The sequence below is a fragment of the Pseudomonas sp. LBUM1649 genome (genome assembly GCF_059716155.1).
Genome location: NZ_CP166807.1, coordinates 3,821,525 through 3,878,123, shown reverse-complemented (window position 1 = coordinate 3,878,123; position 56,599 = coordinate 3,821,525). Strand labels below are relative to the sequence as shown.

At 51.4% G+C, this 56,599-nt stretch carries 59 protein-coding genes, 1 tRNA gene and 1 pseudogene (2 of these 61 cut by a window edge); 45 read left to right on the top strand and 16 right to left on the bottom strand.

The window, feature by feature from the left end; translation table 11 throughout:
* The 6 genes from ACA058_RS17995 to ACA058_RS17970 all read left to right on the top strand — a co-directional run.
* Positions 1–991, top strand: partial view of a terminase large subunit domain-containing protein gene (locus ACA058_RS17995; protein ID WP_497635222.1) — the 3' portion only. It extends 437 nt beyond the left edge of the window; 991 of the gene's 1,428 nt are visible here — the last part of the coding sequence; its start codon lies off the left edge, out of view; it ends in the stop codon at positions 989–991.
* 70 nt (positions 992–1,061) lie between these two features.
* The gene (locus ACA058_RS17990) at positions 1,062–2,378 is read left to right on the top strand and encodes a DUF4055 domain-containing protein (RefSeq protein WP_497635221.1); all 1,317 of its coding nucleotides are present in this window, start codon (positions 1,062–1,064) and stop codon (positions 2,376–2,378) included.
* 122 nt (positions 2,379–2,500) lie between these two features.
* Positions 2,501–2,866 (top strand): histone-like nucleoid-structuring protein, MvaT/MvaU family, encoded by a 366-nt coding sequence (locus tag ACA058_RS17985; protein ID WP_497635220.1) that lies wholly within the window; start codon positions 2,501–2,503, stop codon positions 2,864–2,866.
* 57 nt (positions 2,867–2,923) lie between these two features.
* Entirely contained in the window at positions 2,924–3,358 is a 435-nt protein-coding gene (locus tag ACA058_RS17980) for a hypothetical protein (protein WP_497635219.1), read from the top strand.
* Between the two features lie 80 nt (positions 3,359–3,438).
* Positions 3,439–4,506 carry a hypothetical protein gene (locus ACA058_RS17975; protein WP_497635218.1) on the top strand — a complete coding sequence of 356 codons (1,068 nt, stop codon included), beginning with the start codon at positions 3,439–3,441 and terminating at the stop codon, positions 4,504–4,506.
* 314 nt (positions 4,507–4,820) lie between these two features.
* Positions 4,821–5,084: a hypothetical protein gene (locus ACA058_RS17970; protein ID WP_497635217.1), complete on the top strand. Its 264-nt coding sequence runs from the start codon at positions 4,821–4,823 to the stop codon at positions 5,082–5,084.
* A gap of 250 nt (positions 5,085–5,334) precedes the next feature.
* Here ACA058_RS17970 and ACA058_RS17965 read toward each other — a convergent pair whose 3' ends face one another.
* The gene (locus ACA058_RS17965) at positions 5,335–5,562 is read right to left on the bottom strand and encodes a hypothetical protein (RefSeq protein WP_497635216.1); all 228 of its coding nucleotides are present in this window, start codon (positions 5,560–5,562) and stop codon (positions 5,335–5,337) included.
* A 205-nt stretch (positions 5,563–5,767) separates the two neighbouring features.
* Between ACA058_RS17965 and ACA058_RS17960 the strand changes: the two genes are divergently transcribed.
* Positions 5,768–6,604 carry a hypothetical protein gene (locus ACA058_RS17960; protein ID WP_497635215.1) on the top strand — a complete coding sequence of 279 codons (837 nt, stop codon included), beginning with the start codon at positions 5,768–5,770 and terminating at the stop codon, positions 6,602–6,604.
* Here the strand turns inward: ACA058_RS17960 and ACA058_RS17955 are convergent.
* Both ACA058_RS17955 and ACA058_RS17950 read right to left on the bottom strand, forming a co-directional pair.
* Positions 6,601–6,906: a hypothetical protein gene (locus ACA058_RS17955; RefSeq protein ID WP_497635214.1), complete on the bottom strand. Its 306-nt coding sequence runs from the start codon at positions 6,904–6,906 to the stop codon at positions 6,601–6,603. The genes ACA058_RS17960 and ACA058_RS17955 overlap by 4 nt on opposite strands.
* Entirely contained in the window at positions 6,887–7,198 is a 312-nt protein-coding gene (locus ACA058_RS17950; RefSeq protein WP_497635213.1) for a hypothetical protein, read from the bottom strand. The genes ACA058_RS17955 and ACA058_RS17950 overlap by 20 nt, the downstream gene beginning before the upstream one ends.
* Before the next feature lie 898 nt (positions 7,199–8,096).
* Here ACA058_RS17950 and ACA058_RS17945 point away from each other — a divergent pair.
* From ACA058_RS17945 to ACA058_RS17905, 9 genes are all read left to right on the top strand, one after another.
* Complete coding sequence (locus ACA058_RS17945; RefSeq protein ID WP_497635212.1) at positions 8,097–8,339, top strand: hypothetical protein; 243 nt, start codon at positions 8,097–8,099, stop codon at positions 8,337–8,339.
* A 119-nt stretch (positions 8,340–8,458) separates the two neighbouring features.
* A complete protein-coding gene (locus ACA058_RS17940) occupies positions 8,459–8,791 on the top strand; it encodes a hypothetical protein (RefSeq protein ID WP_497635211.1) in 333 nt (110 codons plus the stop codon).
* 102 nt (positions 8,792–8,893) lie between these two features.
* On the top strand, positions 8,894–9,691 hold the full coding sequence (locus ACA058_RS17935; protein ID WP_497635210.1) for a hypothetical protein: 798 nt from the start codon (positions 8,894–8,896) through the stop codon (positions 9,689–9,691).
* A 97-nt stretch (positions 9,692–9,788) separates the two neighbouring features.
* The gene (locus tag ACA058_RS17930) at positions 9,789–10,946 is read left to right on the top strand and encodes a major capsid protein (protein WP_497635209.1); all 1,158 of its coding nucleotides are present in this window, start codon (positions 9,789–9,791) and stop codon (positions 10,944–10,946) included.
* Between the two features lie 99 nt (positions 10,947–11,045).
* The gene (locus tag ACA058_RS17925) at positions 11,046–11,354 is read left to right on the top strand and encodes a hypothetical protein (RefSeq protein ID WP_497635208.1); all 309 of its coding nucleotides are present in this window, start codon (positions 11,046–11,048) and stop codon (positions 11,352–11,354) included.
* Between the two features lie 2 nt (positions 11,355–11,356).
* Positions 11,357–14,119 (top strand): hypothetical protein, encoded by a 2,763-nt coding sequence (locus ACA058_RS17920; RefSeq protein ID WP_497635207.1) that lies wholly within the window; start codon positions 11,357–11,359, stop codon positions 14,117–14,119.
* 49 nt (positions 14,120–14,168) lie between these two features.
* Positions 14,169–15,476, top strand: coding sequence for a hypothetical protein (locus ACA058_RS17915; protein ID WP_497635206.1), 1,308 nt, complete (start codon positions 14,169–14,171; stop codon positions 15,474–15,476).
* Entirely contained in the window at positions 15,463–15,855 is a 393-nt protein-coding gene (locus ACA058_RS17910; RefSeq protein ID WP_497635205.1) for a phage tail assembly chaperone, read from the top strand. Before ACA058_RS17915 ends, ACA058_RS17910 begins: the two co-directional genes overlap by 14 nt.
* Entirely contained in the window at positions 15,848–16,048 is a 201-nt protein-coding gene (locus ACA058_RS17905; RefSeq protein ID WP_497635204.1) for a hypothetical protein, read from the top strand. Before ACA058_RS17910 ends, ACA058_RS17905 begins: the two co-directional genes overlap by 8 nt.
* On the opposite strand, the gene ACA058_RS17900 is transcribed toward ACA058_RS17905, so the two are convergent.
* The gene (locus ACA058_RS17900; protein WP_497635203.1) at positions 16,049–16,312 is read right to left on the bottom strand and encodes a hypothetical protein; all 264 of its coding nucleotides are present in this window, start codon (positions 16,310–16,312) and stop codon (positions 16,049–16,051) included.
* 69 nt (positions 16,313–16,381) lie between these two features.
* On the opposite strand from ACA058_RS17900, the gene ACA058_RS17895 reads away from it, so the two are divergent.
* The 8 genes from ACA058_RS17895 (at position 16,382) to ACA058_RS17860 (ending at position 20,648) form a co-directional block, all read left to right on the top strand.
* Positions 16,382–16,597, top strand: a complete 216-nt coding sequence (locus ACA058_RS17895; RefSeq protein WP_497635202.1) for a hypothetical protein — start codon at positions 16,382–16,384, stop codon at positions 16,595–16,597.
* Positions 16,587–17,051, top strand: a complete 465-nt coding sequence (locus tag ACA058_RS17890; protein ID WP_497635201.1) for a lysozyme — start codon at positions 16,587–16,589, stop codon at positions 17,049–17,051. The genes ACA058_RS17895 and ACA058_RS17890 overlap by 11 nt, the downstream gene beginning before the upstream one ends.
* Positions 17,048–17,506, top strand: a complete 459-nt coding sequence (locus ACA058_RS17885) for a lysis protein (RefSeq protein ID WP_497635200.1) — start codon at positions 17,048–17,050, stop codon at positions 17,504–17,506. Before ACA058_RS17890 ends, ACA058_RS17885 begins: the two co-directional genes overlap by 4 nt.
* Positions 17,506–18,450: a minor capsid protein gene (locus ACA058_RS17880; protein WP_497635199.1), complete on the top strand. Its 945-nt coding sequence runs from the start codon at positions 17,506–17,508 to the stop codon at positions 18,448–18,450. The genes ACA058_RS17885 and ACA058_RS17880 overlap by 1 nt, the downstream gene beginning before the upstream one ends.
* Before the next feature lie 145 nt (positions 18,451–18,595).
* Positions 18,596–18,961: a phage protein Gp36 family protein gene (locus ACA058_RS17875; RefSeq protein WP_497635198.1), complete on the top strand. Its 366-nt coding sequence runs from the start codon at positions 18,596–18,598 to the stop codon at positions 18,959–18,961.
* 2 nt (positions 18,962–18,963) lie between these two features.
* Positions 18,964–19,389, top strand: a complete 426-nt coding sequence (locus tag ACA058_RS17870) for a phage virion morphogenesis family protein (protein ID WP_497635197.1) — start codon at positions 18,964–18,966, stop codon at positions 19,387–19,389.
* The gene (locus ACA058_RS17865; RefSeq protein WP_497635196.1) at positions 19,386–19,832 is read left to right on the top strand and encodes a hypothetical protein; all 447 of its coding nucleotides are present in this window, start codon (positions 19,386–19,388) and stop codon (positions 19,830–19,832) included. The genes ACA058_RS17870 and ACA058_RS17865 overlap by 4 nt, the downstream gene beginning before the upstream one ends.
* A gap of 39 nt (positions 19,833–19,871) precedes the next feature.
* Entirely contained in the window at positions 19,872–20,648 is a 777-nt protein-coding gene (locus tag ACA058_RS17860; RefSeq protein WP_497635195.1) for a phage tail tube protein, read from the top strand.
* A 45-nt stretch (positions 20,649–20,693) separates the two neighbouring features.
* Here ACA058_RS17860 and ACA058_RS17855 read toward each other — a convergent pair whose 3' ends face one another.
* A complete protein-coding gene (locus ACA058_RS17855; protein ID WP_497635194.1) occupies positions 20,694–21,047 on the bottom strand; it encodes a hypothetical protein in 354 nt (117 codons plus the stop codon).
* Positions 21,048–21,170: 123 nt separating this feature from the next.
* Here ACA058_RS17855 and ACA058_RS17850 point away from each other — a divergent pair, with 123 nt between their 5' ends.
* The 7 genes from ACA058_RS17850 (at position 21,171) to ACA058_RS17820 (ending at position 31,309) form a co-directional block, all read left to right on the top strand.
* Complete coding sequence (locus tag ACA058_RS17850; RefSeq protein WP_497635193.1) at positions 21,171–21,617, top strand: phage pre-tape measure protein; 447 nt, start codon at positions 21,171–21,173, stop codon at positions 21,615–21,617.
* Positions 21,618–21,887: 270 nt separating this feature from the next.
* Positions 21,888–24,656 (top strand): phage tail tape measure protein, encoded by a 2,769-nt coding sequence (locus ACA058_RS17845; protein ID WP_497635192.1) that lies wholly within the window; start codon positions 21,888–21,890, stop codon positions 24,654–24,656.
* A gap of 39 nt (positions 24,657–24,695) precedes the next feature.
* On the top strand, positions 24,696–25,565 hold the full coding sequence (locus ACA058_RS17840) for a hypothetical protein (RefSeq protein WP_497635191.1): 870 nt from the start codon (positions 24,696–24,698) through the stop codon (positions 25,563–25,565).
* Complete coding sequence (locus ACA058_RS17835) at positions 25,562–26,554, top strand: hypothetical protein (RefSeq protein ID WP_497635190.1); 993 nt, start codon at positions 25,562–25,564, stop codon at positions 26,552–26,554. The genes ACA058_RS17840 and ACA058_RS17835 overlap by 4 nt, the downstream gene beginning before the upstream one ends.
* A complete protein-coding gene (locus ACA058_RS17830) occupies positions 26,547–28,067 on the top strand; it encodes a hypothetical protein (RefSeq protein ID WP_497635189.1) in 1,521 nt (506 codons plus the stop codon). The genes ACA058_RS17835 and ACA058_RS17830 overlap by 8 nt, the downstream gene beginning before the upstream one ends.
* Positions 28,027–28,863: a phage BR0599 family protein gene (locus ACA058_RS17825; protein WP_497635188.1), complete on the top strand. Its 837-nt coding sequence runs from the start codon at positions 28,027–28,029 to the stop codon at positions 28,861–28,863. The genes ACA058_RS17830 and ACA058_RS17825 overlap by 41 nt, the downstream gene beginning before the upstream one ends.
* A gap of 22 nt (positions 28,864–28,885) precedes the next feature.
* Positions 28,886–31,309, top strand: a complete 2,424-nt coding sequence (locus tag ACA058_RS17820) for a phage tail protein (RefSeq protein WP_497635187.1) — start codon at positions 28,886–28,888, stop codon at positions 31,307–31,309.
* A gap of 24 nt (positions 31,310–31,333) precedes the next feature.
* On the opposite strand, the gene ACA058_RS17815 is transcribed toward ACA058_RS17820, so the two are convergent.
* Genes ACA058_RS17815 through ACA058_RS17805 form a run of 3 tightly spaced genes read right to left on the bottom strand, consistent with a single transcriptional unit; the run spans position 31,334 to position 33,348 of the window.
* Positions 31,334–31,999, bottom strand: a complete 666-nt coding sequence (locus tag ACA058_RS17815; protein WP_497635186.1) for a hypothetical protein — start codon at positions 31,997–31,999, stop codon at positions 31,334–31,336.
* 10 nt (positions 32,000–32,009) lie between these two features.
* A complete protein-coding gene (locus ACA058_RS17810) occupies positions 32,010–32,333 on the bottom strand; it encodes a hypothetical protein (RefSeq protein WP_497635185.1) in 324 nt (107 codons plus the stop codon).
* Between the two features lie 43 nt (positions 32,334–32,376).
* Entirely contained in the window at positions 32,377–33,348 is a 972-nt protein-coding gene (locus ACA058_RS17805) for a hypothetical protein (RefSeq protein ID WP_497635184.1), read from the bottom strand.
* 179 nt (positions 33,349–33,527) lie between these two features.
* On the opposite strand from ACA058_RS17805, the gene ACA058_RS17800 reads away from it, so the two are divergent.
* Positions 33,528–33,965, top strand: a complete 438-nt coding sequence (locus tag ACA058_RS17800; RefSeq protein WP_497635183.1) for a hypothetical protein — start codon at positions 33,528–33,530, stop codon at positions 33,963–33,965.
* An 83-nt stretch (positions 33,966–34,048) separates the two neighbouring features.
* Here ACA058_RS17800 and ACA058_RS17795 read toward each other — a convergent pair whose 3' ends face one another.
* From ACA058_RS17795 to ACA058_RS17770, 6 genes are all read right to left on the bottom strand, one after another.
* The gene (locus tag ACA058_RS17795; protein WP_497635182.1) at positions 34,049–34,483 is read right to left on the bottom strand and encodes a hypothetical protein; all 435 of its coding nucleotides are present in this window, start codon (positions 34,481–34,483) and stop codon (positions 34,049–34,051) included.
* On the bottom strand, positions 34,473–34,748 hold the full coding sequence (locus ACA058_RS17790; RefSeq protein ID WP_497635181.1) for a hypothetical protein: 276 nt from the start codon (positions 34,746–34,748) through the stop codon (positions 34,473–34,475). Before ACA058_RS17790 ends, ACA058_RS17795 begins: the two co-directional genes overlap by 11 nt.
* Positions 34,741–35,031 carry a hypothetical protein gene (locus ACA058_RS17785; protein WP_497635180.1) on the bottom strand — a complete coding sequence of 97 codons (291 nt, stop codon included), beginning with the start codon at positions 35,029–35,031 and terminating at the stop codon, positions 34,741–34,743. The genes ACA058_RS17790 and ACA058_RS17785 overlap by 8 nt, the downstream gene beginning before the upstream one ends.
* Before the next feature lie 136 nt (positions 35,032–35,167).
* Positions 35,168–36,310 (bottom strand): relaxase/mobilization nuclease domain-containing protein, encoded by a 1,143-nt coding sequence (locus tag ACA058_RS17780; RefSeq protein ID WP_497635179.1) that lies wholly within the window; start codon positions 36,308–36,310, stop codon positions 35,168–35,170.
* Positions 36,307–36,600, bottom strand: coding sequence for a plasmid mobilization protein (locus tag ACA058_RS17775; protein WP_497635178.1), 294 nt, complete (start codon positions 36,598–36,600; stop codon positions 36,307–36,309). The genes ACA058_RS17780 and ACA058_RS17775 overlap by 4 nt, the downstream gene beginning before the upstream one ends.
* Before the next feature lie 437 nt (positions 36,601–37,037).
* Complete coding sequence (locus tag ACA058_RS17770; protein ID WP_497635177.1) at positions 37,038–38,447, bottom strand: recombinase; 1,410 nt, start codon at positions 38,445–38,447, stop codon at positions 37,038–37,040.
* Between the two features lie 74 nt (positions 38,448–38,521).
* Here ACA058_RS17770 and ACA058_RS17765 point away from each other — a divergent pair.
* The 3 genes from ACA058_RS17765 (at position 38,522) to ACA058_RS17755 (ending at position 42,479) form a co-directional block, all read left to right on the top strand.
* A tRNA-Leu gene (locus ACA058_RS17765) sits at positions 38,522–38,607 on the top strand.
* Positions 38,608–39,343: 736 nt separating this feature from the next.
* Positions 39,344–40,896 (top strand): IS3 family transposase gene (locus tag ACA058_RS17760; RefSeq protein WP_497635176.1). Its coding sequence is split into 2 segments (ribosomal slippage): positions 39,344–39,806 and positions 39,806–40,896, totalling 1,554 coding nucleotides; the frame shifts between segments, so codons are not numbered across the junction.
* A 155-nt stretch (positions 40,897–41,051) separates the two neighbouring features.
* Positions 41,052–42,479, top strand: coding sequence for a DUF1254 domain-containing protein (locus tag ACA058_RS17755; protein WP_497635175.1), 1,428 nt, complete (start codon positions 41,052–41,054; stop codon positions 42,477–42,479).
* 65 nt (positions 42,480–42,544) lie between these two features.
* On the opposite strand, the gene ACA058_RS17750 is transcribed toward ACA058_RS17755, so the two are convergent.
* On the bottom strand, positions 42,545–44,167 hold the full coding sequence (locus ACA058_RS17750) for a DUF1254 domain-containing protein (RefSeq protein WP_497635174.1): 1,623 nt from the start codon (positions 44,165–44,167) through the stop codon (positions 42,545–42,547).
* Positions 44,168–44,640: 473 nt separating this feature from the next.
* Between ACA058_RS17750 and ACA058_RS17745 the strand changes: the two genes are divergently transcribed.
* The 4 genes from ACA058_RS17745 (at position 44,641) to ACA058_RS17730 (ending at position 47,418) form a co-directional block, all read left to right on the top strand.
* Positions 44,641–45,918: an OmpP1/FadL family transporter gene (locus tag ACA058_RS17745; RefSeq protein ID WP_497635173.1), complete on the top strand. Its 1,278-nt coding sequence runs from the start codon at positions 44,641–44,643 to the stop codon at positions 45,916–45,918.
* 47 nt (positions 45,919–45,965) lie between these two features.
* Positions 45,966–46,145, top strand: coding sequence for a hypothetical protein (locus ACA058_RS17740; protein WP_497635172.1), 180 nt, complete (start codon positions 45,966–45,968; stop codon positions 46,143–46,145).
* Between the two features lie 56 nt (positions 46,146–46,201).
* A complete protein-coding gene (locus ACA058_RS17735; protein WP_497635171.1) occupies positions 46,202–47,014 on the top strand; it encodes a transporter in 813 nt (270 codons plus the stop codon).
* A 92-nt stretch (positions 47,015–47,106) separates the two neighbouring features.
* The gene (locus tag ACA058_RS17730; RefSeq protein WP_497635170.1) at positions 47,107–47,418 is read left to right on the top strand and encodes a hypothetical protein; all 312 of its coding nucleotides are present in this window, start codon (positions 47,107–47,109) and stop codon (positions 47,416–47,418) included.
* Positions 47,419–47,553: 135 nt separating this feature from the next.
* On the opposite strand, the gene ACA058_RS17725 is transcribed toward ACA058_RS17730, so the two are convergent.
* Entirely contained in the window at positions 47,554–48,981 is a 1,428-nt protein-coding gene (locus tag ACA058_RS17725; RefSeq protein WP_497635169.1) for an IS1182 family transposase, read from the bottom strand.
* Positions 48,982–49,111: 130 nt separating this feature from the next.
* Here ACA058_RS17725 and ACA058_RS17720 point away from each other — a divergent pair, with 130 nt between their 5' ends.
* The 6 genes and pseudogenes from ACA058_RS17720 to ACA058_RS17695 all read left to right on the top strand — a co-directional run.
* Complete coding sequence (locus tag ACA058_RS17720; protein ID WP_497635168.1) at positions 49,112–50,509, top strand: winged helix-turn-helix domain-containing protein; 1,398 nt, start codon at positions 49,112–49,114, stop codon at positions 50,507–50,509.
* Entirely contained in the window at positions 50,509–51,429 is a 921-nt protein-coding gene (locus ACA058_RS17715) for a LuxR C-terminal-related transcriptional regulator (protein ID WP_497635167.1), read from the top strand. The genes ACA058_RS17720 and ACA058_RS17715 overlap by 1 nt, the downstream gene beginning before the upstream one ends.
* A gap of 158 nt (positions 51,430–51,587) precedes the next feature.
* The gene (locus ACA058_RS17710; RefSeq protein WP_497635166.1) at positions 51,588–52,751 is read left to right on the top strand and encodes a thiolase C-terminal domain-containing protein; all 1,164 of its coding nucleotides are present in this window, start codon (positions 51,588–51,590) and stop codon (positions 52,749–52,751) included.
* Positions 52,752–52,819: 68 nt separating this feature from the next.
* A pseudogene (locus tag ACA058_RS17705) lies at positions 52,820–54,641 on the top strand (DUF1302 domain-containing protein).
* A 33-nt stretch (positions 54,642–54,674) separates the two neighbouring features.
* Positions 54,675–56,036: a DUF1329 domain-containing protein gene (locus ACA058_RS17700; RefSeq protein ID WP_497635165.1), complete on the top strand. Its 1,362-nt coding sequence runs from the start codon at positions 54,675–54,677 to the stop codon at positions 56,034–56,036.
* 74 nt (positions 56,037–56,110) lie between these two features.
* A protein-coding gene (locus tag ACA058_RS17695; RefSeq protein WP_497635164.1) for a WD40/YVTN/BNR-like repeat-containing protein crosses the window boundary here: on the top strand, positions 56,111–56,599 show its start. It continues 570 nt past the right edge of the window; only the first 489 of its 1,059 coding nucleotides appear in the window; its start codon is at positions 56,111–56,113; its stop codon lies beyond the right edge, outside the window.

Here is a 56,599-nt window from a genome sequence, read left to right as displayed (position 1 = left end):
ACCACTCATGCCGCCGTTACAGGTGCGCTCGACTACGAACCCATGGGGTGTCGGTAAACGATGGGTAAAAGCCAGGTTTATTGACGGCAAAATCAGTGGCCAGATTGAGTACAAAAATGGGCAGAGGGATAAGTGCGCGATCTTCGGCACGGTGTTCGAAAACCCTCACCTCAATGAAGAATACAAACAGTGGCTCAAGACGATCAGTGACCCTGCCAAGCGTGCCAGCTGGCTCCTGGGCGACTGGGAGGCGGTCGACGATACCGCTATGTTTGCGCCGCTTTGGAAGAAAGACCTGCTGCTGATGGCGCCATTTGAGATCCCGGCGCGATGGAAAGTGGAGAGGTCTTTCGACTATGGCCAATCAACGCCGTTTTGCTGTTTGTGGACTGCCGAAGCTAACGGCGAAACCGTGATGGTCAATGGAAGGCCATTCTGTCCGCCCAAAGGCTCGATCATCGTAGTGGGTGAGGATTACGGCACGCCATTGAATGCCGATGGTAGTCAGCAGAAGCGAGACCTGGGCCTGTTCCTTAGCGCCGGCAACATCGGCAAGCGCCTCAAGCAGCGCGAGGTAAGGCTGCAGGAATCGATCCTGAAGAACCACGCCAAGGTCACACCAGGGCCGGCTGACAACCAGATCTACAACGGTAGCCGGGTTGATCAAGGTAACGCCCCAACTGTCGCTAAAGACCTTGCTGCCGAGGGCATGACCTTCGTGCAGTCAGACAAGTCGCCTGGGTCACGTGTAACCAGCGCGCAGCTGATGTTTGGCCGTTTGCAAGCAACAATAGAGCAAGATCCTGGGAAGCCACATATCTACTTTTTCACTAACTGTCGCTTCCTGAACTCGTCACTGCCAGAACTCCAGCGCGACGAGGATCAGTTGGATAGTGTTAGTAAGTGTGGTGATGACCATGCCTGGGACGCACTTGCATATCGCTTAACCTGGAAGCGTCCAGTAACTTCAGTACAGCAAGGTATTCGTTAGTTTCGAAAGTTTGCCGTCAAAAGCTGTACAATAACAATAGCCAAATAATAATAAGAATAGGCACTAATATATGTCAGTTAGTCAACGCACTTTGCGCTGCCAAAAGTATTACGATGACCGTGAAATGATACGCGCAATCCGAGGCGGCACCGAAGTCCTCAGAGCTGCTGGTATTAAGTACTTGCCGAAGGAGCCTGGCGAATCTGCGGACTCATATAAGCGCCGTCTAGCTCGCTCATTTCTCACTAATTACACTGATAAGACAGCGAAGAATTTGGCTGCAAAGCCTTTTACACGGCCAATTGTTGTCAAAAGTGAGCGCTTTCAGGATCTAGCCGATGAGTACGTCAAGGCTGTCGATGGTAAGGGTACGAGCTTGACCGGGCTGTGTTCTACAGTCTTCGAAGATGCACTTTGGAACGGTTCGTCTTTTATTGCGGTGGACTGTGGAATCGATGGTGGCCGGCCATACGCTTACCTTCTCAGTGGGGACAATATCCTGGGCTATAGAAAAGACGAGGATGACAAGCTTACCGAGCTCCGCATTTTGGAGAAGGCAGTAGTTGCCGAGGGGGCGTGGGGCGAAAAAGAAGTGTCTCGTGTCCGGGTATTTAAGCGTGATGGTGAAGTGGTTTCATGGTCTCTCTACGACGGGGAATCCATTGATGGCGTCGCGATTACGCTGGATCAGCCATTTGCGCTAAAAGAAATTCCTGTAGCCCCGGTGCATTCATCTGCTGTCGTTTCCAGTGGCGAGCTTTTCGCGCACCCGCCGCTTAAAGACCTAGCCTACATGAACATCCAGCATTTCCAGGAATCATCGGATCAGTCCAATATTCTCAGGATTGCCAGGGTTCCGGTGCTTGTCGGGACAGGGTTCGCGAGCGATACGTCGATAGCGATTGGAAGTGAGTACGCGATTATTGGAGATGCCGGATCTGATTTGAAGTATGTCGAGCACTCTGGTGCTGCCATCGGTGCCGGTCGCGATTCGCTCAAGGATTTGGAAGCAAAAATGCAGTCGTATGGCACTGACATGCTAGAGAATTCTGGCGCTGTCGAGACTGCAACAGGTCGTGCACTCCAAGCCGGGGAGAGTAATAACAAGGTGGCGATGGTGGCGCTAAACCTGGCATCGGCGGTGGAGAAGGTTTTGGGGTGGATTGCCTACTTCAATAAGATTTCTGAGCCGGACTTTAACGTCGACATCAATACTGAATATGGCATCAATTCGGCGCCGGAAGAGCTGACGGCGTTGGCCAGTGCCAGGACGATTGGTGATCTTTCCCGCGAGGATTACTTGCAGGAGATGAAACGTCGAGGGATTTTGAGGACTGATTTTTCGATGGCCGATAACGAAGATAGGTTGGCTACTGAGCTAGTGTGAAAAAAGTATTTCTAAACCAAATGTTTTAGGGCCTCCGGGCCCTTTTTCTTTGTCCCAACTACTTTCATTCCTGGCTAACCTTGCTTACAATTAAATATAACTTAATATTTAAGGATCTCAGAATGTCCCGCCTAGCCGAATACCGTCAACTCGAACAGCAACTCGCTAACCAGCTGGCCGAGCTCGAAGCCATGAAGAACGATGGCGGCCTCCAAAAAGAGATGGAGTTCGAGAACAAGCTTCGCGCTCTCCTGGCCGAGTACGGCTATAGCCTGCGCAACGTCATCGCGCTGCTTGACCCACAAGCCGGTCGCCGTGCACCAGCTGCCGTCGCAACCAAAGGCACTCGCAAAGCTCGCGACGTTAAGATCTACAAAAACCCGAACAGCGGTGAAGTGATCGAAACCAAGGGTGGCAACCATCGCCAGCTCAAGGAATGGAAAAACGAGTTCGGCGCCGACGTTGTTGAGTCATGGCGCACTCAGTAAAACTGGTTTGAGTACAAATGAGGGCCCTGCGGGGCCCTTCTTTTTTGGAGGATCAGTATGCTTCGCTCGTCCGTGCTCGATTTGGCACATCGCTTTAGATCGGGAGTCGAGGAAGTCATCAAGACTGACGGCGCCCCTATGCACATCGGAGACTACCCGCATGGGTGCTGCGGCATCATTTCCGAGTTGATGGGGGACTACCTCAACACGCTAGCCATGGGCGATTTCCACTATGTCTGCTCGATGAAAGACGGCGCCTCGCACGCTTGGCTTGAGGTTGATGGGCTGATCGTTGATATCACCGGTGATCAGTTCCCTGGTCGACCTGGCATCTACGTCGACGAGCCTGACGTCTGGTACAAGGAATGGGAACAGGACACCAAGCACCTAGCGACCCATGATACCTCCGCGTTCTTTTACCGGGAGGAGCGTCAATTCCTCCTGAAGGTGCTGGAGCGCGTGAACAAGCCCGAGGCAGCAGCCGCTGGCTGACCTCACAATGCCGGCAGTAAGATGGTGGTTTGCGTGCATACAGGGCCCTGCGGGGCCCTTTTTAATGGAGAGGGATTTTTATGCCGAGCAACGACGTTTTTTGGTTCCGACTGAATGAAGAGTTACACGCCAGTTTCGACGAGGGCGATCTCGTTGACTTCAACTGGGATGACTTCGTAAATTACGACGCAGGCGTGGAGATGAAACTCAGAGCCAAGAACGTCTCATATGAACTGAACGGAAGAAAGGACTTCAAAGAATACTCAGAAATACCTGTCCGATTTATTCACTCAAAAGGTGATGCGATTGCCCTGTCGCCGGGCGGGTGGCGACCGCTGGCCTTCATCCCCAACGGCGCCGTTGTACTTTTTGACAAGAATGCTTTCGGGACAATCAAAAAACACATCGACAAAACCGGCAACCCTCAAGAAAACGCCATTAAGGTGGTTGTAGATCTGTTCCAAAACAGAGAGATAACCATCGATCCAAAGCCAATCCTTCTCGAAGGGAACAACAGGTTTGATAAGCGACTGCCATCGCTGGAAGAAATGCGTGAGGAACTTGGTTTTTTCACTGACAAGATGCAGGAGCGAGTTCCGAATCTGACCATCAAGGTCACTGCCGATTCGCTTACCCAGCTGCACAGGGCAAGCGCTGCGTTTTTCCAAGGTTTGGATGCGATTCTCAAGTTCATCGATGAGGTTTACAAGAAGTACGAATCCGGACATAAATTCATTCAGACACTAGACGGATTCAGAGAAATTATCGGAATGGCCCGAGTCGAAAACGTGAAAGAGGCCCATCTTGTGTTCGCGGCTATTGTGTTTAAGGCAGTTACTGGCGATAAGAACAACCCTACATTGAAGCTGTTGAAATTTAACAAACCGTATTTCATCGAGCAAGGAAACTCATTCAACGGTGCATTAGACATATACTCCATAATGCTCTTCCTCAGCGAGATTAGAAATCATGGAGACAATGTTTTCTTCGTCACCGCCGATAAAGATTTGATCCATCTGTGGAACGATATGAACCGACACATGATGGTCAATGACGAGCCAGGGGTACTGCATTTCGATATGATGTACTTCCTCCCTGGTCTAGAGGGCAGCGAGATCGATGAGCTACAAGAGTTGATGAAAGATTAAGCAAGGGAGCCGGGCGCGTTGTTGGCAAACCAATCAATGGCCAGCCCGGCCCTACTATCGGCTCTTAGTGCATGGCATCGTCACGTACCTGGATTTTCGCTATGGCTTTTGCGATAACTACGCGACGAGGCGCCACGGCAGGCACCACCAACTTCCCACGAAAATATTCTGCGTCCTCTTCTTTGTCTATTTTATAAATATATATTTACAATGAGCTTCGGAATGGCATTGACATTCTAATTGCCTGTGTAGCAAACTGTACATATTGGTGAGGCACCTAAATCATTTCCTGGCAAGAACAAGTGGAGAAAAAAATGAACGCGCGCACAGATTATTCATACGGTAGTGGAAAATACTTTATCGATCAGCGTGATGATGAGTTTTGTTTGGTTGAGTGTAACTACGCAGCGCATCAAGAACTATCTCCGCCGTACGAAGAGCTTGAGGTGTTTGACACAGAGGAAGAAGCAATTGCCGAGTGCGACAAGCTTCAGTCTAAGTATGATGAGTTTCTCAAGACCCAAAAGTCTGTAAGTTATCCCTCTCGCGAGTATATGGAAAACAAACTGTACGCCTGAGGATAAGATGGCCGAGCCAATAAGCCAGTTTGTTGTCAAATCAGTTATGGTTAGTCCTTACGCACCAAGTACTTCAATCGCTGCCTTTCCTGGATAACCTTTTCCCTGATCTCCTCAGGATCGATGCTCATGCCACCGCTGGCTGTGACCTGGAGCGTCCTTAGAGAGTTAATGGCTAAGATGAACCGCTCTTCCTTGAGCTGGCGGACTGTCTTGGGTTTAATTGTCCGGAAAAAATTGAAGATGTTAATTACTCATCATAATCAATAAGGGCTTCAAATTTCTTTACTGCATTTTCTTTTACCGCTTGCCGAGTTGACCCAGCTCGCAAAATTAGTTTGCAAACGAATCGCTCGCTATTTTGATAATCGTCAACTTCGTAGAGATTGTAGGTGTCTACAGTCTTGTGGTTGAAAAGAATTTCTGCGACCGGTTTGGCCACTAGGTTTGAGTTTACAATAACATTCTTTGAAAGCATGTTGATCACCTTTATTCGTTGATGCTGCATGAACAAAGTATTGCAAAAGAGAAAATGTGGTTGCAACAAATATTTTCGTGTATGCCTGAAGATGGCTTGGCGTCCAACTCAAAACAGCGCTGCAGGCCTTGAAAATACAAATAGGTATGCAACTAGCATACTCTTAAAATAGTTTGACCCGCTTGCCAGGGAAGGGGAGTTTTGAATGCAAAAAATCAAGTGGAAAGGCAGAGCCGTGCTCGGAGCCCTGGCTAGCGTCGTCTTGGCCACCTCTGCGTCGGCAGCCAATCTCTATAAGCCAGGGACAACGCCTGACCTCATGTTCAAGGTGGTAGAGCCCGTAGTTGGTGACGCGGTGACCCCGATCTTCATCATGGGTGATGAGCCGCTTAAATTCATAGCCGACGTGGATTCTGAGGCCGTGAAGGCAGCCGGCGTCAAAGAGGAGACGATGCGGTACTACCTGACCAACCTCAAGCCCACGTCAAACGCCTATGGAATTACCGGTTATGCACTGGGAGGATCTGGCGTACCGGGCAACGAAGTCAGAAGCCGGACATGCGCCATTGTCGTGGCGAGTGCTCAGCAGATGCAAACGACGACAACCATGTTTCATGAGTCAATTCACTGCAAGAATTTCGCAGCGCTGCGTGATGACCCTGAAGCGTGGCTATTGGCAACATCGCTGAATACCCCGGAGCTGGGGATGGCCACCAATCAGTTCATGTCCCTGTTCCAGGAGGTGCTAGCGGCGTACATGCAGGTCGCCTACAACAGCAACCTAGGTCTGAAGCATGGGATCGGCATGGTGATGCGAGCCGCCGAACCTGATCACAATACCGCCACCTCGATTGGCTATCGAACCGCCAGGCGAGCGTTGGCTTTGTGCGCAAAAAAGGATGCTTGTCCGACCGACGCGGTTGCCCTGGTGCACAGGCTTGCTCGAGATCCTGTATTGAGGGCAGAGTTGACCCAGGACATCCATGAGCTGTACATGGCGGCCAAGGCTAGCGGTTATGTTGTCGAAAACAATAAGCGTTAATGGCACTCGCCGTCAGGCTTATCAGTGATGCGCGGTTCCTCATCTGCGCGCTCAATGACAAAGCGATCTTCTTCAGCGACGAGACGAACGAGCGTATGGGGGACAGGCTGCATTAGGGCCATGTCCTCGAGTATTTCGTGGAGGACGTAGAGTTGCATCTGCCGATCATAGCCATCCATTCCGCGTGTGAGCTGGTCGCCGATAGCCTGGAGGTCAAAGTCCTTAATCGCCCTCATCGGTCGTTCACGCTCATCATGGGAGCCAACCATGAAGGTGACGATTTCACCGGCCCTTATCAGCATCTTTGCCTCCGTCGATGGGATTCCTAGGTCTGGACTGGACTTGCTGACGCCCGTCAGCACAAACAAAGTAGACCCTTGCAGGCGACCAAACCTGCCGTTTATAGACCCATGCATCATTCTCGAATCTGAAGAGCGATACGGAACTGGCGTTGACCATCTCAACGAGTTCATCGGCAGTTAAGTCATGATCGCAGTCATCAAAATTCACGCCAGGCTCGCGCTTTGCGATTGCTGATGCAAAGTAGTCCCGGATCGACATGTCAACGCCGTCGTAAAGCCAGTCTGAGTCCATTGTGCCTGCTCCATTGCTGAGTGGTTGTTATAGCTCTGCTGGGGTTTGTCGTCAAAGGCTGGTGGGTTGAGCACAAAAAAGGCCCCGTGGGGCCTTGAATCAGTAAATTTTCAGACGTCGCGTTCTAACAAGTATGGCCTGATTACACTGATAAGCATGAGCGTATAGATTGTAGCGAAGTAGAGTCCTGGAAGATGCAGGAGCTTTGACGCCATGATCGGTGCGACCGCGAACGCCAGAACAGACGCTGTGATAAGGGATAGCTTGTAAGACGAGACGGTCACGAGCAATTTCGGGCTCATGAAGCTCCTCATGAATTTTTTAACTTCTAGGTGAAGAATATACGTAAATAACGCAATTAATGACCAAGTAATGAATGCAGGGATGGGGAAAACAACGTTGTGATAAATTACTTCGAGATTCATGGTGTATCCTTATTGTTATTTTTATATTTTACAGCTTCTATTATATATTGGCATTGAGCCTTATGGGGTTCAAGAACTATTTGTGCGTATACCTGAAGATAGTTTTTAGTCAAATGAGCTGGCCAGAGCTAGCCAGAGCTAGTCAGGGCTGAAGTCCGTGATTGTTGGTTGACCAATAAAAGCGTTTCTCTTAATCAAAGATACTTTGCGCCCATCACACCCACTACCATGTCTCTCTTCTTTAGTAATATAGTTGGGGTTGGTATAGGGGTAGATGTAAAGCGAGCGGCAGTCGTTAAACCACTTGGCTAAGAAAGACTTTTCTTTTTAAGTGCTGCCGGGTATTCAACTGATATCACATTGATGTCCAGATAAATATTTCACTGTTTGCATGTATACCTATTGCACGCACTCATGCTCATTCAATACAATAAAAGCATAAGAAGAAGGGCAAAAGCCCCGTGGGTGAAAAGATGCAGTCAATCAAAATCAATGCGCTAGATAAAACAACTGCGGAAATGTGCGCCATCAGGCTTGTCGGCGGCTTTGACTCAAATAGAACCCACACTCCAGCACTCGACGTGTTGCGCTTTGACAGTAAAAAGAGATTCGCACAAGTGCTGATGTTGCTGAGCTCGCGGAAGCAGGCTGCAAGTATTCCTGGCGCATCATTGAACAAGTGGTCATCGGTAATCTTTTGCACGCAAAAGATCTGATTTTTGACGACAAACGCTTCGAGTTTTACCTGCAGACATTCAAAGATCAGGAGGCCATGGATTACGTGGTGTGGGAAGTAATCGCTCAGATTAACGAAGAATAATGAAGGGGAATGAAAATGACCAAATTTATAGATCAGTTCGACATGTACATTAACGCTCACGAGGCGTTTAAGCAGGGCAATCACGCAGAGGGTCTGAAGGCCACGCTGTTCCTCATGGCCAACGGCGTGGTGAAGCCAGGGGCCAGGCATCTTTACGACCTGTGGGAGTCGTCAGTGTACGGCGGCCATGCATCGGAAGAACTGTTTCTGACAATGTTAGACCAAGGGATGATTCCCGAAGTTCTGAGGGACGCGAAAGCCGGGAAGTTTGAGATCTTAAAGGAATTTATAGATGAGGTAGGGCGGCTTGACCAGGGCACTCAATATGCAGTCCTCAAGGCTGTTTAAGATAGTCAAGAGTTATTTCGCACCAAATCCCCCAAAGCCATTTTTATGATATTATGGCTGTACAACATAAAATAATAATAAGAAACCTTGGGGGTTTTAAGCATGTTGAAGCAAAACGGTCTTGTCGTTTTCAAAGCATATGGCGAAGAAGATGGCGGGACTCAAGAGCCAGGGGCTCAAACTGAAGTAGATCTTTCCAGTCCTGCAATCCAAGCACTCTTGAAAGCAGAGCGTGATCGTCATGCGCAAGAGATGACCGGTCTTAAAAACAAGAACGCTGAAATTCTTGGTGAGCTCAAGTCTGATAGAGACAAGCGTAAGGCCTTTGAATCGCAAATCCAAGACAAAGAAGATCTTGAGGCCTACAAAGCTGGAAGGCTCGACGTCACCGCGTTTTTAGATAAACGAGTAAGTGCCTCTACGGAATCGTACAAGCAAGTTATTGGTGAAAAAGACTCCAGCATCCAGGAGCTTCAAAAAAAACTTGAAGAGTCTGATATGCGTATCAAACGCATGCACGTCAGCCAAACTATTGGCCATCTGGTGCTCGCAAACGAGTTTGTACACAAAGAGGCCGCTGAAGACATCTCTGAGTTCGCACTGCGCGAGGGTGAAGTTGATGCAAGTGGTAATCTGGTGTTCAGAGACGAATACGGCAACGTAAAGCTGGGCCGTGACGGCAAACCACTCCAAGGTAAAGAATGGCTGGACGGTTTGCTCACCCGCAAGAAGTACTTGGCTAAAGATCTACCTGGGTCTGGTGGCAAGCAAGGTACGGGCGGTTCAGGTAAAACTGTTACGCAGAAGGAATGGCTTCAGATGATCATGAGCTCTGATAAGGCTCAAGAAAAAGAACTGATCGCAAAGCGTGCAAAAGGCGAGATCACAATTCAGCGATAATCACTTCGCATGTAAATTTGAGCTGCGACTTGCAGCTCGTACTACGCAATATGTGGCCTGCAAATAAAACCAAAATAATAATAAGAAAGGTTTAATCATGAATCAAAGTAATAATTTAGTGGTTCTACGCGCCTATGGCAACGAGTTTGAAGCACTTCAATCTGAGGTGATCCTCACTACTGCGCTGAAAGAGCTCGTCAGTCAGATGACCATGCCTGGTTTGATCACGGTCGATACCGAAGATGAATCCAAGAAGAAGGGTGACACCGTTCAAGTTCAATGCCCTGTCGTATTCAAGGAAGCCCTTGAGCATGGTGAGAGCTCGATTGCCACGGACATCGTAGAGCAGGTTGTTGATGTAAAACTCAACCGCCAACCTTACGTCGAATTTAAGATGTCGGATCGTGAATACAACTCGATGATCCAGGGAACTATCCCTAAAGCACTTCAGGGTGCCATCAACGTGCTTGCTTACACCATCAACTCGGCAATCGTTGATCTGTATAAGGAAGTCCCGCACTACGCTGGCAACCTGGAATCTAGCAACGACCGTTCGCGCGTCGACATCATCAAGACCAAGACTGGCATGGATCTGCTGAATGCTTTCGGTAGCCGTAACTTGGTTCTGACCAGCGAAACCTCGGCAGACTTGTTGAAAGACTTTACCAGTGGCTTTGACCAGGCTGCAGAACGCGACGGCATTATCGGTCGCCGTATCGGTTTCGATATCTACGAAGAGAACCAAGCGGTAACTCACAAGGCTGGTAGCGCATCGGCGGACGCTGGCATCAAAACCACTGGCATCACTGGCGCTGGTTCTAGCGTGATCTCGCTGACAGGCGCAACTGCCGGTGCCACGTTCAAACACGGTGACGTGCTCAAGATCGCAGGTGTTCCAGGCTCATTCGCTGTAGCCAGTGACGTTGTTGCAGTCGGCGGGTCGGCGGTGGTTACTCTCACTAAAGAACTGGAAGCTGAAGTTCCGGCTAACGCTTCGGTAACCGTAGTTGGCGATCACCGTGTTGACCTGGCGTTCCTGCCGGAAGCTTTCATGATCGTTTTCCGCCAGCTTGAAACCCCAACCAACTCCGGCAGCACCACCATCAGCTCACTGACTGATCCGAACACTGGTATCACTCTGCGACTGCTGAGCTGGTACGAGCCGAAGACGGAATCGACTCACTGGAAGCTCGAAACGCTGTTCGGCGTCAAGGCTATTGCTCCTGATCGCGCAATGCGTATGGGCGGCCACTAAGTAATTCTGGGCCTGCATGTCGGGCCCACGTTTACTCACCTGACCCCGCCTCTGGCTGCATGCAGCGAATGCGGGGTTATCTTTTTCCAGGAGTTGGTCATGAGTGCTCAAGCTTCAACATCACGAGAAGGCGAAGTCCTTCCAATCGTTTCACCCGGCGCGTCCAGGGGTAAGTCTGCCCTGACGAATGCCACAACTTTCACTAGCCAAAAAATTGATGGCGAAGCCGTCTACATCTTCTGCACGTCTCTGATTCACGTCGCTGAGGGCAGCACAGTCACCGACACCGACGCACCAATTGATGCTCGGGGCGGTGTGTATCTGAATGCAAACCGTGGCAAAACCATCAGCGTAAGGCTGCTTGGAAGCGAGGATCCGGCAATTGTTTGGATTCATGAAGTGAGATAACGATGAACATTACTGGCCGCAATCTTCTTTCTCTTACTGTTTATCACCTGAAAAACCTGGTTAAAAAGGTACTCGGGCAACCCGGTAATACCTGGGTAATTATCAATGACGATGGGACGGCGACTGTAGGCGGTAATGGAGCAAAACCCGGCGACACCATCACCGTAACCTTCCCTGACGGCACTGAAGCATCGAGCGTCGTAAAACCAGATGGCTCATGGGAAGTGAAGTCTGAAACCCAACAGCCCGGCCTTACTGTCGCCGACGTCGTGGTCAGCACTGAGCCGCCGAACTATACGCCAGTTATTGACTCGATAACTGTAACCACGGATGGAAACTATCTCGTTTCGGGCCACGGCGGTCGAGCTGGTGACACAATCAGCTTCACGATTGACGAAATAACTTACACATTAAACCTTGATGGTTCCGACGTCTGGTTTTTCACAGTCACGCCTGAAATCCCGCCCGAGGAAGTCGATCCAGGCGACGTCGAGGTCGACACGGACTACGTAGCCCCCTACGTAATCAGCATTTTTGACAACAATAACGGCACCTACCTCGTGACTGGCGGCGGCGGAAGGATTGGAGATACGCTCAATGTACAAGCTGGCGGGGTTACCTATGCCGTGGTTGTTGATAGTAATAATGGTTGGTCTGCGACTATCGGGCAACTTGTAGAGGACGAGATTGTTATCGATGATCCATACGTCCCTCCGTATGTGGTTTCGATCACTGACAACGGTAATAGTTCGTACACAATTGTTGGTGCAGGTGGTAATGCAGGGGACACCCTTACGGTCACTATTGATGGGGAATCGGTAACTATTGTCACGAATGCGGACGATAACTGGACTATCACACTCGATTTTTCGATCCCAGAAGTCCCTGATGTTGATGTAGGTAGTGACTATGTTCCCCCTTACGTTACTTCAATCGTCGACAATGGCGATGGAACATATACCGTCCATGGTGCAGGCGGAAAGATTGGAGACAATTTAACAGTAACGATCAACGAACAAACTTATCTGGTCAGTGTAACTGCCGCCGATTCATGGTCTGCGATAGTTGATACCAATACCACGGAAGAAGAAGTTGAAGTCGGCACGGACTATGTGAGTCCCTATGTTATCTCTGTTACTGATAATGGCGATTCTACTTATACTGTTTTAGGTGCGGGTGGTGATGCAGGCGATACTTTAACAGTCATAATCAACGGTCAAACATACACTATTGTGACAACTGCGGATGATAGTTGGTCTGTAGTTGTTCAGTTAATAGTTCCGGAAGTGCCTGATGTTGATGTTGGTAGTGATTATGTTCCTCCGTATGTGATCTCCGTGACCGACAACGGCGCCACTTTCACTGTTCTTGGCGGGGGCGGGCGCGTAGGTGATACTCTACAAGTTACATATCAGTCGAATAACTATGTGGTTACAGTTGATATTGCAAATTCTTGGACTGCAGAAGTAACTAAGATCGTGCCGGACGTTGAAGACGTTGATGTCGATGATACGTATGTGCCTCCTCGTGTAATATCTGTTACAAATAACGGTGATGGTACTTATACTATTGTCGGTGTTGGCGGGCTTGCCGGCGATGAGATACACATAAAGATTGGCAACAAAACGTTTACTGCGATCATAGAGACCAGTAATTCCTGGCAAGTGACGATTGAATTTCAAATCAGCATTGATCTCGGCGATATAGTTGTAGTTGTGGTTAAGCCTAATCTTGAAGGTTACGTTAATGCCGCTGATGCTGTTTATGTAGATATCGATGGCCTCGAATTTGTCGAAGTAGACGATGCTGGGAACTATATCGCTTGGGAGCAATTAGTGGCCGCTGTCAAAAAGTATATCGGTATCGCTGCAACACCTGAGGATTCGGGGTATTTGAAGTATTACAGCGGTTATCCAAAGGACATCGTTCGCCGCAATGGAAAATATATTAGTCAATACGACAATGTTTATAAGATCTATAGTGGCAGTGTTGATTCTGGCGTCGAAGTGACGGTGGCGAAGAACTATATGACGCCAAAGGCATTTGGTTTGTTCAGTACTGCTAATAGCGCTTACTATCTAAAAGCCGTAGGATCAACAAACGTTTTGACAAGGTATGATGGTGTTGAGACGTCGATTGTTTTTAATTATGTCGATAACCAGCTGGCTGTTATGACAGATGTTGGCGGTAAGGATTGGTTTTGTAGCAATACGGCGTCGTATTTTATTGATCCTTCTACTCTCGCCGTCACTATTGCACCACTTCCGCAAAATTTAGTGTTGCTGGCATCCTGCGCAGCTGATAGTGCGGGCGAGTACATACTGGTCGAGAGTGGTTCGAAAACGGATAGTTCAACCATTATTTTAGTGCTCAACAAAAACTTGACTGAAGTGGCGAGAATTCCAAATGGCCGTTTCATTTGTGGTGACACATACATTTTTGTTAAGTCAGGCCAGGGTGGATTGCGCAGATATGACGCAAAGACTTTAGAAGTCACTGAGTTGGAAAGTAGTGTATCTGTGCCGACAGAAGCGTCGAGCAGGTATGGCTTTACAGTCGGTGACTTTGCAATGTTTTACGGAGCTCAAAACGATAAAACAATGGTTACTTACGACGCGGGCCTTACCTGGTCAGCAGTAACGCTTGGAAATCCCTATATCGCGGGCATGGACTTCGATGATGGAGAGTTGATAGTTGGTGCACAGTACGCTCAAATTAACGGAAGACCTTACAACTTCGCACGCTTTAAGATGATCGAAGCGTGATACAATATTTTGCATAATAAGATTTGCATTCAAAGCAAACAGGATTCTCATGACAACTAATAAAAAGCGTCCCAGCGATTTTACTTCATGGGACGGAAATTTGGATTCGGTGATTCACACTCATCGCCCCGGAAACTCTCAGAAGGCGTCCATACGACAGATTGTTGATGCTGCCGTGGCCGCAGTGCCGATGTCTGAAGCCGGAGGGATGTCCCCCGGTGACGTCGTGCTGAAGCCAGTTGGTGCTTATGAGGACTTCTTTGTCGCTAATGGTGATATTAAGTTGGACTCGGAAGCGCCTGCGCTTGCTGCGGCCATCGGAAATCCTGATTCGTATTATAGTTACTCAGCAGACTCTGTGCGAAAGTACAATTTCCCCGAGAGTGCGTTGGGTACTGGTTATTATGGTCAGAGTTTTTGCACGTCGGGCGACTACGGGATTCTAACAGCGGCTACCAACCTTGCTCAGATCTTTAATGTTAAAACGAATACTTTGGTTGGTACGATAAGTTTTTCATCTCAAGATTTGACGAGCTGTACACGGAATGCACTTTACGGCATGAGCACTACTTACGATGTATATATGTGTGGTGGCATCAGAACTGCGAGTCTTGTGTTTAATGCCACAAAACTAACTACGATGAATGGCGAGTTTCGGTGCTTGGCGTCCATCGGGGATGATCTTGATTTAATCGTGGGATCTACACAGTCATACTTTAAAGTTATCAATACGGTGACGCGTGTAACGACAGCGATAGTCCCTACCGGCACTGTATCTATCACCTGCGCTACTCAATCTGGAACGGATAAGATTTTTGCGCTTGCTACAATTAACGGTAAGACGGGTTTTTTCGAACTCATCTACGACTCTGCCATCAATAATTTCCGATACAAGCTTCTTCTTGACCTGGCTATTGTGGGCGGATTCATGTCCTCAAGCCAGGGTAGTTCTACTGTATATTTTGGCCGTAATGGCCTTGAATATTGCTATGACATAAACACGACTAAGATCACTCCTGTTGTGATGCCCAATAACATTCTGCTTACTGCAAACTCCAGACTTTATTCTCGCGATAACTTTGTCGGTGTAATCAATAGTGTATACACAGCAGATGCCAATTATGTTTCCTTTGACCGTGGGCTCACTTGGGTGCTGGCTCCTCAAGTAGGTTACCTGACGATGGATATGAAGTTAAACACCGCTGGTACTGAGCTCGTTATGTTGACCAGGAACCCAAGCTACGCAGCACAGGGCGTTATGCAATCAAATAGCCTTATGAAACTGGCAGCTAATCAGTTCAAGCTGCCGAACTTAATAAGCGGTCAGGAAGGGTATAAATACTATGTCAAAAAGTAAGGCGCATTACTGCCCGCAAAGTGGTGTGGTGATAGCACTCGGAGAGATCTCGGGTGGGGAAAATTACGTTGAGATCGACAATCTGACCGAGGCACTGGCTGCACTTAATGACAAGCGCCTGCTCCGTGTTGTCGATGGTCAGCTGGTCATCACTGAATCGGCGTCTGAGCGACTCTCAAGAATTCGGCAATCCCGTGACTCACTGCTGGCGCTATCCGACGTACTCATGCTCAAACTTAATGACTCCGATGCCATCTCCGGCACCCCCGACGTCATTGCCCGACAGCGCCTGGCTGCCTACAGACAAGCCTTGAGGGACGTCACGCTACAAGATCCTTTTGCTGTTACCTGGCCGGTTTTGGAGACAAACGATGAGTAAGGTTGCGGTGTGGCTAGAGATGGCAGGGGATCGGGTGCTTGTGGATCTGGGAAGTAGGGCTGAGGGGTATTGGCGCGGGCAGGGTTATGTGGAGCCTGGCCTGGCTGTCGAGACCTCGCTTCCTGACGAACCTCTGGTTGTTGAGGCGCCTATAAAGAAAGCTAGGGCTAAGAAGGTTGCTGCCGAGGCTTGATTAGAGCCCCATCGCGTGTTCCAGGTGTATGCCTTTCATGATGTTTTCATTCGCGAATATCTCAAGTGCCCGTGCCTTAACGTCCGCAACTATGTCGACAATCGGCGCACAGTTAGCGATTGCTTCCTCTTGAGCTTCTGTTGCCCGTTCAATGACTTGCAGATAGATGTCTTCACCATGCTTTTTTAGTGCCTGGTGAAACGGATTTGAGGGATCAAAGTTGGCCTCAACCTTTTGTGCCATTGTTAACTTTGTTATTGGCATGGCGAACACTCCGTTGTTTTAGATGTTACAATAAACTATAGACTCACATAATAATAAGAAGAAAGTCTAATGTCAATTTATCAAGACGTGGCCGTCGAGGCTACCAAGTCTGCGCCGCCAGTGGCCGTAACTGGTGCAATCGTAATGGGTATGACTCCTAGCGATTGGGTCACCATTCTTACCCTGGCTTATCTAGTCCTCCAAATTTACTTTTCGATTCTAAAAAATAGGCGAGAAGCGAAAGAAAGTAAGGACAAAGAAAAGAAGTCTGGAAATGCTGAATAAGCGCCTGGCTGCCGCCACTTTTTCTGCAACCGTCTGTTTAACCACTTCATTGGTTATGCATTACGAAGGTGTGCGATATAAAGCTTATCTTGATGCTACCGGTATACCGACTATTTGCTATGGTCATACCGCAGGCGTGGTCATGGGGCAGGTAAAAACCGCGAGTGAGTGCCTGGAACTGCTTCGCATCGATGTTACCGCCGCCATCAAATCCGTCGACTCTCTAGTAAAAGATGAACTGCCGGTGGAAAGGCGTGCCGCATTGTCGTCTTTTACTCTAAATGTTGGAGCATCGAAGCTTGGTAGCTCGACACTACTAAAAGAGCTAAATAAAGGAAATGTGGCCGAGTCGTGCGCATGGCTGGACGAGTGGGTTAGAGCTGGCGGAAAGGTATTACCTGGCTTAGTGACTCGTCGGGCGGAAGAGCGTCAACTGTGCGAGTCAGGGCTATGAGTAAGTACGTGGTAATCGCAGTGTTCGCCATGGCGGCTTTGTGCGTTGGTATGTGGCTCAAGCATGACCGTGACCGACTGGCTGATGAACTGAATGCATCGAAGGTTGAGATTGCCTCGCTAAAAGATAGTGCTCAGCAGGCTTCACAGGCACTCCAGGTTAGAGACGAACTTGATAAAAAACTGTTCCAGGAAATGTCGAATGCAAAAAATGAAAATGATCGCCTGCGCGCTGACGTTGATGCTGGCACTAGGCGGGTGCTCGTCCGCGCCAGTTGCCCAAAACCTGTGTCAGCCATTACCAGCTCCACCAGCCTGGATGATGCAGGAGCCCCAGAGCTTACAGCCGATGCTCGACAAGATTATTTCCATCTCCGGAACCAAATAGTCGTCACTGAAAAGCAACTGGCCGGACTCCAGGATTACGTCCGAAAAGTAGTAAAGGCTGGTCAGTGATGGCGACATTGGCTGACAAAACGATCAAGCACCAAATCGCTCTCCGGGGTCAGTTCACACGTATCGCGAAGCAAGCAGCCCTGCATCTCCAGACGCTCAAAATGGCCGTAAAGGCGGAGCTTGACCAGGCCATGGTGGCAAGAGATTGGAACGCCGTGGCCCGGCTCAGAAAGACTTTTGTGACCATCGACAAGCTGATCGATGACGAGTATTCGCTGATGTCCAGCACGCTCAAAGCGGAGCTCGGCGACCTATTTGTCTATGAGTCCGAGTTCACGAGCAAGCTCCTTGGGTTCGACTTCAGCAACTCGATGGTCAGCGAAAAGCTGGTCGAGAGCATTGTCAGTCAAGACCCTTTTGACGGCAAAATCCTTGGCGAGTGGCTCGATGAGCAAAAACTGGCTACTCAGATCAAGGTCAAGCAAACGATCCGCCTGGGCGTGCTCAATGGCCTGTCGACCTCGAAGATCGTTGGTGCGTTGTATGCAGAGCCTGGGAATCCTTTTCTTGGCGCTAAGCGTAATGCCGAGGTTATGGTGCGTACAGCCTCCGCTCATGTGACGTCGCAGGCGAGTCTGAAGACCTTTGAGCGGGTTGGCTTCGGGTCGTATCAACTGAGTGCTGTGCTCGATTCGCGGACAACCCCGGTGTGTCGGGCCTTGGATGGCAAGATCTACAAGATGAGTGATAAGGGTCGGAAGGTTCCGCCTTTTCACCCAGGCTGCCGGACGGTGATGATCGCGGTTCACGATGATGAGCCTGCATTTACAGATGGCTACGAGCAATGGTTGAGCAAGCAAAGCGCCGCTGACCAGGTTTCGATTTTGGGAAAGGAACGATACAGATTGTGGAAGGGCGGACAGTCGCTAGACAGTTTCGTCGATCTTGATACTCATCACGTCATACCGCTTACCGAGCTAAGATCCAAAGAAAGTGTTTCTTAGCCAAATATATTCCCTTTCTGTCTGCTGTCACCCCCCTATACCTATCTGCTCTCTATATATAAGAAGAAAGATAGCATGGGGGTAGTGGGGGTAGATGCACCAAGGCAGGGTTGTCCTAAAACAATTGGCTCAGAGAAACGCTTTTATGACTTATGCAACTTACGAAGACTACCAAAACGAGTTCGGCGATGACGACCTACCATCCGATGCCGAGGCTCGTGTGGCACGTTCAATTGAGCGAGCATCCAGACTTGCAGACACCTATATCAGATCAAAAGGTCTTACGGTTCCTTTGGCGGATCCAGCGGCCATCGGTGACATTCGTGGTTCAGTCCTAGATATAGCACGACTTTACGCCTGGCCGGACAACACTGCCGAGGAAATCAGGAAGCGCTACGAAGACGCCATTAGTTTCTTTGAAAGCATCGCCACTGGCAAAATTAAATTAACCACGAACACTGAAGCAGTTACCGTCTCTGGCTTCGCGAACATCCGCCTGTTTAGAGCCTAACCATGGATATCGAGTTAGTCGCGGATACAAAGCAACTCCAAGAGCTTGCGCGAAAAGTAAAGTCTCTGGGGCCACATAACCCCAAGATCCGCGCCGGCCTAACCGAGATCGCGGCACTCTGGGAAAACAGAATCAAAGCCAACTTCCGACGTTCAGTAAACCCCTACGGCATTCAATGGGCTGACATCAAGCATCGCAAAGGCCAACCACTTATCGACACTGGCATGCTCCGCAATAGCATCCAGGGCGAAGTTCGTGGCCTAAGTATCGTTCTAGGCTCGTCGATTGAATACGCATTCGTACATCAGAATGGTGTTCGCGTTAAACAGCGTATGTTTCTACCAGTGGCATCAATAGGGCTGCCCGACAAGTGGAAGAATGAATATGTTAAGATACTTGTAAAGAACGTCGAAAAGGCGCTGTCGTGAATATCTCTGATCATCTAGAGCTAATAAAACTACAAATTGAAGCTTTGCCGTCAAACCCATCGGTCAAATACTTCTCGGGCGAACTCGAATTCGCAGACTTAAAAGACCTAAAAATAGATGGCAAACGTCCCTATATCTTATTGTCTTGCGGCGGCGGCAATGTCCCCGAAAAGAACCTGCGAGTCAAACTAGAGTTGGACGCGCTATTCGGTGTCTGGATCATCGGCAAAGTAGACCCAACAACTCATGGCATGTCAACAATCGCCGCTGACACTGCGGTTGAAGTAGCAAAGTTGATTGAGAACTTCCGAGGCGACCCCAAAACTAACACCAAGGCGCCTGTGTTACAATTGATCAAGGAAGCATTCAATGGCGTCACGGAAGGGAAGTCTAACTACAGTGCCTGGTCAGTTGTCTGGTCGCAAAGAATCGCACTTGTTTGAGCTCAAACCAAATAATAATAACAATAAATAGGTAATAACATGTCTTTAGGATTTAATGCCCCGGATACAACTATTGGCTGGATCGCGAACGGCGGCTTGCTGATTTCCAAACTCGATGCCAATGATCAGCCTGTAGGTGGATTCTTCACTGTTGGCCAAGCCTCGTCCGCTGTATTAGCTCTGTCTTCGGATAAAGTTGAAATGCAGGACATGGTTTATGGAACGCTGGGTGTCGCCAAGTCAAAGATCATCAAAAACTCCGCCGAGGCCACGATTAACCTGAAGTCGTTTTCTCCAGAAGTGATGGAGCTGGCTCTGTTCGGCAAAGTGACCGAGGACATCGCTGAGACAGGTGCCACTGCCAAGGCTAAAGCCTACAAGGGTCGTAGTATCATCGTTGACGGTATCATCGCTGCGGTCACCAGCGTGAAGATCACTGGCGAAGCAGATAATCTGGAGCTGGGTGCTGACTACGTTGTTTCCAATGGCTCGATCTACTTCCCTCAAACGTCCAGCATCGTTGATGGGGATGTAGTTGATGTCGTGTACGACAAAGCCGCTGTAAGGCGTATCGAAGGTATGGTCACTACTGGCGTAAACGTGATGATCGTGTTCGACGGCGTGAACCTTGCTGAAAGCGATACGCCAGTAAAAGTCACGTATCACAAGGTTGCTCTGTCACCAGCTGCACAGCGTCAGCTCCTGTCGAGCGACTATGCTGACCAGGAAATCAAGGGCACCCTGCAGGTATCAAAAGCAGTAACCGGCAGCGGCCTCTCCAAGATGTTTAAGGAAGAGCACGTTGTAGCCGTGTGATTTGACGGCAAGTGAGGAAGGGGCCAGCAGGCCCCTTTTTTCATGTCACTCGATACGCCGCGCTATAGGCTCCAGCTCGCCCTTGGCCGCAGACTCGGCAATCTTGAAAAGCTCGTCAGTCAAACGATGCACATGCTCGGCCCCAACTTCGACCAACATGTTTTCAAAGGCCTCTTTGATCTGCGTGTCATCCCTTTTATGTTCTAGAGAAAAAGCAATGCAGTTAAATACGCAGTCAAGCACATCAAACCGATAACCAGGCTCTTGCTCAGAATCAACTAAGTAGTCAAAGGCCACAGACTCCGGCATCTCATAACCACTTACACGCATAACAGCCGCACTTTGACGGCAAATATAATCATCACGCTCAGCCAGCGTTAAATCCGAAATCTTACTCATACACGGCCTCATGCCTTTTTTGAGCTCAAATATCATTCTAACTAGGTTTGGCCACCTGTCAATAAATGTTTGGTGTTGAACGTGGTAATATAGTTAAAACAATAATAAAAAGAAGGCATATCAATGTCCCTGCTCGATCTCGTAATTCCATCTAAAAAAGTAGTAATCAACCAATCGCAAGGCGAAAAAAAAGAAGTTTCGTTTGACGTCTTTGGCCTAACTACGTCTGATTTTATTAGCCTGGTCGAAAATCACGGAAATATTCTGGCCAAAATCTTTCTGCAGAATGCAAAGGAAGATCTAAAAGATACTTACAACTCTAAAGTAATAATGTTGCAAGCTCCTGCATTTGGTGCCGCTTGTATTGCTGCTGGTTGCAAAGAGCCTGAGGCTGCTGAACACGTTTTAAACCTTCCTTTGATGACCCAGGTCGAATTGTTGGCCACTGTATTTTCGCTGACATTCCCAGATGGGCTAAAAAAAAGCCTGGAAAAACTCGCGCCGACACTCGCTCCGTTGCTCAAGAAATCGCAGACTTCGAAGCCGAGCGGAAAAGAAAAGAGAACGTAACCGAGGAAAGTGCTCTCGAAGACTTCCTGGATACTCTCATTTCAAACTGCGAGTTCCTGATTTCCTGTGGACACAACACAGCCCATCTCGATCCATATCGCTATTCAATTCGCAAATTATTCAAAATTGCCGTTGTTCAAAAAGAACGTAGGCGTGGAGAGTTTGTGGCCAAGGCGTACGCGGATCACTTGAGCCGAATTTCTTGCGTTTCTGGAGATGCAAAACCGTTTAACGATCTAATGACAAAAATGGCCGGAGAATAAAAATAACATGGCTGCCAATGCGATTATTAACTTAGTTCTAAAGGCTAAGGATGAAGCATCAGGTGTTCTAAAAAGCACCGCTGCGAAAGTAACAGCTCTCGCCGCTGCGTTTGGTGCGGCTGTAGGAATCAAAGAAACCATCCATGCGATGACGGAGCTGGATTTCGCTGCGAAACGCCTCGGTGTCTCGATGGAGGATCTAACTGCCGCGCAGTACGCCGCTTTCCAGGGCGCGAACGTCGGCCCCGAACAGTTTATCGATGCACTGGACGAAGTGCGAATAAAAGTAGAGGAATTCAGCTCCATCGGCTCTGGCGGCGCAGTCGACTTTTTTGAAGTAATGAATACCGATGTGGCAAAGTTTAACAAACTGAATCCATTGGAGCAGTTGGAGAAAATATCAGAAACACTTAAAGGGATGTCTGATAACTCTGCTTTTACTTTCCTTGACCAGATTGGGTCTGACTCGCTCAGGAATCTGCTACCGATTTTGAAGAATGGTGGTGCAGAATTCAAACGGCTAATGGAGGATGCCAAGCGTTTTAACTTAACGCTGTCTGACGCGGATACGATTGCCGTAACAAAACTCAGCAAATCTTTTACGCAATTGGGTAATGTTGGTAGCACTGCATTTAGTAAAGTTTTGGCCGACGTTTCGCCACAGGTAACAGCCGTGGTTCAGGTTATTACTGAGTCGATAGTGGGCATGTCGAAGGATGTGGATGCGCCAGTAAAAAGCATTGGTGACAAATTCACAGATATGTTTGCAGGGATCTTGGGTGGCCTGGTATTTGCCGGCAAGATTAAAGATACATTCGACGTTGTGTTTAGTTTCCTTGGCGAGGGTTTACTTTTTGTAGCTGAGCTTTTCCTTCGTGGCCTCGGAACAATGGATGCAGGCTTTGTGAGGACGGCGAATGGGATGGTCAACATTTTCCGATCCGCTTTTTCCACATCGGTAGGATTATTCAACTCTACCTTTGTTCAGCCTATCCAGGACTTCGCGGATGCGTTTAATCTAACTGGAGTGTCAGACAAGGTTAAAAGGTTTCAAAAGGATGTCACTGATCTACAAGCTTCTTATAAAGAACCAATCAAATTAATTGAGAAGAAGAATCTTGATGGTTCGATAGAGACTTTATCTGAGTTACGAAAAAAACTGCATGAAGTAGGCAAGGAAAACTTCGATGTTTTGAATAGCGATGCGGATAAAAAAGCTGCTGATGACTTTTTAAATAACTACAAAATACAAGCAATTAAAAATCAGGAAGACTTAGATAAAGAGCTTGCGGCTAGAAAAGATAAGTCCGATCTAAAAAATATTGTAAAGCTGCAGACGAAAAACGCAGCCGCCGCAGCTCAAATCGCCGCAACACAGGCAAAGCTTCAGGCTGACCTGGCGCACAAAGAAATAGACATCACCATTGCCAAAATCGATACAAAAAAGCAGATCGAACTTACCGGCCTGCAAGAGCGCGCACGCCTGGAAAACCTTTCAGCAGTCCAGATCGCCGACGAGAAATTCCGTATTGAGATGGAGGCGGCGAAAAAGCTTAGCGAGCAAAAAAAGCGTGGCATAGAAGTCGACATCAAGGCGCTCCAAGGCAGCTTGGCTGGACAGCAAAAGCTTCTCGGCGCAACCCAAAACCTCAACGACACGCCAGGCATTTTGGCCGCGATTAACCAAATCGAAGCCGACATCACGAGCAAAAAAGCGGAACAGGCAACCATTGGCGCAGACCTAGTCAACCAGTCTGCATTGCTCAAGGCGGACAGAGCTGCCCAGCTCGGTCAGATCAAAGAACAGCTTCAACAGATCAAGGACGATGCACAGATCGAGCTACTGGCAATCGGCGGTGATCAGTTTAGTGCCGACATCAAGAAGATCGAGGCCGACTTCAAGGACAGCATCAAAAACATGGAGAGCCTTGGGGATGACTCGACGGCAATCCAGAAGCTGATAAGCGCCAAGATAGCCCAGGCCGAGATGGCCGAGATCGAGCGCCAGTTCGCCGCTTTGAAGTCAAAGCTGGAAAAGCACGAGATCTCGCCTTTTGATTACCTCGATAAAGCGAACGCGCTTGAGGAGCGGGGGACGAAGGCGGCTGAGGTCACCGGCAACCCTGCAGACCTGGAGAAAGTACAGAATGCGGCAAAGGCAGCTAGGGCAGAGGTTTTTGATCTTCAGACGCTGACGGACACGGTGTCGAGCAGTCTCCAGGGTGGGTTGGAGGGACTGTTTACTGACTTCATTTCAGGGACGAAATCGGCCAAGGAGGCTTTCGCTGATTTCGCCCAGGGCGTGTTGACTGAGGTGTCGAAGATCATTGCCAAGCTGCTGATCCAGCTGGCCATCCAGTCAATGCTTTCGGCGTATACGGGCGGTGCTAGTTCTGGTGCTGGGGGACTGATGAGCATGATTGGGGCCGGCGTTAAGCACGGTGGGGGTGGGATTGGTGATTCGGGTCGCTCGCGAAATGTGCCATGGAGCTTTTTTGAGAATGCGCCCAGGTATCACACGGGCGGCGTCATGGGCCTCAAGCCCAATGAAGTTCCCATCATTGCTGAAAAGGGCGAGGAGATGCTGACAGCTAGCGATCCACGCCATCGCAATAATCTCGGCAAAGGCGGCAGTGGCAATAAAGAACCACAGCAAAACATCAGCATCATCAACACCATCGACACATCATCATTTGCCCAGGCGCTTGAAAGTGACGCCGCAACTAAAGTAATTATGAACGTAGTTCGGGCCAACAAAAACGAACTGAGGTATTAAGTGGTATGATGTAGGCAGTCAACATAATAAGAAAAACAAATGACTGCCTATATTACTACTTACGCCTCGGGCACTGCGTATATGTCCGCACTTTGCACCAAGCTCCAGTCAGCCGGTTGGGGTTTAGTGCGTGATACCGCATCAGAGAAAGTATTTAAGTTGCCCAGCGATATGGGCTTTGTGGCTTTTATCGTTAGCGCCGACGTGTGCTTGGTATCTGGCTTTCCATTTTTTGACGACAATAAAAGCGTCAGTGACCAGGCAGGTTCTTACGTGTCTTCATTGCCACGGTTTGTACTGCCAGCGGGCTCGTGCAACTGCATTACCGTCGTTAGTTCCAGGCGAGTCGCGGGAGTATTGGTTGCAGGTGGCGTTTATTACTCGTTCTATGCCGGTCTAATCGAGTCGTTTGGATCGTCGAGGCAATACCCGTTTCCGTGCTTTATCGGCGGTTCTGGGTCGATTGACACGCTTTTCAAATCAGCATACCCGTTTTACGGTGGTGGGGCTTTGTACTGCCCTAAGGTTTGCTGTCCTGATGGTAGCTGGCAGTTGGTTGGTGGCGATGACGTGGTTGCGTATACGTCTTTTGATCCTGCCGTCAATGCTGCTTACATTCATCCCTTTAACGCCAGGTTTAGAAGCATTGGTGCTTGCCTGGATGGCCAGGTTGTGTTGTTTCCAGCGCTTGTAGTTTCATCGGTGTTTGCTGGATCTAATTCAAGGCCACGTGATGGTGCTGGGAATAAATACGCGGATGACGGCCAATGGCTTGGATATCTCGAGGGAGTGTATGTGACTACCCAGGGCCTACCCAATGGCGCTACTTTTGCGATGGATGGAGTTACATATGTTGTTGTTCCAAACGTCAATCGTAGTTCGGAACAATATATCTTGAGGTTATCATGAAGCATTTTAGTTCGCCATTCGCTACTCATAATGACCTAATAGCAGTAATTAAGAGCTTTTTAGATAAGTCGGGCTGGACTATTGAACGATTCGGCTGGATGGAACCTACGGAGAGAATTACGACGGAATATGAAATTGTAAACTACGCCAAGGTCTATAAAAAAGTCACTGACGTTGACCGTCGCATGGGAATGCAATTGATTGCGTCGAAGTCTGGGTCTTACTTTAGCTTTAGGAGTATTGATGGTGTTGATCTAGAAAATGAGAAATTCTTCGGTCGCTCGCTTTGGGGGCAGCGAGGTGTCGTTGTACAAGCACTTAATTCCTTCGATGTTTCAAAGCGATTTTTAGAGCAAGCCAGGCGAACATCCCAGAAGTGCCTGCTTGAGAGTGGGCAGGGCGGTACTGTTCATTTTTATTCGTCCGGCGATTATGTTTTGATCACTACTAAATACGCATTAAATAGGTATGCGACGGTCAGCTTCGGTAATTTGCCTCTATATGTGCCAGGAACTGGCGGGCAATTCATATGCTCTACTCAAGCGCTGGACAGCACATATGTCATGCCGTTGTTTAGTGACTATGCGCCAATGGTCTCTTACAAATACAACTACCAAACCTTGGTCGGTTGGGATAACGGTAACATCACACGCTCTGAAATGATGGTTTACAACTATCCTAGCAATGAGTTTCCGTCTAACTCAAATCCTGGCATGAGTTATGGCAGCGTCGGTAATTTTGCTCGATGTGGCCGGCTGGCTGGTGGATTTCCAGGGCTTGTTCCAGTGCGTATTTATGTTCTTATTGGCGGTAAGTACAGTCCTTTTGCTGAGTTCAAAGATGTATTTTTTACTTCGTTCCAGCATATCGAGCCAGGCCAGGTTTTTAAGATTGGGCAATCTAGTTATGTTGGATTTCCTTTCGTCGGCAAACAGAGCCAGTTAAGTGCTAGTTCTAACGTTGGGTATGTGGTGAAATTAGATGACTAGCATTGCAAAGACATTCAAAGACCAGTTTTCAAATAACGTGTTCATCGAGAACAATAGTGCTGCCGTCGTTGATGGTGAGGCAACTGTAAGCATTTGGCACTCGTTTTCGGCCAGCACCACCGTCAAGTCTGTTGAGTCCGACGCCGTGGCATCTGACACTAGGAATGTTAATCTTGCTCCGCTTGAGTCTAAGGATTATAGAGTTTCTTTTAACCAAAATGGGGGGCTACCTGTCACTGCCGTCCTAGGCGGCGTTGAATACACTGCTGGATTTGAACAGCAAACCGCGACTTTGATTGCAAACAAACCCGACTGGTCGACACCGCCTTCAATGAAGTTGAGTTATCTGACTGAGGTGCTTGTCAGCTTTGATGGTACTGAACAACGAATATCTGTGCGTGACAAACCTCGTCTGAGTGTCCGTTATAGTATCCCTGTCGTTGACGATGATAGGTACGCGTTCGAATCTAAGTTTATTGATACAACAGGTCTTCTATTTGTGCCGATGTGGCACCTGCAAAAAATCCTCGGTTACGAAATAAACTCAGGAGACTCCGTGATTAAGTTGATGGAGTCTAATGCGTATATAGATAGTGGTCAGCGCCTATTGATTAGTGAGGGTGATGCAGTGGAGATGGTTGAGGTTTCTTATCGCTCTGGGGGGCTTGTTAGCCTAAGCAAATCGGTTAAGAATAACTTTTCTTCGTCGGCCATCATCACCCCAGTGGTAGTTGCTAGGCATGCTGACGAGTCATCTGCAAGATCGATACTAAGCTCGCTTGACATATCGGAACTAACGTTCGATGCCGATGAAGTTCTTTTCGAAAAGCCGAAATATAGCGTGGGGTTCGATAAATTCCACACCGGGGAGGCTGTAGCCGATTCACTTACTCAATTCATCGGTGAGCGCTATGTCTTTCCGTTCCGCCCTGATCGCACAAGCGATATCTCAATACAACATCAGCGCCTGCGCGAGATTCTCGACACTCAAACAGGCGCTAGGTCGGTATATGAGCGGGCCCAGGGAGCTATCCGGATGTTCTCTTACGGCTTTAGGTTTTTCAGCGAGGCCGAGCGCCAACTCTTCGAGGACTTTGCTGACTTGCACAAGGGGGCTCAAAAGGAATTCTATTTCGAAGGCCCAGGTAAGTTCTTCGATCTGCTTGTTCCAATCACGGCGTCAACAAACTCAATCGTAATTAAATACCAGGGTTTGTCGAAAAGAACTGCGAGCACTCCTCCTGGCATTGCGATAAAACTATATAATGGTACAACGGTATATAACGCAATAACGCAAGCGGTTGATAACAAAGATGGCACTGAGACCATCACGCTGCTTAATCTGATGCGTGATTTGGATGTCGAATATATTGCTCCTCTATATTTGGGACGATTCGACTCCGACGATTTTACGTATGCCTTCGACACCTCCGAAGTGTCGACAATAACAAAAACAATAAGGCAATTACTGTATGCTGACACTGTCGAAAATCGAGTCCTCGCTGAGCTTTAGTCGGCCAGTTGAATTGTACCTATTCGAATATGGTTTAACTCAATACGCTTACACGACCGGTTCAAAACAGCATTTGCACACTGATGGCATAGTCTACAAACCATTGACCATCAGGCGCGGTAGTATCACCAGAACGCAAGACGATAACAAAAGTTCCCTGCAGGTAACGGTTCCTGGCAACTCAGAAGTCCCGTTACTCTTCCTAAATCAGCTCCCTCAAAATCACGTAATGCTCCGAATCTTTCGGACAAATGATTATTTGCTTGAGCAATATAAGCTATCGAGCAGTATTGATGGCGAAGTTCTCAGTGCCTACACAAGCGTCTTTATGGGGGAGGTTGTTCAGACTCGATGGAATAACTCGGTTGCAGAGCTTACATGCGCACCAGTTTCCGCGCTTCAGCGCCGCCAGGTGCTTAGGATGGGCTACCAGGCACAGTGTAATAATCACGTATTTGACGACTTGTGCACCCTAAAATTAACTGACTGGCAGGAAACGGTAACGGTAACGTCCATAACAAATAGTGGTTTTACGATAGGCGTTAAAAGCAAGTCGCACTCGGATAACTACTACACTGCCGGACTGCTATCAAGAGGTAACTCGGACTTCCGAACTGTTACAAATGTGTCCGGGACATCGATTAGTGTATTGGCACCTTTTGATGGTCTAAAGGTCGGGGATCAATTGGAGCTTGCTAAAGGATGTAACGGTTCTGCCGCCTCATGCCAGTCCTTTGGGAATTTTGATAATTTTCTCGGATGTTTGAATATACCGACCGACAATCCTTTCCAATAAATAATAAAAATAAGGAATAAATATGCTTTGGTTATTGGCAGTGATATTTGTCGCTGGACTCGTTTTGGCAGCTAGCAGGGTCGCCAAAATGGAGGGGGCCAAGCCTGCCGGCATACAAGACTTTACATTTCCAACTGCGGCTGAGCGCCCAATCCAAGTCGTTTTTGGTACATGCGAAGTGAAAGGCGCTAACGTACTTTGGTATGGAGATCTTTCGACAAGGCCCATCGTCACTAAAGTAAAGACTCTTTTTAATACAACGAGCACTGTTACCGGGCATCGTTACTACATGGGCGTGCAGATGGGAATAACCCACGGCCCAGACGTTATCTTGCGAAAAATAAAATTTGGCGACGACGTGGCCTGGACTGGCATTTCGCTTGGGCAGCAGGACTATACGCTTTCCGGACAAAGCGACTCCGGCATCATTGATATAAACAAGCCAGAGCTTTTTGGCGGTGATGCGGGCAATGGAGGCGTCACTGGCCGGGTTCGTTTTTACAACGGCAGCAGAAACCAGGCTACTAACTCGTACTTAAAATCAGTGCTTGGCGATGGCCGTGTTTCGGCTCTGAGATCGATCTCGTACGTAGTCCTCGAAAAGTGCTACATCGGCAATTCCCCAGCACCTGCGGCTGTCTCTTTTGAGGTTTCCCGCCATCCAGTAGGCCCGGAGTTCGAGCTTGGAAGCGTGTATGGCTATGCAAGCGTGTACGCGCAGGTTGGCCCAGACGGTGTCGACGCTAATCCGGCTTACGTAATTTACGAGCTCCTAACGTCAAACCGATTCGGCGCAGCAATCCCAAAAAGTTTTATTGACGAGCAGTCATTCATCGCAGCTGCCGTCCGATATTTTGGTGAAGGCCTTGGCGTTTCTCTTGCTATCGACGGTGCAATCAGCGCGGCAGACGTGATAAGCAACATTCTGCAAGTTACTCAAACAGCGATGTTCGAAGACAAGGCCACAGGAAAACTCAAGCTCAAATTGATCCGGAACGATTACACGCTGGACGATCTATTCCAGATCAGCGATTCCAACATATTGAACGTCAATGACTACACAAAGGGCTCTCTCGACTCAGCGGCCAGCGAGGTCAAAGTCACCTACAAATCTCGTGATTTTGAGTACCAAGACCGCACGGCCATCGCGCAAAACAACGGCGTCAGGTTGCACAAAGGGGATGTTGATACGAGGAAATTCAACATGCCGGCAATCTCACGGGCCGAGGTCGCGGCGCAGGTGGCGCAGCGGGAGCTAGTGGCGCTGTCCGGCCAGCTTGCAACGTGCTCGGTTGAATGCAATCGATCAGCGGCTGAGGTCGAAGTAGGGGACGTCGTACTGATGAGCTGGAAACCCCAGAAGATCGAGCGAATTGCAATGAGAGTCACGGAAGTAGGCCTCGGCGAAGCGGGCTCTAAGGCGGTCACGCTAAAGTTGGTACAAGACGTATTCGGCGTCCACGCATCGATCTATACCACCGGCTCTGAGCGCGCATGGTCAAAGCCACTGGGCCTCCCTGAAAACGTCACCAACTACCTGGCAGTGGAGGCTCCTGCAATCCTCGCCAACAACCAAGCTACTCGCAGCATACTCATAGCGGCAGCAAACCCATCGAACTGCCTCGGCTACACGCTGGCAGTGCAGGGCACAGGCGATAGCAGTTACATACAAACTAAAGATCAGATGTTTACACCGCTACTGACGCTTAAAAACTCCCTGCCAGCGAATTCCTACTATCAGCCATCCCTCCAGCTCCTGGGCAGCTTTGACGGCCTAGACAGCTATAGCGAGCAAGAGATGCGCCAGGGCCTTGGGCTCGCGATCATTGACAGCACAGCCGGTGTCGAGTGGGTTTGCTATCAAACGGTCAACTCAGTGCTTGGTACTATCGCCAGTGTCCAACGGGGCCTTTTTGGAACGACTCCGCTTGCGCACCCGGCTGGCTCCAAAATCTGGATTGTTTCGGAAGGGTTTGGTTTGTCGTCAAATGACTATGCTCTTGGAGATAATGTCGCCATAAAAATGCTTACGCGAACCAACAAAGGGCAGCTGTCGCTTACGGATGCCACGGTCAGATCCTTCACTATCGCTGGCGCGAATGAGCGGGCTTGGGCGCCTGGGGCTGTTTACGCCAATGGAAACCTTGGTACTGTGATTACTGGCATGGCGAGGTTGGCGTGGAAGCGCCGGGATGGTAAGGAGCCAAGGATTGTTTTTTACGCTGACAACTCGAGCCAAGTCACGACAAGTACATACACAGTCAAGGTCAAGAGTAATGGTGTTGTGATCAAGACGGTTACTGGTCTGACTGCAGAGTCCTGGGACTTCACTGATGAGCAGAGCTTAAATGGCGGGGCGTACTTTAAGTCGCTGACGTTTGAGGTGAGTGCACAAAAGCCTGGGTTTGCTGACTCGATGCCGGTGATTATTCCGATAACCCGATAAATAAAAAAAGGGCCCGCTAGGCCCTTAGTTATTTCCTGCAAAATAAAACTTACTTTGATCAAATCTATATCTCAATATGAGCCGCTGGATAATATTGAAATGGCTGTCGCGCTTTAGTTCGGCAAGTACAAATGTGCTCTTATTAATGTCGTCCATTACTAACTGAGCAGTATCGAAATCACTTGTTGCAATATGGATTTTACCGCAAGTTTTTTCGGTATCTAATCGTGTGATTATGTGATAGCCCTTACTGTAAAGCTTATATTCCTCTGTGTAGTTAAAGTTTTTGATAAACATTGGGTCATATTCATAGCTTACTTTACGAGCAAAGCAAAAAGCTTCCCCGAAGGACATCTCTCTGCCATCACTATTTATCAGCTCAGTGGGCACACCTAATCCTCTTAGTTTTTCAACATCATTCCCAGTGAACTCAAGTCGCACACCCCGACCGCGAACGCCAGGCTTACGACCGTAAATATATCCTGGAATAACAATGTCCAACCTGAGATTTACATCAATTGGAGTAACCACCTCCCTCCCATTTTTGCCCATCACGACCAGAGATACTTTGCCGGTAAATGTATCTTCCAGTGGCACTCTAAAAAATGCCATTGCTATCTCAATACAAAGCAAGACTGGAATCATAAAGATAACGACATGCGAAAGCTTTTTGCGCCGGAAATGAAACATGTTGAACTCCCTATGCCATTTCTTCGGTGAATGGGGGGTTGATAGTTAAGAGCCACGCGACTGTTAAGAAGCTTCCGATGTCTACACCACTGCCAATGAAGTTTCCAAAGGCAGGGATGAATGAGCAACTTCCGGGCAAAATTTTTGCAATTACAGCTGCCATATATCCGCACGGTACTGCAAGGAGTTCGGGGAGGTGCCATGCGGAGTAGTAGTCGTGAAAGTCGCCAGCATTCTGCGCGAAGGTAAGTCCCTCTGTGCTTGATGCATACATAAAAGCAGGGCCGACAATTACGAGTACAAACAATCTCCAGAGCGTACTATAGATGGCCATTCAAAATCCTTTTATTCAATGATGTTTAATTGTGCGCCAACGTCTAAGCAGATACATATCCTATTGTTGTTTTTTTTATGACTCCAATGGTTTCTGCGTTTCTAAAAATCTCTCCGGCTCGCAGGTTTCCGATTCTGCAGTTTTTAGCGAATTCCTTTAATTTTATTGGCGTACCAGGTTTAGAATTTTTTGCCTGGTCGATCAGCGTTTTTAGGATTTCCTCGTTTGTGTCGAACAGCGTTTCCGTGGTTTTCGTAGTTTCTAACGCCGTTTCTTGAGGCTCCCGATCCGTCAATGGCGATGATGGCTCTGTGATGGCATTCGAGTGTAGGACAGGATTTACGTATGGTCTAGCCCCCCGAATTCCCGACAAAATTAGCGCAGGTACAATCTCCAGCGACATCGCAAAGCCTACGCATAACAGCTGTGCAAGGAGCGCCGGCAGGCTTGATGCTTTGGCCACTGATGACTCTATCTGCGCTATCTCTAAGGACGCCGCGTTGATGCGTTCCAAGGCCTCTTGGCGCTGTTTAGATGTACGTGTGCTGACTGACTCCTCTAACTCCAGGGCCTTCGAAACCATGCCCCTGGCTCGCAGATCATTAGCCTGTCCTGTGGCCAAGGAAACTTCGCGTTCGAGTTGCAAGATCAAAGACGAGTCTTTCTGAGCCAAATGTTTTAACGACTCAAGACGACCTCCCGACATTGCATCATGAGTCGCTTTGCTGATGGTGATTGAAGACATAAGGCGGTCATAAGTGGCCCAACCGCTGACCGTGGACAACATCAGTGCACAGGCAATCATCAGTACAGACCTAGCGCCACTCAGCAAGCGAACCGCTACCGGCCAAGCCAGATACTTAAATATATCTAGTAGTACCGCTGCTGAAGCGAACAACAGTGCCAAGCGCTTATCGTCAATCAAGGCATAAATAGCCAGTGCAACTGATATTGCAGTCACACTCGACAACATAAATGCGATTGCAATTAACACGGACGAAAGCATCTTGCTCATATGAAACCCCAGTAAATACAGCGTATATAGCAAGTATATAAAGAGTTAGGAATATCACAAGGGCAGGAGGCCTGTATTTGACATCAAACTAACATTAGGTAGATTGCATTTATTGATTGATTCGGCGTGTCCAATTCAATAATATGTTTGCAAGTCCAATCCAAAAAGGAAAAATAATAATGGGAATGAATTCGTCGAGTGCCATCAATGTCGATAAGATTGCAATCGCACTTACTGCCAGCGGTGACTTACATAAAGATGGATGTGCATGCGGGCTTGAACATGACCAGGCTCCTAAGGTTGAGAACTTGATCGGTATTGCTTTAGATGCCATCGCCCCATTCGGCGTAGCCGGCTTGCGCGACCTGGCGTACTACGCAACTGACCTGGCGAACGAGGAAGAATTTCGACAGGCTAGTATGCAGTACGAGAGACAAAGGAGGGCTGAGCAGGAGAAGTTCAGCGATTTCGACAAGCTTGCACTGCTCATGGCCGTCAGGCGCGTTGACGGCGACATGGAGTCGTATCACCGGGCAGCGGATCTTGTCTCGTCAGAGAGATACACTGCGAGAGAGGTATGCCTACTACCCATAGAGACGCTTAGAAAGTTGCTGTGAAGACAATCGAGTTCGAGCGATAGCTGGCTAGGGGGCGCGGCGGGAGAGGCTCAGGGAGAGCCCTATGGAGTGCGCTGGCGGCGCTAAAAGGAGCTGTCGTCCAAGAACTTGTCGGCCAGGAGCTTTGCTAAGTTGGCGGGGTTCTGTCGCGGACTGAGGGTTTTAATTAAATACCTAAATCCCTTTTCATCCCTTAAGATCATTCCGTGTTTTGTCATTTTTAGTGTTGACGGAAAGTCTAAGAAGATCGCCTTGTCACCTTCGAGTTCGTCGATGGTTCCGATAAAGCACCCTATATTACTAACTGATATATCACTAAGTGTATAGTCAGCAGGCTTCATCATGCGTCTCACTTTTTTATTGATTACGTTCGCACCTTTAATCATCAGCATTAAGAGATAAAGTAGTGTGACAATTGGCGCTGAAACGACTATTTCCACCAATGTTAATACTTCCCTGAAAACCCAGGCGATCATCCTGGCCAGGCCGCGAACTGGCACCATCCAATTAATTCTCATCACACAATCCTGCCATCGACAAAACCTCATGATACGCGTCGGGCGCATCGGTAAAATCTGACTGCACGCGTGAAATCACAGTGTATGTATCGCCGTATCTGTCTTGAAATGCGAGGTGACCGTCTGCATGCCATGCCTCCCGCAACTCAGTGTGGTGGCCAGTGCCCTTGTCGAAGCCATCAATCACGCGGTACGCGAAGCCGAATACGCGAATGCTTCTCTGCCATCTCGCAAAAGCAGCATTATGAATACACCACTCAGTCATGGTTTGGTGTCTCGCTCAGGAGTGTGAGCGCTAAAAAGTCGGATAATCCGTTGCCTTCAGGCGCTTGATGATCATCAAAGCTTAGGATTAGATATTCCCTGTCCTGGGCATCAACGAAACTAATTCCAGCCACATCGAGCCAAGCTTTTTTGACATGGTCAGAAAGTAGCCGATCTCCATCAACTGGCTCACCGTCAATGACTCCAAAAGTTAGGCCGCCCACGGCTATCTTTTCCTTGGCCTTGACAACAATAGCTTCGTATATGAGCGCGCACCTTGCCATTCTGAATTACTCCATAATCCTTTAAAAAGTATAGCGCTTATCCTGGTTTTCAGCAAAGTAAATAGCATGTAAGTTAAGGTTGATAGCGCCAGAGCTTACGCATCATGCGATGCTCGGTTGCTGTCAAACCTTCAAGTCAAATAGTGTGCGCCATTGACTCTAATTCAAGCGGCTTCCCTGGCGTGTACTCGATATAGTATCTGTCTACATTCGATTCCTTTGCTGTAAAACCGATACCGAATATTGCTTCAATAAGTTTCATGATCCCTTCGACAATCTTCATGACTTCAATTTGTTGGGCTGTGAACTTGATGAAGAATCCCTGGTTTCGTCTGCGGAACTCGTAGTAGTAGATTCTGTAAGTTCTTTCTTGTTCTTCGCTATCTCTTCTTGCAATTTCTTCCTGAAGTTCACGAATGGTTTCTGGATCATAATATATTCCTTCTTGAGTTATTAGTTTGTGCCAAGTTAGTCGGGAGCGTTTGAGTTGCCTGCCGGAGATATGTTTGCCGTCAAACTCGTAGCTGATTCCCTTTGGTTGGCGCTGGTCGTCGAGTGTCAGGTGGATATAGACCTTTTGTTTCTTGAGCAACCTCACAAAGTCGAACATGTCCCCGTTGCAGTCGTTAGTGGCTTCAATGGCGCCAGCGATTTTTGCTACCAGGCGGTGCTTGTGGGGTAGCTGGCCGTCACGGATTGATGCTTGGACTTGTGCATGTGAGAGTGCAATTCCCCAGGTGTCCTTCGGGCGTGGTGCTTTGCGCAGGCCGAACATGTCTTCGATGTCGGATACGGAATCCATGCTCTTGTCTCTCTCAAAGCCGTCATCGACCATTAAAAAGTCCTCGTCTAAGGAGATTCTGTTCGCGACGATGTGAACGTGCTGGTGGTCTTTATCCTGGTGCATGACAGCTACGTATTTGTGCGTCTCGTCGAAGCCCAGGTCTGCCATGTATTTGCGGACTGCAATACGCCACTGGGAAGGCGTCAGAGACTCACCAGGGCGCAAAGACAGCATCGCGTGGAATACCGGCTTAATCTTTTGCTCATCGTCGGTAGACATGCGCCTGAGCTTTTCGACCATGTCGAACTCAGCGATCATGACTTTTAGGTCGGCCTCGCTTCCCTTGAGGAGATTTGGCATAGGGTCGCTCGACATGCACTGTAGATCGATGGTCTGCATTCCATCAATTTCATGATCGTGCTTGGTGCATCCGTAGATGTATCTCAGGCGCTTTTTGAATGACTTGGATGACTTTGGGAAAATTTTGCCGATCATTTCACGCCACCAGTATTGATTGCTGCGATGTGCTTAACCTTCTCCAATAACTCACTACCTGGACGGTCGGCGCTGATCATCAAGGCGAGGTTCATGAGCTCGCGGGCGATCTGGACGACGTCCTGTACGACTTTTGGCTTTACTTGGCCGTTGACCGCTAAGTCACGGATAAATGGCCCAGGCGACTTGTAGCCAGCTTCTGCGACCTTCGCCTTTAGTTTGTTGAGTTCAGTTATATTGAACCTGATTGTAATACGCGAATCTTTGTTTTCCTTTTTAATGGCTTTCATTTTGACTCACCTTTATTGTTATAGTTGTCGAGCCCTTTAACGCAACACCCGGAGGGATGTGAGTAGCCTATTTAACTAACCTCCGAAGGGGTGTTAGTTGTCTGACATAGACACAACTGGCTAAAACAAGCTCTAAGATCATTATGCAATTGGAGCTTTTAGTGTTTCCAGTTATTTGATAATTATTTTTGAGTTATTTTTTTGTATACCTAAACTTTCGCAAAGTGTGAATGCGAAATCGCAGTATAAGAGTGCGAAGTGGCTTGGTTTCGCACTAGGGGAGTGTGATTTCGCAATGGGTGAGTGCGAATTCACAGTGGGGGAGAGTGAACTAATTTTGAATTCGCAATGGTGGAGTGTGAATTCGCACTAGGGGAGTGCGATTTCACATTGACAGGCTGCAGTGTTAGCAATATATAGCCTTGCTATTGTCGTTATTATCGCGTTGTTTTTTGTTTTTTGTTTGATGTAAGACTTACTGATTCTGTATCTAATATGTGATTGTCAAGTGGAGCTAGGGTCGATAGCAAGCCACGACATGCATAGTCTTTATCAAGGCCTGCGCTACTAAGAATCTCGGACTCGATTTTCAACGTTGCGTTTCGGATCTCAGATAAGTAAGCCATCTTATATCCGTCCGTCACATCAACTGTCTGGCCTCCACCATCGTGGTTGCAAAGAACTTTAATGTGGAATGCTCCAACGCCAGCGCGCTCAGCAATAGACATAAAGCTAGCTCGCATGATCTTGCGCGGAAGATGCTCCCCCACACGCTTTGAGATGCGCTCTAGGAAGTCACGAACATTTGACTCGCTGACCTTGGCTTGCTGGACACCTGGGAACACATACTCACCGGAAGAGTGCTGCATCGCATATAACAACTGGCAGTAAGCCGCATCGTTAAGGATGAGATGAAATGCATGGCCGTTTTTTAGGGTGTCGGCCTCGTTTGTTTTATTCCTTTTTGGAAATTTCACAGCTCGTGTTTTGTGACAGATGTATGAGCGTTTAATCTTGTTGATCTCGCCCGGCCTTACACCAGTGAATAACATGAAAAGAACAGCTGCCGATACTGGCTTAAAAGACGTTGGCACATCTCTCAGGGGTGGGGTGTCGGCAACTTCAATACAGCCGTTGATAAACTTGCCGAGGTCATGGGGGTTGATGCGAATGCTGTCGCGATTAGTTTCGTGCCATGCCCCAGTATGTTTCATGATATCAACTGGGTTGTACTTGTATATTGGCTCGCCATCAGCATTTTTATACCAGACAATTGAGAACGAAAAAATTCCCCTCAACAGGCCTACCGCCTTATTAGCAGACCTTTCCCTCGGTTCGGTAACTCTCCCGTTTGGCCTTGTGGCAGGCAGTGTGGTCTGATCGTGTAGATCCGAAACATCATCGCTGGTGATGCTGGAAATAGGCCTAGTGCCATAATTTGGCTTGATATAACTGTTATAAACTCGAGTGTAATCGTCAATTGTGGTTTGCGTAATCTTTTTCTTCTTTCGGCGGATTAGATTCTCGAAAGCCATGTCAAGTGTAAGGCTGTCCCTAACGGACTTGGTTTCTTTGGCATCCAAAATCACATCTAGGTTGGCGTACATCTTTTCTGCCGCCGCCCTTATCATTGGTAGCTTTGTGGTTTTTGGATGAAACGCCTCCAGCTTAATACGATGGTCTTTTCCTTTGACTTTACGGACAACATAAAACGTTTTGCCACCGGCCTTAGTTACGCGGAGTACAAGCCCCTTGGTTTCGGAATCATAGGCGTACATATCAGCCTTGTCCTCTGGACATACGAGCGCGTCCAGGGCAGCCTTTGTGAAGTTGATTTTCATGGCCATAAAGTGTCCTTACAGTCGTCTTAAGCTGTTGATTTGTTCTGTCTTTTCGTGTCTAATCGCTGCCTGCTTACACCGCCTCGATGGTGAAATCGGTAGACACATCGCACTTAAAATGCGCCGCCCCACGGGTGTGCCGGTTCGACTCCGGCTCGAGGCACCATCACTCCTGCACCACCATCAGATACAACCCAACCAAAATTCCTAACTCGTCATCTGCGCCTAGCGTTTTTCTGGATGATTTGGGCTGCCTTGCGTTTATTTTTTGACCAGTTTTCCTTCGTTCGATCTTGGTAGCTCTTGGTAGCTCTTGGGAGCCGCTTGGTAGCTGCCGCAAAAAGCCGCCAATATTCTTACCCCGCTGAGCTCAGCTCTCGGCATCCGCTGACTGCCGGGTAAGAGTCACCCTAAGTGTTTGATTAGGCAAGAATATAAGCGCAGAAACACGGTCTGTAGCTGAGCTCAGCGCTCAACTGCTTTTACCTGCTGTCGTGGGGTAAGGTGACTTAAAATCCCCCGCTCGTAAGGGCGTGCCGGTTCGATTCCGGCTTCGGGCACCATGAATATCAAGGGCTTACGCTTCTCGGCGTAGGCCTTTTTTGTTGGGTGGGTGTTTTTCGTGTCTTTTGTGTCTGTTAGACGGCACGCGCAGAAACTGGCACCAGGGGTTCCACTTTGGGACACAGCAAGGCGCGGAACCAACCCCAATAGCAAACCCACCGGGGATTTCGATTGCAACCCGCCACCCCTGAATAGAACCTCTAATACCCCTCGACCTAGTCCCTCCTCAGAGTTCTTCGCTCCCCCCTCGTCAACGGGGGGGGCCCCCGGTGTCAGGATAGTTGTCGCCTCTCCGATTTTTCCTGAAAAAGCATATCGGGGGCGGAAAGAGACTGGTCGTGCCGTACTATTCACCTGAACGCAGAGCCGCATTACTCAAGATGCTGCTTCCCCCGCTGAACCTGTCGATGGCCGAGGTTTCCCGGCGCGAAGGGGTCAGCGAAATGTCTTTGTCCAACTGGCGCAAGCAGCTCAGTTCTGAAGGAAGTGCAGTGTCCGAAAACAAGCCGTTCACCGAGAACTGGTCAGCCGAAACCAAGTTTGCTGTCGTCCTTGAAGCCGCCGGTTTGTCCGAGATCGACCTGGGCGAGTATTGCCGCCGCAAAGGCCTTTACCCCGAGCAAATCACTGCCTGGCGACAAGCCTTCATCACCGGCCAGAAATCGGACAAGGCCCAGCAAAAAGAAGATCGGGAGCAGTCTCGCAAAGATAAGAAACGCATCCAGGAACTTGAGCGCGAACTGCGCCGCAAAGACAAGGCGCTCGCTGAAACAGCTGCGTTGTTGGTGCTGCGAAAAAAGCTCAACGACTACTGGGGGACCGACAACGAGGACAACTGACGTCTTTGCCAGAACGGCAGTTACTCGTTGGCTGGCTGAGCAACGCGGTCGTGGCGGGAGCCAGAAAAATCAGGGCCTGCCGGGAAATCGGACTATCGCTGCGGACCTTGCAGCGGTGGACTGAAACAGACGTTATCCAGGCTGATGCCCGAACGACTGCCACACGGCCAACGCCGCGAAATGCGCTGAGCGAGGCTGAGCGACAGACCATTGTGACGCTGTGCAACAGCCCGGAGTACGCCCACCTGCCGCCGAGCCAGATTGTGCCGCGCCTGGCCGATCAAGGGCGCTATCTGGCGTCGGAGGCAACGTTTTATCGCGTCTTGCGAGCGACGGGTCAACAGCAACATCGAGGCCGTAGTCAGCGCCCCAGGCGGCACGCGGCCCCAACGACGCATGCGGCTGAAGCGCCCAATCAGGTGTGGTCATGGGACATCACGTATCTGCCGTCGCCGATACGCGGCCAGTATTACTACCTCTATCTGATCGAGGATATTTACAGCCGCAAGGCCGTGGGCTGGGAGGTCTACGACGCGGAAAGCGGCGAGAAAGCCGCCGTGCTGCTGCAACGCAGCGTGATCGGCGAGCAGTGTTTACACGAACCGCTGGTGCTGCACTCGGACAACGGAGCGCCGATGAAATCGGTGACGCTGTTGAGCAAGATGTACGAACTGGGCATCACGCCCTCGCGGGGCCGACCGCGGGTGAGCAACGACAATCCATACTCAGAGTCGTTGTTTAGAACGCTGAAATACTGCCCGCAATGGCCGCAGGATGGCTTTGCCAGTCTGGACGCCGCACGAGCTTGGGTGAGGGATTTCATGCGCTGGTACAACAACGAGCACCGGCATAGCCGAATCCGGTTCGTCACACCGGCTGAGCGGCATCGAGGACTGGACCATCAGGTCTTGGCCCGGCGACATGAGCTGTACGAACGAGCCAAGGAGAAAACGCCAGAACGGTGGTCGGGTCAGACACGTAACTGGGAGCCGATCGGCACCGTGTTGTTGAACCCCGATCGAGAGCAACAGGTCGAGAAAAGAGCGGCATAGTTAGACGGTTGATGCGACAACTACCTTGAAAAACGCCGGGGGCACCGATTACCGAAACGGTCAATCTGACCAAGCTTGGCCAATTTCGAGCAAGAAACGCCTCGAAACGCGATGCCGGAAATAGCTCGACTTCCCATATCTCCTGAGGAGACACAATGAATTATTGCCCTACCATACTGCGCGGTGCGCTTGCTGCCACCGCCTTGCTTTTGGCCAACCTGGCCGCTGCGCAAACGCCTCCCCAGGAGCATAATTCCGTCGAAGCTTTACGCATTCAGAGCATCGCCGAAGAAGCCTATATCTACGGCCTGCCTATCGTGATGAATTATGGCGTGATGTATTCCTATGCCGTAGACGAAGGTTCGCCGCAGTACAAAGCGACATTCAATCAACTGCACAATATCGCCCGCGTGTTCACACCGGAAGACAAGGCTGTGGTCACGGCGAATAGCGACACACCTTATTCTTTCGCCTGGCTGGACCTGCGCACCGAACCGATGGTGTTGAGCGTGCCGCCGGTAGAAAAGGGTCGCTACTACTCGCTGATGCTGTGTGACGGCAACACCTATAACTATGGACTGATCGGCAGTATTGCGACTGCTGGTGAGCCGGGCGACTATCTGGTGGTCGGCCCTGACTGGCAAGGCGAGACGCCCAAGGGCATCAAGAAGCTGTATCGCTCGACGACTCAATTTTCGATGGTTGGCTACCGCACACAGTTGTTCTCGCCGCAAGACATAGACAACGTCAAGACCGTACAAGCCGGCTACAAGGTTCAGGCCCTGTCGACCTGGATGAAGCAACCTGCACCCCCTGCTGCTCAGCCCCTTGATTTTCCTCCCGCAGATAAGGATTCAATCAAGAAAAACTTCTTCACTTATCTGGACTTTGCATTGCGCTTCGCGCCGGCCGCACCTGAAGAAAAAGACATCCGTGCCAAGTTGGCGAGCATTGGTATCGGCAGTGGCGAGATGGATCGCTTCAAGCGCATTGCCGCCGTCTATGGCAAGGAACTCGCTGCCGGAGCCGCCGCCGGCGACCAACGCATTAGCCAAGGCATTGCCCACCACGGCATTCCCGTCAACGGTTGGATCCTCATGACCGAGGGTGGCGGCAACCGCCAGCGTTATAACGGCGACTGGCAGGCACGTGCCGTCGTGGCCAAAGCAGGCATTTATGCCCTGGACGCCTCCGAAGCGCGCTACGCGCTGACCCGTACTTTGCCCACCGGTGAGACGCTTGACGGGAGCAAACACAAATACAGTCTGACGTTTGCCGCAGATCAGTTGCCACCGTCTGATGCCTTCTGGTCGGTGACCATGTACGACGGCGCTACGCAACTACTGGTTGCCAACCCGATCCAGCGTTATCTGATCAACTCACCGATGCTGCCGAATTTGCAGAAGAATGCCGACGGCTCGCTGACCCTCCACGTCCAGAAGGACTCACCGGGCAAAGACAAGGAAAGTAACTGGCTTCCAGCACCCGATGGACCGATCTACCTGGCGCTGCGCATCTATGGCCCGCAGGACAAGATCGACAAGGGCCAGTGGCAGGTTCCACCACTGGTGCTTGCCGACTGACCCCGCAAAAGTCGGCGCTGGTGAACAGCGCCGATCGCATTCGAGCCTGACAGAGAAGTGGCCCTTCACTGAACCTGTTCGAGCTCGCTCGGCCGCCATGCTTTCGTGAAAAATGATTCCAGTGGGCTGTAGAGGCGCAGGATCGTAAACCAGCCCTTGTCAGGCATGGTCTGAATCCAGTTACCCGCCTTGGCGTCTGCTGGCTTTGTGGGACCGAAGTAGATGGTCGTGGACCCGTCCGCGTTCTCGACGGCGGCCGGTGAAGGGTAGGTTTGGCTACCCGCTCGCGGGTAACGTTGCGGCGTTTGCAGCATGGACCGCGTCTGGTTGTCATAGACGGTGAACGACCAGAATTTGGCCGCTGGAATCTTCGGCGGCAGGGTCACTTTGTAGGTCTTTGCGCCGTCAAAGGGATTCTTTTGTGCATCCGAGAAGCCCATGAGGTACTGCGAGCCCACGTTGGGCAGTCGCATGATCATTCCCGGCGAATCCATGGTGTAGCCGTAATAAAAGGCCGTGCGCGAATCGAGCGTCCGCGCGCCGGTCGGCGGTAATGGTTTGAAATAGCCTTCCTTGGTGATCATGGGTGGCGGTGTCTGAAAGTCGAAACCACCTTGCCACAGCATGCTGGCCCACATCGAGTTCGGGTAGTAGGCCCATCCAGGATACTCGGCAGCACGAAAGTTCAGTGATCGCCCCGCCGCATTGCCCACGGCCGCCGCGTCGGTGAGGATCTTCTTCATCCGCTCGTCCGGAGCAAAGGGCTTGCCCTTTACGATGCCAATGGCCGCCAGTTGGCCAAGGAGTTCGGGATCGAACGATGTGGCCGGTTCCAGCTGCACAAGTTTGTCGAGAGTCTCGAAATAGCCGAAATCATTAGGGGGAATGGTGTTGAAGGACTTGCCGGTACCCTCAACGAACTTCGTCGGCGGTATTGGCGGGTTTGGCTCAAGGCGGATTTGGCCTGCGAGTGCCGTGGCTATGCTGGTGCCGTACCCGCCGGGTGTGTAGGGATAAATTTTCAGCTTGTCTTTGATCAGATCGACAGTGGGTTTCGGATCGTTGTTCTCCATAAACGCGCGAACGGCGTAGATCACATGATCGGTTTTCGCTCGGCCTACGAAGAAGCCACTGTCTGGGAGAGGCCCCTCATAGCCCGGCGGTACGACCAGGTACTTGCCGCCTTCGCCCCGATCAGGCCCTGGGGTACCCAAGTCAATGATCCAGCCGAACCACATGTCATTGAGTGTGCCGAGCGATTTTGGGGGTACCTCAATCACCAACGGCCCTTTCGTCAAGTCGAGGATCGAAAGGGTATAGATGGTGTCGGCGTTGGCAGTCAGAAAGAGCGAGTTGGAGTCCATCAGCTCAGAGAAAATAATCACCGAGTTGTCGTCAGCGCCAATGCTGTGGAAGCCCTCGCGAATCGCATAGGCCGAGGCGCCCGAGAAACTGTTCATGAACGCGTCTATGCCGCGAGCGAACGCCAGCGTGTCGTAGACGTCACGGGTGGTTTTTACGGTCGGCGCGCCGTCCTTGAACTCCAACGTACCGACACGGGTTTCGATGCGATCCGGCGTGGTTATCCCGAGGGGGATTTCGGTTGCCGCCTGCGCCGCACTTATGACAGGCAGGGCCAGCGCGACGAAGGCTGACAATACGGCGAGTGGTCTGAAAGTTTGCGTCATGGAGTTTTCCTTGAAGGATGCCAAATAATTGGACTACCCAAACTCAGGAACTACTGGCGCAGGGACATTTCTCAGGGCGCGGCCAATCACATTCCTTGCGCCCTGGTCATCACTGAGTGGTACTGGCATTAATTCGCCCGGATGACCGTTTACAAATGTTGCGCACCATTGTCAGAGCAGCACAGTCTGGTTGATCAGGATTTCCAGCAAACCAAGCATAGGTGCACATGTGCCATTGCTCCAGTTCACCTGCACTGCATCTACCCCCCATGAGTGGGGGGGTGCGAAACGATTCAACACTTTCTAATACGACCGTCCGTCCGGTAAAAAACTCTGATCGGCGGCTTGGTTGCGGTTATGGCAGGGCGTACATGGACAATGTTGAATCATCAGCAATACTCCACTTCGCCATAAGAACCCGGTTGCGCTGTTACCTGATCGATAGTGATTACGCATTATTAGAGAGGGGCATCATGCCGTCGAATTCAAGTGCACTGCCTGTTGCAATATTTGCATTGCTGACACTTTTTGTCAGTGAGCGAGGTTTTGCCGGCGGGCTTATGTTGTATGAAATCGCGACGGACAACACCGGGTTGGCTAATGCCGGTGCGGCGGCGAGGGCGCAAGGCCCTTCGACCATTGCCAGCAACCCCGCAGGCTTGAGTTATCTGAATGGCACTCAAATAACCGCCGGGGCACAGATCTTGTTCGGGGACTTGTCGTTCGATAGGGACGCTGAAACCAATACCCCAGGCACCGGCAGCGGCAATGTGCTTGATCCAATACCGGGCGCCAGTTTTTTCATCAGCCATCAGCTGGATGACCAGTGGTCCGTCGGCTTCGGTTCCTATGGTGATTTCGGCCTTGCGGAAAACTACGACAACGACTGGTCCGGGCGTTATTTCGTGCAGAACGCGAGCATTGCGGGTTTGTCACTGGTGCCGAGCGTGGCGTATCGCTTCAACGAGCAATGGTCCGTAGGTGTTGGCGTGAAAGCCATGTACGGCATGCTGAAATCCGAGGCGGCGATCGATCAGAGACCGCTGGGTCTTACGGACCGTGCAGACGGTCAATACAAGTACAAGGACAACGATTGGGGTTACGGCGCCAACGTCGGCGTGATCTATGCGCCGCAACCGGGCACCCGTATCGGCCTGGCTTACACCAGTCAGGTTGACCTGGATTTTGAAGACGGCCTGGATGTGAAAAGTAATGCGCCGCTGGTGAGTCGACTGGACGGCACCAACCTCAAGCTCGATCTGCACGTACCGCAAACCGCCACTCTCAGCCTGTACCAGCAACTGGACTCGCAATGGGCGTTGCTGGCTTCGGTCAACTGGCAGGACTGGTCGAAATTTGGCGACATCGAAATCGACGTAGACACCAACGCCGGCGGTGCCCGGTCGACCACCATCGATGCGCATTTCAAAGACACTTATCAACTGGCCCTGGGCGCGCAATACCAGATGAACCCTGATTTGTTATGGGACTTCGGTATCGCCTACGACACCTCGGCAGTCTCCGACGGAGATCGCACGTTGACCGTGCCCATGGGCGCCGCCTGGCGCTTCGCCACCGGCCTTACTTATTCGCTGAACAAAGAGACCGACCTCAACTTTAGTTGGGTCACGGTCTGGATGGGTGACATGTCCGTCGACCAGACCAAATCCCTGTCCGGCAATCGCACATCAGGCGAGTTCGATAACGCCTGGATTCAAGCCCTGTCAGCCAACATGACCTGGCGTTATTGAACAAAGGACTGCCCCGCAACATCTGACCCCCCAAGGAGTTCTGCCACATGAACCTTTCCCACAAGTGGATAGTTGGCGCCGCGCCAAGCAGTTTGCTATTGGCCGGCTGCGTCTCGAAGGTGACCGAAACAGATCAGTACTCCGGCTTCTTGAAGGACTACGACGGCTTGCAGGAAACCACCACTATCAGGGCGATGACCAGTGACTTGCAGGCTGTGCTCAAGTAGCCACTCGCGGTATGCAACCGAGCCGCGTTCTGCGCGCCGTATTTCAGGAGTTCGACATGAACAAGCGCATTGAACGGTCTGTTCTCTCATTGATCGCTTTCGGTGTGTCTGTTCCCAGCTACGCCGACAGCCAGGCTGAGCTGGCCAAGCAGGCATTGAACCCGGTCGCGGCGCTGTACAGCTTGCCGATCCAGTACAACTGGAACCAGAAAATGGGGCCCTCCGGCGAAGGCATCCAGAGCGTCACCAATATCCAGCCGGTTCTACCATTTTCGCTCAACGAGGACTGGAACCTCATCTCTCGCACGATTCTGCCAATCATTGATCAACACGGGTTGGTGCCGGGTGGTGGCGCCGATAAAAGCGGGGTAGGGGATACGTCTCAAAGCTTCTTCTTCTCACCGAAAAAGCCCACCGAGGATGGCTGGATCTGGGGCGTAGGGCCGGCACTGTTGTTGCCCACTGGCAGCGACGAGTTGCTCAGCAGTGAGCAGTGGGGGTTGGGACCGACAGCGGTTGCGCTGAAGCAGGCTCACGGCTGGACCACGGGCATTCTGGCCAACCATATCTGGTCACTGGATAACAGCCCGGCCGACGACAAGGAGAAAGTGAATCAAACGTATCTGCAACCCTTCCTGGTGTACACCACAGCGACTTACACAAGTTTTGGCATTAACACGGAATCCACTTATGACTGGGAGACCAAGGAGTGGAACGTGCCGCTCAATCTGTTCGTGACGCAGCTGTTCAAGGTCGGCAAGCAACCCATGAGTCTTCAGGTGGGGCCGCGCTATTGGGCAGACAGTCCTGAAGATGGAGCACATGGCTGGGGCTTTCGAGTGGCATACACGCTACTCTTCCCTAAATGAAATGCACCGCTGCAAAAGTACGCAGCTCCCGTTCCTGATCGACTGCGGTCTCCGGCCGAGCCACTCATTGTTTTGCATAAAGGCCTGAAAAAATGGATCGCGTAGAGCCCCAACTGATCCTCAAGACCACGCCGCCGCGTGGCCAGAAGTCCGCCCGGATGCGCAGCCGGCTGGCTATCGATACCCCGGAGCTGACCGACAAAGTGGTGATTGCCGTTCACGCGCCGGCAGGTTTTGGCAAAACGTTCCTGTTGACCCAGTGGCGCCGGGAGTGTTTGTCCCACGGCGCAGTGGTGGCGTGGCTGACGCTCGATGCGCATGATGATGGTGCCCGATTTGTTCAAGGGTTGGGAACGGCCATGGCGATTGGCAGCGGTCGGCCCAGAGTGTGTAAAAACAGATGAAAACATCGTCGGCACGTAGTGCCGACCGGTGTTGGCCAGCTTATTAAAACCTGAAGCGCTCTTGTAGCTCCAAGCGGCCCCTACAAGCGCTAGCAAGGCTCCATAGCTTGATAAACGGGGCAAACGGCAGCCCTTTCAAGCCATCAGCGCGTTCATCAGACCCCGTGCACCGAGGATCTTCATCACCCTTTTCCAGTTGTAAGCGAGCACATTCAAGCTCATTTCGGTGCTCACCCCAGCGAGCCGCCGCGTCAGAAAATGCGTCGCACCCATCCATTGTTTGAGCGTCCCGAAGGGATGCTCGACCGTTCGTTTGCGGATGCTCATCATCTGCGGCGCATTGTTCAGGCGGGCCTGCATTTCCTTCAGCACCGCCTCATGCTCCCAGCGCCGAACCTTTCGCTCTCTGGCCGGTGTGCATTGTGCTTTTATCGAGCAGGCCCGGCAGTTGGAGCTCCAGTAACTGTTCAGCGTCCTGCCGTTATCGACGTAAGCGTTACGCCAGGTCAGCACTTCTTTGGCGGGACAGATGTACACATTTTTGTCCGCGTCGTAGACGAAAGCGTCATTGCCGAAACGGCCATCGAATTTGGCCCGCGAGCTCAGCGTTTTCGGCACATAAGCCGTGATCCCTGCCTCGTGGCAGGCCAGGATTTCTCCGCTTTTGTAATACCCGCGGTCCGCCACCACCGACAACGATTCGAGTTGCATCGCCTCACGGGCCTGCTCGGCCATCGAGCTGAGCTGATCACGGTCGTGACCGACATTGGTCACCTCGTGCGCGACGATCAAATGGTGCTTGGTATCGACCGCCGTCTGCACGTTGTAACCCACGATTCCATTACCGCTCGTCTTCATCGAGCGAGCGTCCGGGTCGGTCAGGGAGATCTGTTTGTCCGGCGATGCTTCAAGCTGTATTTCAATCTCCTGAAGCGCCTTCATCTGCTCCTTCAGTTTGGCGATTTTCTCTTCCAGGCCGCCTTTGGGCCCTGAAGACGTGGGCTCTTCCCGATCAGCCCCATCCAGCGCCTTTAGATAACGGGCAATGCTTGATTCGATGTCTTCCATCCGGCGCTTCAGCTTGGCGCTGGTGAAATTGCGGTCGCGGTGGTTCACCGCCTTGAATTTACTGCCATCGATGGCAACGAAATGTTCCGAGAAAAGCCCCAGTTGCTGACACAGCACAACAAACTGCCGGCAGACGCCTCGAATGGCTTTGCCGTTGTCTTTGCGGAAGTTGGCGATGGTCTTGAAGTCCGGACTCAGGCGACCGGTAAGCCACATCAGCTCGACGTTGCGCTGCGCCTCGCGCTCAAGGCGCCGGCTCGACTGGATGCGGTTGAGATAGCCGTAGATGTAGATCTTCAGCATGACTGCAGGGTGGTAAGCCGGTCGGCCCGTTTCAGCGGGGACAGCGCTTTCAAAACCCAAGGTGATCAGGTCGAGTTCATCCACGAAGACATCGACAACACGCACCGGATTGGTGTCGCTGACGTAATCGTCCAGGCTCTCGGGGAGCAAGGTAGTTTGACCTCGGTGTTCACCTTGGATGAAGCGTTTCATGGGCGACCCTTGCAATGAAATCCTGGGGAATCATAGCAAAGGTTTATCTTGGGTTTTTACACACTCTGGGCCGTCCTTTGCTCGCGCCTTCGAGCGTATTCCGGGGCCGGGGCGCGATGAGTTTGAAGGCTTGACTCAGTGGTTGGCGGAAGTGGCGGATATGGGCAGTGAGACTGTGTTGATTCTGGATGAGGCTGACGCCTTGCCCGAGTCGACCGTGCGCCATTCGCTGACCTACCTGTTGCATAACGCCCCGGCCAACCTGCGCATCATCATGGCCTCACGGGCGCGTTTGAATCTGCAGGTAGCCGACCTCGCGGCGAGAGGGCGGTACGCGGCAATCACCGCCTCCGCACTGCGGTTTGGCGTTGAAGAAGCGGTCGCGATTCTCACGAGTCGTTTTGGCAAAAAGATCGATGCCGACCTCTGTGTGCGCCTCAATGAGGTTACCGAGGGCTGGCCCCTTGGCTTGCAGCTGGCTATTTCGGCGATGGAAAAGAGTTCCAGCCTGGGGGCCGCCGTCGAGGAACTGTCGAAATGTACCGGTGATATCCAGGGTTATTTCGTCAACAGCCTGATGGCACATCTGCCCGAAGAACAGGTCGCATTTCTGACGGGCATCGCGCTGTTGGAGATGGTTCAGCCTTCTTTATGCATCGCGCTGACGGGTAATCCACGCTCGGGGCAATTGCTCCAGGAACTGTGCGTCTCGACACCGCTTTTTGTCGAGAGTGTCGACAGCGATTGGGTGCGCATTCATCCATTAGCCCGGGAGATCCTTCTGGGTCGCTTTGCAAAATTGCCCCCAGAGCAGCGTCAGGGTTTTCACGAGCGCGCAGCGATTTGGTTGCAGCAGCACGAGTTCCAGGAGCAGGCTGCTCGCCAATACCTGTTGGCCGGGTTGCCGGAGCCTGCTTACGCGATGATCGAAAAATGCCTGTACGACGTGATGCTGCGCGGACAGTTCAGTCGAGTGCTGGAATGGGTCGAAGAACTTGAGCCCGAGACCGTGTTGTCACACCCGCGCATTTGCCTGGCCGCCGCCTGGGCACTGGCAATGGGCGCGCGTCAGGCTGAAGCCGCGAGGTTCATTACGGTCATCGAGCAACATCCGTCTGCCGATGAGGCCACCCGTTGCGAGGCTGCTGCCATTGAAACCGCCGCCGCCTATTTTGCCGACCATCCGGACGAGTCACTGGCACTCATTACGCCATGGGTTGAGCGGTTGCCTTCGTTCCCGATCAAGGTACAGGCCATTGTGGCGAACCAGATTGCTCGACTGACCTTGTCTCAGGGCCAGCCGGAAAAAGCCCGGCGCATCTTTCAGCGCGCACCGCATTACACGTGGAGCCCTGGACTGGATGCCATTCGCGGATTTGGCGAGTGGGTGGTTGGACTGACGTACCTGTGGGAGGGACGGATGCTGTCATCGGAAACTGCCTTACGGGCCAGTCTTGTGCTCGCTGAGCGAGATATTGGCCGCCGCAGTCCTATCGCCGTAATGATGGCCAGCACCCTGGCACGGTGATGCTTGAAAGAGGGGAAATTCAGGAAGCGAGCACGGTGTTGGCGAACCGGATGGACATGGTTGAGCGTCTCGCTTCGCCTGCGGCCATTGTGCTGGGATACATCACCGCATCTCGGCTGGCTTTCATGCAGGGGCATGGACATCGCGGCCAGGACCTTCTCGATGCGTTATTCGAGCTGGGAGAAGAACGCAGCATTCCACGGTTTTGCATCGCATCGCTTGGCGAGCAGATTCGTCTGCATGCCTTGCAGGGGCACCGCGATAAATGTCAGGCGTTATGGCAGCGTCTGGAGGCTGTTACACCAGTCATTGCCCGCGAACGAACGGGTTTGCTCGGTCCGGAACTGGCCTTGATGGTTGGCATGGCCAACACTTATGTCCTGCTGGCCAAGCGTGATTGGCAGGCCATGCTAGTGGAGCTGGAAAAAGCCAACGCAGTGGCCGAGACCCTGCGCCGTGGCCGCGATAGTGTGCAAATCAAATTGCTCAAGGCCTTGGCACTCAGGGAGACGGGCGAAGAGGGTACGGTCTGTTTGCTGGAAGCCGTCAGCCTCGCGCAAGAGAACGGTATGCAGCGCGTGGTGCAAGACACCCATCCGGCCCTGATCAAGTGGGTACAGGCGCTCCAACGTGAAACGGTGGAGCCGGTCGCGGCGACACCTTCACACGTGCCGGTTTCGCGACCGGAGCCCGCCACATCGAGCGTGTCTCCCAGTCGTCTGCTGACACCCAAGGAGCGGGAGGTGTTGCAATTGCTGGCACGCAATCTCTCCAACAAGCAAATCGCCCTGGCCTTGAATGTCGGCGAGGGAACGGTGAAGTGGCACCTGAAAAACCTGTTTGGAAAATTCCAGGCCGGTACACGGCAGCATGTCGTGGCGCGTGCATACATGCTGGGGATTCTCGAAACAGCGGGCTGATGCCGTCCATCCTCCGCGAGATCCGTATGGATCTCCCTTCAATGCCCCCTGTCCTGTTTTCAAGCCCCCCTGCCAATGGGGGTTTTTGCAGTTCGACTACCCAATAGTCTGGCCCCAACAAGAGCGCAACTGCGCATCGGCTGGTGGGGAGCAGGATTATGTCTGAAAGAGTGCTGATCGCCGGCGCGGGAATGGCGTCGTTTCTGCCGCTGGGTGGCTGTGACAGTCATGCAGCGTTGGCGGGGCAGGCCATTAGCGCGGCGCTGGCCGATGCGCGGATCGACTATGACCTGGTCGACCAGGTATTTACCTCCTGCGTCCACGGTGAAGCCGGTATCGCCGAGCAGATGTTGTCGCAGATTGGCTACTCCGGTGTGCCGGTCTTCAGCCTCAGCGATGGCTGTGCCTCGGCCAGCAGCGCTTTCCATCTGGCGCGCAATAGCGTGCTGTGCGGTCAAGCCGAATGCGTGCTGGTAGTGGGCGTCGAGTGCATGCCGGCAAGCATTTCCAGTCGTGAGTTTTTCGGTTTGAAAGAGCTTGCTCGCCAGGAGTTGGCCAAGGCCGGGCAGGGCGACAAGTCCATCGATTTTATCGAACGTCGACAAACGCCGGCGCTGCTGTTCGCTGCTCAAACCAGCTGGTTGTTGACCCGTTTGGGTGTTGCCGAAAGCAGCTTCGATCAAGTGCTTGAGCGAGCACGCACCCAGGCTGGGCACAACCCTCACGCCATATTGAATCGGGTGCGGGATCGCGATGGCTGGCTCCCGCCTTATCTGTGTCCGCCGGCCTGCGGTGCGGCGGCCATCTTGATCTGCACCCCGGCCTTCGCGTTGCGATTCGGGGCTCGGGCAGATGTCACCGTGCTGGCGAGCGCCAGGGGCAGTGACAGCACCTCGGAGCAGGAATCAGGTTGCGTGCTGGATGTGCTGGGACGAGCGACCACCCAACGTGTGGCGCAGCAGGCCTACCAGCAGGCGGGAATCGGCGCGGAAGACATCGACGTTGTTGAACTTCACGACCAAAGCGTTGGCGATTTCATGGTTAGCAGCGCCGCGCTGGGCTTTTGCAGGGAAGACGAAATCGACCGGTTCGTGCAGCTCGGTCACCGCCTCAAAGGAAAGATGAATGCGGTGAATCCGTCGGGTGGATTACTGGGACGTGGTCACGCCCCGGGGGCCACCGGAGTGGCGCAACTGGTCGAGCTGGTCTGGCAACTGCGCGATATGGCTGATGGCCGACAGATTCCAGGAGCCCGCACGGCACTTCAGCACAGCACAGCCCTGGGGCGTGCCGTGTCGGTCACCCTTTTGCAGCGCACCTGAGAGGAGGCTCAGAGCGCCGTGATTCAACCCATGACTTTTCGTAAACCATAGAGCAGGTGGCACGTTTGATGAACAAAAATAATAAGATCTGCCATGCAAACTTCCGTAAGGGGTTGTTGACCTCCGCCATACTTACCGGCCTGGGCATCGCGCCTGTACACGCCGTCGAGATCAACACAGGCAATGAAGACTTTACGGTTTGCTTCGACAACACGCTGAAGTTCAACTACGCCCAGCGCGTAGAGGCGCCCAACAGCAAGTTGGCCAATGCGTGGAACAACAATGACGGGAATCGCAACTTCTCCTCCGGCAGCCCGGTTTCCCAGCGGCTCGATGTGTTGTCCGAACTGGACGTGGTTTACAAAGAGAAAGCCGGTTTCCGTGTCAGTGCCAACTCCTGGTACGACCACGCTTATGACGATGTGGGCAGCGATAATGCGTCGACTAACCAGCTCAACAATGGCAGGCCGGATTCCCGTCACCAGAGCGGGTACGCCGATCGGTACTACAACGGTCCTTCTTCGGAAATTCTCGATGCCTTCGTGTTCGGCAGTACGGAAGTCGGCGATGAATCGCTGCTCAGCGGCAAGGCGGGCAAGCACACAGTCTACTGGGGCGAAAGCCTTTGCCCATGGCAACAGTTATGGCCAGTCCGGCCTGGATCTTTCCAAGGCGCTGGCGGTGCCGGGAACAGAAGCCAAAGAGCTGTTCATTCCGCGTAACCAGTTATCCGCGAGCTTCACGCTCAACCCGGAACTGACTCTCGCCGCGCAGTACTTCCTGGATTGGGACGCCGCGCGGTTGCCGGAGTCGGGTACGTACCTTGGGTTCAACGACGGCCTTCAAAGTGGCGGGCACAACCTTTCATTGATCGCTGCGCAGAACCCGTTGTTTGGTGCTCCAGGCCCCGTTGGTGCAAACCAGTTCCTGCGCCTGACCAATGGCCATACCTTCACCCCGGACAAGCGCGGCGACTTCGGTTTGATGGCCAAGTGGAGCCCGGAGTGGCTGCAAGGCACCCTGGGTGTCTATTACCGCAAAACCTCCGACATCCTGCCGAACCTGGCCTTGCAGCCAACCGCTGTAGGTCCTGCGCAACTGATCTCCGGCAACATCGGCGGCTATAACCAGTTTTATGTCGATGACATCGATATCTATGGCATCAGCCTGTCGAAAAGCCTCGGTGGAGTCAGCGTCGGTTTCGACTTGAACTATCGCCACAACATGCCGTTGGCCAGCGTCGCGGCAACCGTCAACCCAGCCGCCGGGGCCGCCGGTCTGCCAGGGTTCATCAGCAGCTTTGACGGTGAAAACGGCGTAGCCCGAGGCAATACCGTGCATGCGGTGCTCAACGGCCTGACCACCTTTGGCGACACACCGGTCTGGGACAGCTCGTCCTTGCTGGTTGAACTCGCCTACAGCCGCTGGCTGGACGTCACCGACAACAAACAGCTGTTCAAGGGCGAAGACTGGTATCGCGGTGTCGACAAGGTCACCAAGGACAACTACGTCGTCGGCGTCAACTTCAACCCGACCTGGTATCAGGTGTTCCCCGGCATCGATATGTTCATGCCGATGACCTACAACGTCGGCCTCAACGGCAATTCCGCCATCCAGTTAGGCGGTAATGAAGACTCCGGCAGTTATTCGGTGGGGGTCGGCATGGACGTCCACAACCAGTATCGCTTCGACCTGAAATACGTAGACAACTTTGGTCCGTTCGACACCTGCGGCTCCGCTGGCGGTGTGGGCGCACAGGGCCAGGGCGCCGCACCAGGTGCCAACGGGCAGTACAACTGCGTACCGGGGCAGACCACTGCCTTTGGCGGTACCCAGCCTCAGCTCAAGGATCGGGGCATGGTCACTTTTACGTTCAAAACGACCATTTGATCGAAGTCTTTGCTTGATAGCAGGAGTCACTCCATGAAGTTCGTAAATTCTCTATTGTTCACTGCCTTGACCGTTGCCATCGCAGGCGTGTCTCACGCGGCAGTTTCTCCCGGCGAAGCCGCAAAACTGGGGACCAGCCTGACCGCCGTCGGCGCTGAAAAGGCCGGCAACGCCGACAGCACCATTCCGGCCTACACCGGCGGCCTCACCACGCCGCCCGCCAGTTACCAGTCGGGCAGTTCGTTTCGTCCGGACCCTTTCGAGGCCGACAAGCCGCGTGCCGTCATCGATGGTAAAAACATCGCCCAGTACGCCGACAAACTGACCGCCAGCACTCAAGAGTTGCTCAAGCGTTACCCAACGTTCCGGGTCGATGTATTCCCGACCCATCGCAGCGTTGCGCTGCCGCAGCGGTTGCTGGATAACACCGCGAAAAACGCCGTCGGCACCAAAACGCTGGAGAGCGGTGTCGCACTGGAAAACGCGCTGCCAGGCGTACCGTTCCCGATCCCCAAAGATGGCTATGAGGCCATGTGGAACCACCTGCTGCGCTATCAGGGTTACGCCACCAACTTCAAGTACGATTCCTGGAACGTCGACGGTTCCGGCAGGGCGATTCTGGCCACGTCTGGTAATGCCTATCTGGAATACCCGCTCTACGATCCGAACCGAACGGAACCGGCGAAAGAGACCGATCTGTTCTTCAAGACCAAACTCTATTACCAGGCCCCGGCCCGTCGCGCAGGTGAAGCCATCCTGGTGCAGGATGCCGTCAATCCGCTGAAAATGGAGCGTCGTGGCTGGCAATACCTGCCAGGCCAGCGCCGCGTGAAACTTGCGCCGGACATCGCCTACGACACGCCGAACCCTGGCTCGGCCGGCGCTTCAACCTATGACGATGCGTGGGTGTTCAACGGCGCAATGGATCGCTACGACTTCAAACTCGTTGGCAAGAAGGAAATGATCGTTCCTTACAACACCTACAAGCTGAACTATCACAAGGAAGCGGCGGACATCACCACGGCGCACTTCGTCAATCCTGACTTGATGCGCTGGGAATTGCACCGCGTGTGGGTGGTCGAGGCCACGTTGAAACCGGGCAAACGCCACATCTACAGCAAACGTACCTTCTACCTCGACGAAGACAGCTGGATTGCCCTGGCTTCGGATGAATACGACGCCAGCGGCAAGTTGTACCGCGGATCCTTTGCGCACCTGGCCTACAGCTATGACGTGCAAGCGCCGAACTCCGACAACCACATGATTTATGACTTCGTTTCCGGCAGCTACAACATCACCGGCATCTACGGCCCGTATGGCGGCGTCAAGTACATCGACCCGCTTTCGAAAGCGCAGTGGGCACCTGAGTCATTGGCCGGCACGGGTATTCGCTAAGCCATTACGCAGGTGTTTTTTGTCGCCGACAGTGTCTCGCACTGTTCGGCGGCTTTTTTTGCCGAGTAGACCTCATGAATACATTTAGATGGATAACGCTCACTACGCTAGCCGTGGCATTGGCTGTGCCCTTTACCCGGGCCGTGGTCGCCGCGGATTTTGTCGATACGTTGTCGAGCCCGGCGATTCAGAGTGAAAAAGCCATTAACGGCATGTTCACCGGGTTGGCCAGTGCGGGCAAACGCCTGGTCACCGTGGGCCAACGCGGCCATATTTTTTATTCCGATGATGCCGGCCTCCGCTGGCAGCAGGCACAAGTGCCGGTGAGCTCCGACCTGGTGGCCGTGCAATTCCCGAGCCCGACGCAAGGTTGGACCGTCGGGCATGACGGCATCGTGCTGCGCAGCGATGACAATGGCGAAACCTGGAAACGTCAGCTCGATGGCCGTCAGGTCGGGCAGATTATGCTCGAACACTATCAGCGGCAAGCGGCGCCGGATGATGCGTTCTTAGCCGAAGCCCAGCGAATGATCGATGACGGGGCGGACAAGCCCTTTCTGGAC

Bases quoted from the DNA above. Each gene is read 5' to 3' on its own strand.
- ACA058_RS17735 (WP_497635171.1), top strand. From the start codon at position 46,202: ATGAACAAGCGCATTGAACGGTCTGTTCTCTCATTGATCGCTTTCGGT.
- ACA058_RS17850 (WP_497635193.1), top strand. From the start codon at position 21,171: ATGTCCCTGCTCGATCTCGTAATTCCATCTAAAAAAGTAGTAATCAAC.
- ACA058_RS17945 (WP_497635212.1), top strand. From the start codon at position 8,097: ATGCAGTCAATCAAAATCAATGCGCTAGATAAAACAACTGCGGAAATG.
- ACA058_RS17860 (WP_497635195.1), top strand. From the start codon at position 19,872: ATGTCTTTAGGATTTAATGCCCCGGATACAACTATTGGCTGGATCGCG.
- ACA058_RS17775 (WP_497635178.1), bottom strand. From the start codon at position 36,600: ATGAAAGCCATTAAAAAGGAAAACAAAGATTCGCGTATTACAATCAGG.
- ACA058_RS17965 (WP_497635216.1), bottom strand. From the start codon at position 5,562: ATGCTTTCAAAGAATGTTATTGTAAACTCAAACCTAGTGGCCAAACCG.
- ACA058_RS17935 (WP_497635210.1), top strand. From the start codon at position 8,894: ATGTTGAAGCAAAACGGTCTTGTCGTTTTCAAAGCATATGGCGAAGAA.
- ACA058_RS17955 (WP_497635214.1), bottom strand. From the start codon at position 6,906: ATGCTGATAAGGGCCGGTGAAATCGTCACCTTCATGGTTGGCTCCCAT.
- ACA058_RS17785 (WP_497635180.1), bottom strand. From the start codon at position 35,031: ATGGCAAGGTGCGCGCTCATATACGAAGCTATTGTTGTCAAGGCCAAG.
- ACA058_RS17950 (WP_497635213.1), bottom strand. From the start codon at position 7,198: ATGGACTCAGACTGGCTTTACGACGGCGTTGACATGTCGATCCGGGAC.
- ACA058_RS17795 (WP_497635182.1), bottom strand. From the start codon at position 34,483: ATGAGAATTAATTGGATGGTGCCAGTTCGCGGCCTGGCCAGGATGATC.
- ACA058_RS17960 (WP_497635215.1), top strand. From the start codon at position 5,768: ATGCAAAAAATCAAGTGGAAAGGCAGAGCCGTGCTCGGAGCCCTGGCT.
- ACA058_RS17890 (WP_497635201.1), top strand. From the start codon at position 16,587: ATGCTGAATAAGCGCCTGGCTGCCGCCACTTTTTCTGCAACCGTCTGT.
- ACA058_RS17710 (WP_497635166.1), top strand. From the start codon at position 51,588: ATGTCTGAAAGAGTGCTGATCGCCGGCGCGGGAATGGCGTCGTTTCTG.
- ACA058_RS17790 (WP_497635181.1), bottom strand. From the start codon at position 34,748: ATGACTGAGTGGTGTATTCATAATGCTGCTTTTGCGAGATGGCAGAGA.
- ACA058_RS17755 (WP_497635175.1), top strand. From the start codon at position 41,052: ATGAATTATTGCCCTACCATACTGCGCGGTGCGCTTGCTGCCACCGCC.
- ACA058_RS17895 (WP_497635202.1), top strand. From the start codon at position 16,382: ATGTCAATTTATCAAGACGTGGCCGTCGAGGCTACCAAGTCTGCGCCG.
- ACA058_RS17820 (WP_497635187.1), top strand. From the start codon at position 28,886: ATGCTTTGGTTATTGGCAGTGATATTTGTCGCTGGACTCGTTTTGGCA.
- ACA058_RS17900 (WP_497635203.1), bottom strand. From the start codon at position 16,312: ATGCCAATAACAAAGTTAACAATGGCACAAAAGGTTGAGGCCAACTTT.
- ACA058_RS17840 (WP_497635191.1), top strand. From the start codon at position 24,696: ATGACTGCCTATATTACTACTTACGCCTCGGGCACTGCGTATATGTCC.
- ACA058_RS17750 (WP_497635174.1), bottom strand. From the start codon at position 44,167: ATGACGCAAACTTTCAGACCACTCGCCGTATTGTCAGCCTTCGTCGCG.
- ACA058_RS17830 (WP_497635189.1), top strand. From the start codon at position 26,547: ATGACTAGCATTGCAAAGACATTCAAAGACCAGTTTTCAAATAACGTG.
- ACA058_RS17715 (WP_497635167.1), top strand. From the start codon at position 50,509: ATGCTTGAAAGAGGGGAAATTCAGGAAGCGAGCACGGTGTTGGCGAAC.
- ACA058_RS17910 (WP_497635205.1), top strand. From the start codon at position 15,463: ATGTCAAAAAGTAAGGCGCATTACTGCCCGCAAAGTGGTGTGGTGATA.
- ACA058_RS17805 (WP_497635184.1), bottom strand. From the start codon at position 33,348: ATGAGCAAGATGCTTTCGTCCGTGTTAATTGCAATCGCATTTATGTTG.
- ACA058_RS17990 (WP_497635221.1), top strand. From the start codon at position 1,062: ATGTCAGTTAGTCAACGCACTTTGCGCTGCCAAAAGTATTACGATGAC.
- ACA058_RS17985 (WP_497635220.1), top strand. From the start codon at position 2,501: ATGTCCCGCCTAGCCGAATACCGTCAACTCGAACAGCAACTCGCTAAC.
- ACA058_RS17870 (WP_497635197.1), top strand. From the start codon at position 18,964: ATGGATATCGAGTTAGTCGCGGATACAAAGCAACTCCAAGAGCTTGCG.
- ACA058_RS17745 (WP_497635173.1), top strand. From the start codon at position 44,641: ATGCCGTCGAATTCAAGTGCACTGCCTGTTGCAATATTTGCATTGCTG.
- ACA058_RS17815 (WP_497635186.1), bottom strand. From the start codon at position 31,999: ATGTTTCATTTCCGGCGCAAAAAGCTTTCGCATGTCGTTATCTTTATG.
- ACA058_RS17970 (WP_497635217.1), top strand. From the start codon at position 4,821: ATGAACGCGCGCACAGATTATTCATACGGTAGTGGAAAATACTTTATC.
- ACA058_RS17855 (WP_497635194.1), bottom strand. From the start codon at position 21,047: ATGAGTAAGATTTCGGATTTAACGCTGGCTGAGCGTGATGATTATATT.
- ACA058_RS17770 (WP_497635177.1), bottom strand. From the start codon at position 38,447: ATGGCCATGAAAATCAACTTCACAAAGGCTGCCCTGGACGCGCTCGTA.
- ACA058_RS17980 (WP_497635219.1), top strand. From the start codon at position 2,924: ATGCTTCGCTCGTCCGTGCTCGATTTGGCACATCGCTTTAGATCGGGA.
- ACA058_RS17810 (WP_497635185.1), bottom strand. From the start codon at position 32,333: ATGGCCATCTATAGTACGCTCTGGAGATTGTTTGTACTCGTAATTGTC.
- ACA058_RS17875 (WP_497635198.1), top strand. From the start codon at position 18,596: ATGACTTATGCAACTTACGAAGACTACCAAAACGAGTTCGGCGATGAC.
- ACA058_RS17835 (WP_497635190.1), top strand. From the start codon at position 25,562: ATGAAGCATTTTAGTTCGCCATTCGCTACTCATAATGACCTAATAGCA.
- ACA058_RS17880 (WP_497635199.1), top strand. From the start codon at position 17,506: ATGGCGACATTGGCTGACAAAACGATCAAGCACCAAATCGCTCTCCGG.
- ACA058_RS17940 (WP_497635211.1), top strand. From the start codon at position 8,459: ATGACCAAATTTATAGATCAGTTCGACATGTACATTAACGCTCACGAG.
- ACA058_RS17925 (WP_497635208.1), top strand. From the start codon at position 11,046: ATGAGTGCTCAAGCTTCAACATCACGAGAAGGCGAAGTCCTTCCAATC.
- ACA058_RS17740 (WP_497635172.1), top strand. From the start codon at position 45,966: ATGAACCTTTCCCACAAGTGGATAGTTGGCGCCGCGCCAAGCAGTTTG.
- ACA058_RS17885 (WP_497635200.1), top strand. From the start codon at position 17,048: ATGAGTAAGTACGTGGTAATCGCAGTGTTCGCCATGGCGGCTTTGTGC.
- ACA058_RS17905 (WP_497635204.1), top strand. From the start codon at position 15,848: ATGAGTAAGGTTGCGGTGTGGCTAGAGATGGCAGGGGATCGGGTGCTT.
- ACA058_RS17930 (WP_497635209.1), top strand. From the start codon at position 9,789: ATGAATCAAAGTAATAATTTAGTGGTTCTACGCGCCTATGGCAACGAG.
- ACA058_RS17725 (WP_497635169.1), bottom strand. From the start codon at position 48,981: ATGAAACGCTTCATCCAAGGTGAACACCGAGGTCAAACTACCTTGCTC.
- ACA058_RS17780 (WP_497635179.1), bottom strand. From the start codon at position 36,310: ATGATCGGCAAAATTTTCCCAAAGTCATCCAAGTCATTCAAAAAGCGC.
- ACA058_RS17800 (WP_497635183.1), top strand. From the start codon at position 33,528: ATGGGAATGAATTCGTCGAGTGCCATCAATGTCGATAAGATTGCAATC.
- ACA058_RS17920 (WP_497635207.1), top strand. From the start codon at position 11,357: ATGAACATTACTGGCCGCAATCTTCTTTCTCTTACTGTTTATCACCTG.
- ACA058_RS17845 (WP_497635192.1), top strand. From the start codon at position 21,888: ATGGCTGCCAATGCGATTATTAACTTAGTTCTAAAGGCTAAGGATGAA.
- ACA058_RS17915 (WP_497635206.1), top strand. From the start codon at position 14,169: ATGACAACTAATAAAAAGCGTCCCAGCGATTTTACTTCATGGGACGGA.
- ACA058_RS17700 (WP_497635165.1), top strand. From the start codon at position 54,675: ATGAAGTTCGTAAATTCTCTATTGTTCACTGCCTTGACCGTTGCCATC.
- ACA058_RS17825 (WP_497635188.1), top strand. From the start codon at position 28,027: ATGCTGACACTGTCGAAAATCGAGTCCTCGCTGAGCTTTAGTCGGCCA.
- ACA058_RS17975 (WP_497635218.1), top strand. From the start codon at position 3,439: ATGCCGAGCAACGACGTTTTTTGGTTCCGACTGAATGAAGAGTTACAC.
- ACA058_RS17730 (WP_497635170.1), top strand. From the start codon at position 47,107: ATGGATCGCGTAGAGCCCCAACTGATCCTCAAGACCACGCCGCCGCGT.